Below are 57671 nucleotides of genomic sequence, written 5' to 3' on the forward strand. Positions count from 1 at the left end.
TTTGTGATACAGAAGCACTGTTGCCACAGGCATCTACAAAGGTCCAGGTACGGGTAATGATATAAGAGCTTGGACAGTTGCCTTGAACGGTTGTATCCTGTCCCTGTACGGTGATTTCACCGGAACAGTTATCATTAGCAGTCAGGCTAATCATTGCCGGAACATCAGTACTACAAGCTACGGTTACGTTTGCCGGAGCGGTTGGAGCTACCGGAGGTATAGTATCACTAACTGTAAAGGTTGCCTGAGTAGTAGCTGTATTGCCGCAAGCATCTGTTGCCGTAAAGATTACAACGACACTTTGAGAGCAGTTATTTGTCAGTGGACTAAAGTTGTTGGTCCAGGTAACGGTACTGCAATTATCGTTAGCAGTGGCGCCACCATTGGAGTTTAACCAGTTTTGTAACTGGGATTGGTTGCCCTGACCATCACAACTCACCGCTAAGTTTTGCGCTTGTGCAGTGATTGTAGGCGGGATGTTGTCCAGTACAGTAATAATCTGGTTTTGGCTTGCCGCTGTATTTCCACAGGCATCGGTTAACGTCCAGGTTCTGGTTATAGTTTTAGAACCAGGACAATTACCATCGGCGATTACATCGGTATAAGTGGCTTGCAATCCTGTAGAACAATTATCGGCTTCATTGGTTACATCGCCGGTTACAGCAACAGAGGCATCATAACTACAGTTTGCATTGGCATAAATGGTTGTATTGGCCGGAGCAGTAAACGTTGGCGGAATAGTATCATTAACGTTGATAGTTTGCGATACAGATGAACTATTGCCGCAGGCATCCACAAAGGTCCAGGTACGGGTAATTACATAAGAACTTGGGCAATTGCCTGGAACAGTTGTATCCTGTCCCTGTACGGTAATGGCACCGGAACAGTTATCATTAGCGGTCAGGCTGATCATCGCCGGAACATCGGTACTACAGGCAACAGTTATATTTGCTGGTGGTGTTGGAACCACCGGAGCCACAGTATCATTAACGTTGATGGTTTGTGATACAGACGAACTGTTTCCGCAGGCATCCACAAAGGTCCATGTTCGGGTAATGATATAGGAACTTGGACAGTTACCTGGAACGGTAGCATCTTGTCCTTGTACGGTAATCGCACCGGAACAATTATCATTAGCGGTCAGGCTAATCATCGCCGGAACATCAGTACTACAGGCAACAGTTATATTCGCTGGTGCTGTTGGTACGACCGGAGCTATAGTATCGTTTACATTGATGGTTTGTGATACAGACGAACTATTGCCGCAGGCATCCACAAAGGTCCAGGTACGGGTAATGATATAAGAGCTTGGACAGTTACCTTGAACAGTGGAATCTTGTCCCTGTACGGTAATGGCACCGGAACAGTTATCATTAGCGGTCAGGCTAATCATCGCCGGTACATCAGTACTACAGGCTACAGTAACATTTGCCGGAGCGGTTGGAGCCACCGGAGGTATAGTATCACTAACCGTAAAGGTTGCCTGGGTAGTGGCTTTATTACCACAGGCATCGGTAGCGGTAAAGATTACAACGACACTTTGAGAGCAGTTATTTGTCAGCGGACTAAAGTTGTTGATCCAGGCAACAGTACTGCAATTATCGTTAGCAGTGGCACCACCATTGGTGTTTAACCAGTTTTGTAACTGGGATTGGTTGCCCTGACCATCACAGCTAACCGCTAAGTTTTGCGCTTGTGCAGTGATTGTAGGCGGGATGTTGTCCAGTACAGTAATAATCTGGTTTTGGCTTGCCGCTGTATTGCCGCAGGCATCGGTTAACGTCCATGTTCTGGTTATGATTTTAGAGCTTAGACAGTTGCCATTAGCAACAGCATCCGTATAAGTGGCTTGCAATCCTGTCGAACAATTGTCGGCTTCATTGGTTACATCGCCGGTTACAGCAACAGAAGCATCATAACTACAGTTTGCATTGGCATAAATAGTAGTATTGGCCGGAGCGGTAAACGTTGGCGGAATAGTATCATTTACAGTAATGGTTTGCGATACAGATGAGCTGTTTCCGCAGGTATCCGTAAAGGTCCATGTTCTGGTAATAACATAAGAATTCGGGCAGTTACCGGAAACGGTAGTATCTTGTCCCTGTACGGTAATCGCACCGGTACAGTTATCATTCGCAGTAAGGCTAATCATTGCCGGTACGTCAGTACTACAGGCTACGGTAACATTTGCCGGAGCGATGGGTACTACAGGAGGAACGGTATCGCTAACGCTAAAGGTTGCCTGGGTAGTGGCTTTATTGCCACAGGCATCAGTAGCGGTAAAAATCACAACAACGCTTTGCGAACAGTTATTGGTTACCGGACTAAAGTTATTGGTCCAGGTAACAGTACTGCAATTATCGTTAGCAGTGGCACCACCATTGGTGTTCAGCCAGTTTTGTAATTGGGTCTGATTGCCCTGACCATCACAACTCACCGCTAAGTTTTGTGCTTGTGCGGTAATGGTAGGCGGGGTGTTGTCCAGCACAGTGATAATCTGGTTCTGACTGGCAGCCGCATTGCCACAGGCATCGGTTAACGTCCATGTTCTGGTTATGATTTTAGAACCAGGACAGTTGCCATTAGCAACAGCATCTGTATAAGTGGCTTGTAATCCTGTCGAACAATTATCGGCTTCATTGGTTACATCGCTGGTTACGGCAACAGAGGCATCATAACTACAGTTTGCATTGGCATAAATAGTAGTATTGGCCGGAGCGGTAAATGTTGGCGGTACCGTGTCACTGATTGTAATTGTTTGGGATACGGAAGTACTGTTGTCACACGCATCGGTAAAGGTCCAGGTACGTAAAACAGAGTAGTTTCCGGCACAGTTTCCAAAAGTTGTTGCATCAACACCAGCCACATTAATATCATTATCACAGCCGTTTGTTGCTGTTAAATTCATCATTGCCGGAATCTGGCTTCCGCAGCTTAAGGTAATATTAGCAGGTGGAGCCGGGGCAACGGGTGGAGTAGTATCTTTAATGGTTATCTGCTGAACAAAATTCAGATTGGTCACGCAGGAACTATTGATTGTAAAAGTTCGGGTAATCACTAACGGACAAGAACCGGATTTTGTATCAACATACGAAATAGTATAGCTCATAGACTGGTTCGTTGTTGTACCGCCGGCTGCTAAAAATTGGGCTAACGTTATTGTAACCGGTGTTTCGCTATAGGCAAGTCCTGTTATCGCATTGGTACTACAGCCTTCCAAAGTATAATTTGCAGGTCCGGTTAAAGTAGGACTTGCCGTTACAGTAATTTTAAAGGTATAGTAACATCCCGTATTTCCCGGAGGCACACCATAATAGGTCTGGGTTCCTAAAGTTGCAGGAAAAGGGTTGGATGAGGTATATTCTATAGCATTTGCCGTAACCGGATACTGATTATAAAACCGTGTTCCCGGAGGAAAAGCACTGCTTATTTGTGAAACAGCGATACTTCCGTTACTGTTACAGAAGGTAAAGGCTATTTGAGTAGGCGTATTCTGGCAATGCTGACTAACAAAGTTCTGTGAGTCGATATTGACTGTCAACGGATCGGTGAGGGGTTCGCCCTGGCACATACCGGAAGACGTATACCCCTGAATAAAAGGTTTGGTATTGATCACCACACCGGAAATTGCTCCTACACCATTGATATAACCATAAATAATGGCAGCTGGATGGCAATTCGGATTGGTTAGTATACTACAATCTTCGGTAACTTTTAATTTAAAGGTCAATTCGCCTAAAACATCATTTGGATTTGGAGGTAAGGGTAGTGTGCCGATATTCCATATTACGGAACCATTTGCTCCCTGTGAAGGATCAAAAGATACCGCATTTGGAGTAGGTGCCGGGCTAAACAGTATCGTACCGTTCGCACTGCCGGCAACATAAGTGGTTGTAAAAGGGATCGGGATTTTTACGACGGCATTGTTAATCGCCTCCGTACCCTGATTCTGCACTTTTATTTTATATTCGATCTCCTGGCCGGGTAAAACACTCAACGGACCAGGGCCTGCCGGAACACCATTAATCGTAAGTACTGAAGCGATTCCTTCAGGATCCGGAACATAAGCATCTACCGCCATGGCGATGGTGTAAATAACATAGGTATCCTGAGTGGAACCGTAACGGAATTTCGTAGCCGTTTGATTATTGGTAATAACAGCATTACCCGCGTTCGGGATGTTAAACATACTGATGTCGAGCCCTGTATTGTTAAGCAGATTCGGATTCCGGGTATTACCGCCGGTTTGTATGGAGGAATTAAAAAAGTTTCCGGTAGTGTTTCCGCTGTGGTTTAAATCCAGCCAGCTGTTGTCACTTTGTTTCTGGATACTAAAATAGTCCCCGCTGATACCACGGTCGCCTTCACCGGCCATTAAACCCAATTTTAAGTTTACCGGACCGGCCTGAACTGTGTTAAAACCGGAAACCGGCAATTCGAAATTGGTTACCGTATTTCCCTGTACATAAGCATGACCGTCAAATAAGGTAATATCTCTCCATTTCATTTTGGAATTTTCATAGATCACGACAATTCCCCAGCCGCCGTAATAACCGGTAGAACCACCATTGCCTTCAATCATGGCCACATCGGCTACCGTATAATTACCCAAACCGTATTGGATCACATAATCGGTTATTTCGGCATAAGCCGAATACATAAAACCGTCGGATGACTGCGGATAATAAATATCGTTGGTGTTGGCCGTAACCGGAGTATAGCCGGGTGCTCCCGGACCTTTAATGGAAACAACTCTTTTGTCGAAATTTTTGGTTACCGATACTGTAGTCGGAATGGTTCCGGTTACATTGGTATAGGCAAACGAAGTCGACTGATATTCCGAGGTCGATCTGTTTTGTCGGGAATCCCTGTCCAGCGCATTTACCGTTAAAGTAATGCCGCCGGATTCGGTATAAATCGTAACCGGATCAAAAGAAACACTTCTGGTATTTCCGGAATTGGTCACTACCTGATTGGTCGGATTGATCCAGCTGCCGCTATTCACTCTGTAGCGGATATACGGACTGGAATTCTGGAACTCAAACTGAACATTATCGCCGTTTCCGGTAAATTCATAGCGGGTATAGTAGCTATTGCTGCTTCCCTGACGGGTTACTGCCATTGAATACTGGGTGTTCGTAATGCTGTTGTTGTGTCCTACAGTCTGATTATTATTAACTGCCTGTGGTGTTCCGGGAACATTTTTAGTAACAGAAAAAGTATCCGGACTGCTGCTGCCGTTGGAAGCTCTTCCGGACCAGTACAAACCTGCATAGATAATTTTGGAACAGCTTGGAATCGCGCCGTTTTCTGTTGAAAATGTCAAAGTAGCCGATGAGGAATTGAACGTATTCGAATCGCTGTCCACATCAACATACTGCATGTCATTATTACTGTTGGCCGTTTCATCTCCATAATTTACCAGCGTCAGATTGGTATTTCCAATCATCGTGAAATCGCCCTGAATGCTGTAAATTTTTCGGGTTGGAGAATATTGAGAAGCTCTTTGTGTAAAAGGAACTTTTACCTGCGAAAACGCCTCAATTGAAGAAATCATAAGCAGCAACAGCAATAGGAAACCCAGGCTGTTTGCCGTTTTGATCTTATTTTGATGAGTAAAGTTTTTCATAATCATAGTGTTTATTATAAAACCTTTAACTTGGAATAGAGATGGAATAAATGATTAAATAATCCGTACGATTATTCAGAAAAAGTCTTTTGATGTAATCTTCATTACATTTAAAATCACAGATGATATGGATGTATTTAAGATTCTTAAATTTTCCCAGCTGCGTCAGGTCTATTTTAGAAGCATCATTTACACTGATTTTAATGGTCAGCATTTCGAGTAATGCTGTGTTGTCCATCGTTAACAGCTGTTGGAGCGACCGGACATCTACTTCTGCGCTGGAAATATGCCCCTGGGACAGATCTTTCGTTTTACCGTTCAGAAGATAGAGTTTGGGATGCAGATCTTTTAAAAATGATTTCACCAGATCATAATTAAAACCTGTTTCATTTTTTCCACTTCTATATCCGTCATTCATTAAAGCTTCGTAGGATATAAAAGTCTGGGCTTGCCCAATTTCTGCCGTGAGGAAAAACAGAAAGAATACTACTTGATAACATTTAAAAGGGTTCATGATCAAATATTTAATTAAATTAGTTTCAGAAAAAAAAGCATAGGAAGTCCCGGGGCGATAAAATCATGCTGTTTTAACACCTGTAGAAAAACCGAAATGTAAAGTCATGGAATAGTTTGCTCGTTTCTGGCAAGCAAAAACAATTGTAGACTCAACTGGTAAGTTAAAAGATTTGGAAAGTGGAATTTACAATAGCGCAAATAGCCATTGCAGTCTAAATACCGTTTTGTGAAAAAGTATTAATGATCGTAAAGTATTATAGTGGTATTTTAACTTTAAAACCAAAAAATAGCTCTTTTTTTTAATAAAACTGTATTTTGACAAGACTAAAGTATTTAAATAAAACGGGAGGACATTATTTTCGTTGGGTTTTTCGATTAAACTACTTTTTTTATCTGTGAATTAACATTTTTTTGATACTCTTTGACTGGCATTTTTCCTTTTTTTTGACTTACTTTATAGAATAAATAGTCTGATCATGAAAAATTTAATTCTCATTCGTCATGCAAAATCAAGCTGGGATACCCCATCAAGAGATATTGACAGACCAATCTCCAAAAGGGGGATTAATGACGCTAACATAATTTTTAGTCAGGTAACAAAATTTTTGCCCAAGACCTTTTTAGTATGGTGTAGTGTTGCAAAAAGAGCAAAGGAAACCGCCATGATCTTTTCACAGAACATTTCCATTCCCTACGAAAATGTAATTCTGAAAGATGATCTATACACTTTTGACGGTAAGAATCTGGAATCCGTTATAAAAAAATGTGAAAACAGATTTGACAGCTTAATTCTTTTTGGACATAATGAGGCAATCACAGATTTTGTTAATAAATTTGGAGACCTTTATATCGAAAACGTTCCTACAGCAGGCTTCGTATCCATTTCATTCGAACAGGATAGTTGGGATTCGATACATAAAGGGAAAACAATAAAAACCTTATTTCCAAGGCAATTAAAAGTATGACATCCCACGAAAACAGATATATAGACAGAGAAAAAAGTTGGCTTGCCTTTAATGCAAGAGTTTTACAAGAAGCAGCAGATGAAAGTGTTCCCTTATTAGACAGACTTCGGTTCTTAGGAATATTTTCGAATAATTTAGATGAATTTTTCAGAGTACGTTATGCTGCCATACGCCGCTTAAGTATGGAAGGCATATCGGGTGAAAAGATTCTTGGCGGAATTTCGGCCCAGCAGTTACTTAAAGATATTACCGAGATTGTTATCGAACAGCAATCCGAAAGCTTACGGATTTTGAGCGTTATCGAAAAAATGCTTGAAAAAGAAAATATCTTTATCATTAACGAAACGGAAATCAACAAGGAACAGCAAAACTTTATCAAAGAATTCTTTATCCAGAAAGTAAGTCCGGAACTGGTTACCATTATCCTGAACGATCTGGATGAATTTCCATTGCTGAAAGATACCTCCGGTTATTTGGCGGTTAAGCTCGTTATGAAAACAAAAGAGCATCCTGTTTCTGACGACATCATTCAAAAGAATGAAGTGCGTTATGCTGTAGTGGAAATCCCGAAAACCATTAACCGTTTTGTGGTATTGCCATCCAGCAGCGACAAGCAGCACATTATCCTTCTGGATGATGTGATCCGTTACAACCTGCACGGAATTTTCAATATTTTCGATTACGAAAGTATTTCGGCACACATGATTAAAATCACCCGTGATGCAGAACTGGATATTGATTCCGACTTAAATAAAAGCTTGATCGAAAAGATATCAACCAGTGTAAAAGACAGACGAATAGGCGAGCCGGTACGATTCGTATACGACCAGTCTATCGATAAAGATACCCTGGCTTTTTTCCTGACGCGAATGAAGATCGATGCTACGGACAGTCTTATTCCCGGCGGACGTTACCACAACCGACGCGATTATATGGACTTCCCGAATTTAGGCCGTTATGATCTATTATTCCGCCAAAATCCGCCGTTGCCGGTTGTAGGACTAAGCCTTGAAGGAAGCATACTGGAACGAATCAAACAAAGGGACTTTTTGGTCAATGCGCCGTATCAGTCGTTTTCCTATATGATTAAATTCTTAAGGGAAGCTGCGCTGGATCCGAAAGTAAACTCCATTAAAATAACCTTATACCGTTTAGCGAAAAACTCCCAGATAATCAGCTCGTTAATCAATGCGGCCAAAAACGGTAAAAAAGTAACGGTACAAATTGAATTGCAGGCACGTTTTGACGAAGCCAGCAATATTTCCTATGCCGAACAGATGCAAACGGAAGGTATCGAACTTATTTTTGGGGTAAAAGGACTCAAAGTACACAGTAAAATATGCGTGATTGAACGTATTGAACATGGTAAGATATTCCGTTATGGCTTTATTTCCACCGGAAATTTCAACGAATCCACCGCTAAAATATATACGGATGTCACACTGTTAACCAGTCATCAGCCGATTTTAAGGGATATTAACCGCATTTTCGACTTCTTTGACGTGAATTACCGGGTACACCGTTACAAACATCTGATTGTTTCCCCTCATTATACGCGTTCCAAATTTGTAAAACTCATTGAGCGTGAAATCACGAATGCCCTGGAAGGAAAAGAAGCCTATATCAAGCTGAAAATGAACAGCCTGTCCGATTTTAAAATGATCGACAAGCTTTATGAAGCCAGCCGGGCAGGTGTGAAGATCCAACTGGTCGTTCGCGGTATCTGTTCGCTGATCCCGGGTGTTTTGGGAATGAGTGAAAACATTGAAGCCATTAGTATTGTAGACAATTACCTGGAACATTCCCGTGTGTATATTTTTGGTAATGAAGGCGATCCGGAAGTGTACATCTCTTCCGCCGATTTTATGACCCGTAATCTGGATGCCCGGGTAGAAGTAACCTGTCCGATATATGACGAAGGCATCAAAAAAGAACTGATTGAAACCTTTAATATTGGCTGGAAAGGAAATGTAAAAGCCCGTTTGCATTCTGAAAATCTGGAGAACAAATACCGCAAAAGGCCAAAAGAAAAAATGTTCCGGGCACAATTGGAAACCTATAACTATTATAGAAATCTGATGGAAGTAATCGTTGAAAAGAATCTGTAATTATAGTATTAAAAGACTTTTAAAAGAATGATTTCAATAAAAAAATACGCTGCTATCGATATCGGATCAAATGCCATGCGTTTGTTAATTACCAATATTGTAGAGCAGCAGGGAAAAGAAACACAGTTTAATAAAAGTTCCCTGGTTCGTGTTCCGATCCGTTTAGGACAGGATGCGTTTACCGTTGGAGAAATAACGGATGAGAATATTGAACGCATGGTGGATGCCATGAAAGCGTTTAAACTGCTGATGAAAGTCTATAAAGTAGAACGTTATATGGCCTGTGCTACATCGGCTATGCGTGAGGCCTATAACGGTAATGAAGTAGCCGAAATCATCAAGAAAAAAGCCGATATAAAGATCAACATTATCGATGGTAAAAAAGAAGCAAAAATCATTGCTTCATCCGATCTGCGCCATTTTATCAAAACCGACCAGACCTATCTTTATGTAGATGTTGGCGGTGGCAGCACCGAATTCTCCCTTTTTTCCGAAGGGCAGATGGTCGCTTCCAAATCGTTTAAAAACGGTACCGTACGTTTGCTGAACAATATGGTAAACGATGTGGTGTGGCAGGAAATTGAAAAATGGATCAAAGTACAGACGGAACCGTATGAACACGTTACATTGATCGGATCCGGCGGAAACATCAATAAATTATTCAAATTATCCGGGAAATTACAGGAAAAACCGCTTTCCTATGCCTATGTGAATTCACAATACCAATACCTGAATTCGCTTTCCTATGAACAGCGTATCGCCGAGCTGGGTTTAAATACCGACCGTGCCGACGTGATCATACCGGCAACCAGAATATACCTGAACGCCATGAAATGGAGTGGTGCCAAAAACATTTATGTTCCTAAGATCGGACTTTCAGACGGTATCGTGAAAGCCATGTATTATGACAAAATTTAATAAAAATGAGTCCAACGATAATACAGCCTTCGGCAGCGGATTATAATGAAATTACCGAAGTATGGGAAGCTTCCGTCAGAGCGACACATACCTTTTTAACGGAAAAAGACATACAGTTTTACAAACCGTTGATTCTAAACGAATATTTAAAAGCGGTAAGCCTTTTTTGCACTAAGGAAGGGGATGCCATTACCGGCTTTTTAGGACTTGATAATGACAAAATAGAAATGCTTTTTATCCACCCGGATTACAGAGGGAAAGGAATCGGTAAAACCCTGCTCAATTTTGCAGTTACCGGGAAAAAAGCATCCAAAGTGGATGTCAATGAACAAAACGAACAGGCAGTAGGTTTTTACCAGCATCTGGGTTTTAAAACCGTAAAGAGAGAACCGCTTGATGCTTCCGGCAATCCGTTTCCGATATTGGTCATGGAACTTTAAATAACAGAAGATAACTTTTTCAGCATATACTAATGAAAACGCTATTTAGAACATTACAAATCCTTTCCGAACCGGAATTGGACATGTTAGATGATGTCGTAACCGAAAGAAGTTTAAAAAAACAGGAGTATTTAATCCGGGAAAATGTGGTTTGTGACGAGATTGTCTTTATCAAATCGGGTGCCTTGCGTTCGTTTTATGTAAACAATGAAGGCGATGAGATCACGAACTGTATCACGTTTGAAAAAGAACTGATGTCGGCATTTTCCAGCTTTATCACCCAAAAGTCAACAGACGAAAACATACAGGCGATATTTGATTCCGAACTGGAAATTCTCCACCGGAAAGACCTGGAGAAACTCTACCAGGAAAATATCAATTGGCAGAAAGTGGGAAGGATCCTGGCCGAATCCCAATATGTACAGCTGGAAAGAAGAATAGCCTCTTTTCAGAAATATACCGGCAAAGAACGCTATAAGGAGCTGTTTCAGCAGCATCCCAAATACATTCAGCTCATTCCGCTGCAATATCTGGCGTCGTTTTTAGGAATGACACCCCGTCATTTAAGCCGCATCAGAAAGGCGGTTTAATTATTGGACATTTGTCCTGCCGGAGAGCCTGATCCCTGGAATATTTTTGCAGCAAACAACAATTTATGCAAAAGAATATTTTAGTTATCGGAGGAAACGGACTGGTTGGCAAAACCATTATAAGGATTTTAAAAGAACGAAATCCGGGGTATAAACTATTTATCGGAAGCCGTAAAAAAAGCGCGCTTTCAAACCAGCTGCAGATTGATGTAAACAACATCAGAACGTTTTCGGTTATACCGGAACACCAGATTGACAGTATTATATTGTGTGTGAACGACAAGCGGAATAATGCCCTGCAGTTCTCAATAGACAACCGGATTGATTATATCGATATTACCAAACCAACCCCCGATCTGGTAGTCGCTTATGATCTGGCCAAAGAAAATAAAGTAAACAACAGAATCGTGTTCAGCTCCGGCTGGATGAGCGGAATTGTAAGCGCCCTGTTGCGGGATGCCGTTCCGGAAAAAGAAGCAGTTATTTCTGCCGGCCTTTACGTTTATTATTCGGTAAACGATCTGGCAGGGGAGAGTTCGGCTCATTTTATGGCTGAAAATGTTTGCGAGCCTTTTGTCCGTTATCAAAACAATCAAACAGTTCAGATCAAACATTTTTTAGATACGGAATACCATACCTTTCATTTTGGAATAGGGAAGCGGCAGGTTTATAATTTTGATGTACCGGATTTGTTTATCCTGAATAAAATGGAAAAAGTGCCCACAGTTTCCGTGAAAATGACATACAGTTCCGCCTTTGTAACCCGACTGTTAGGTATTTTTCAGTATTTGCGGATATTCAACCTGTTATCCCTGCGGGGAAGAAGACTGATTTTCAGTGCTAACGGAAAAGGCGATAAAACCGCTTTTGATATTGTAGTCAATACCACAGCCGGTAAACAGACAATCTGTCTGCAAAGCGATAAAGGGCAGGCAGAACTGACCGCTTTTGCAACGGTATTGCATTTGGAAAAGCTCCTGAATAACGCTTTTGAAAAAGGAATTTATTTCAGTCACCAGCTTTACGGACCGGAAGAGTTCACCACTTTATTAAAGAGCAACAAGACATTCAGCATTATACAATCATAAATAACCATCAGGTAGTAAATATGAAAAAAATAGTTATCATCAACGGACATCCCAATAAAGAGAGTTTCAATTTTGCTTTGGCAGAAGCATACCAAAAAGGAGCGGAGCAATCCAATGCTGCTATTAGTACAATAACCATAGCCGAATTGAATTTCAATCCCAATTTAGCATTCGGCTACCAAAAGCGTATGGAAATGGAACCGGATCTGCAAGCCGCCTGGCAAAAAATAAAAGAAGCCGACCACCTGGTTTGGGTTCATCCCGTTTGGTGGGGCGGATTACCAGCTATTACAAAAGGATTTATCGACAGGGTCTTTTTACCGGGTTTGGTGTTCCGTTACCGTGAAAATTCGGTATGGTGGGACAAACTTTTAAAGGGAAAAACAGCCCATATCATTACCACACTGGATCAGCCGGGCTGGTATTACCGGCTTGTTTACGGCAGGCCAAGCGTTAATCAGCTAAAAAAGACCGTATTGGAATTCTGTGGTGTAAAACCGGTCAGGGTAAGTTATGTGGGAATAATCAAAACTTCAGAAAAGGCACAGCGCGAAAAATGGCTGCAACAGGTTTTTGAAATGGGACGCAAACAATTATAAATCAAGATCGAAAGTCTTGCGCAACAATTCCAATGCCGGATTGATCGCTTTAAGCTTATCGAATTTTTCCTGGGTGGTAAAAGCATATTTTGTTTCTACCACTTCGTTTACGTGTACGTCAATAACAATATCGTGATTGTGTAGTTTTCCTCTCAGGTAGCCCAGTAATTCGATTTTATTGTTGTCGAAATCCACTTTGGAACCTTCGTTGGGCAGTTCCAGGCGAATGGTTGTTCCATGCAGGACAGGATCGTTGATCTGCATATAGGTTGCCATGATCTTCTGACCGCTGTCGCTTAATCGCTGTGCAAACTTATTCCATTGCAGCAACATATCCGTTTCTGTAAAAGCTTCTTTGGGTAATTCGTCGTGTTGCTTAACAGAAGCCCTTTGCATGGCTTCCTGTTCCCGTTTGGCTTTGATACTGGATAATGAAAAAGCAGACACTTTTCTTTCTGCCTGTCCATCCGGGCTGCTAACCGGTTTAATTTCCGGTGCAACAGCTTTAACGGTCTGCTGTTCGGGTTGTGGCGGCGAAACGGCTTCGGTGTTTACAACCGGTGTTGCAGTGGCTGTATTAACAGCAGCAGGAACGGTAATTTCAGCCGGAGCAGTTGCCGGCTTTGGATTATTTCTGAAAAAATCAGGGGGAATTATAAATTGTTTAGCTTTTTTTTTTCTCCATCAAAATTGATAGAGGCAAGCTGCATCAGGCATAGTTCTACTAAAAGACGCTGATTCTGACTGCTTTTGTATTTTAAATCACAATCATTGGCAACATCAATACCCTGTAATAAAAAGTCCTGCGACGTTTTTTGGGACTGTTCGCGGTATAAATTCTGTGCATGCTCACCGGCTTCCAGCAATACCAGCGTAGCCGGGTTTTTACAAACCAGTAGATCCCTGAAATGTGAAGCCAGACCGGCAACAAAATGATGTCCGTCAAAACCTTTTGCCAGGATATCATTATAAGCCAATAGTAAATCCGGAATCTTGTTTTCCAGAAGTAAATCGGTTACCTTAATATAATATTCAAAATCAAGAACATTCAGGTTTTCGGTAACAGCCTGACGGGTCAAGTTTGTTCCGCAATAGGAAACAACACGGTCAAAAATAGACAAAGCATCGCGCATCGCGCCATCTGCCTTTTGGGCAATAATGTGCAGAGCGTCGTCTTCAAATGAAATATTCTGGCTTTTCGCTACTTCTGCCAGGTGTTCTTTGGCATCCTTAACGGTAATCCGTTTAAAATCAAAAATCTGACAACGGGATAATATCGTTGGGATGATTTTGTGTTTTTCGGTAGTTGCCAGGATAAAAATAGCATGTCGTGGCGGTTCTTCCAGCGTTTTCAGGAAAGCATTAAATGCAGCCTGAGAAAGCATGTGTACCTCGTCAATGATATATACTTTGTATTTTCCTGTTTGTGGTGGTATACGAACCTGATCGATCAGGTTACGGATATCGTCAACAGAGTTGTTTGAAGCCGCATCCAGCTCAAAAACGTTGAATGCAAAATCTTCATAAGGATCATCATAGCCTTCCTGATTGATTTTACGGGCCAGAATACGGGCACAGGTGGTCTTACCCACACCACGCGGACCGGTAAAAAGCAATGCCTGAGCCAGGTGATTGTTTTCGATGGCGTTTAATAACGTATTGGTAATAGCCTGCTGACCAACAACATCTTTAAATGTTTGCGGTCTGTATTTACGGGCTGATACGATAAACTGTTCCATAGAATTTTATTGAAGGCAAATATAGCTGTAAAAAGGAGAAATTGCAAAAACAGTACCGGATAGTTTTTAACAAATAACAATTGTTTTAAGAGTAAAAACAGCTATTCGGTTCTGCCCTTTATACTTAGGTCAATCAGAACTTTTTCAATATCGTTTTCGGAAGAAGCCAGCTGTCCGGCAACAAAAACACCTTTTTCTCCGGAAACGGATTTAATCCCGTAAACGGTCGCTTCATCATCCGGATTGGTTTGCCCTTCGTAGCGGTAAATATGAACGATCTCGTAATGGGAAGGATTGGCAATAATATCGTTTTCATGAATATTGAAATCAATCGTAAAACCTTTTTCGGCAAGCTCTTCCAAAGCTTTTGTAACAGTGGCATAATGATACATACGAACCATATTTTAGTTGTTTTGTTGTTATTTTTTAAAGATAATCATTTTATTTCCAAATAAATATAAAGCATTGTTAAAGTGCTGTTACGAATAGGGGTGAAAAAGGAAAATAAAGCACTATCTTTGCCCCGCAGACCGCCTTATCGTCGTTCCGTAAGGAAGGGAGGAAAGTCCGGACACCAGAGAGTAGCATAGCGGGTAACACCCGTCAGTTTGTCTTCGGACAGATTAGGACAAGTGCAACAGAAAGTATGTACAGGTAATGCTGTAGTGAAACCAGGTAAACTCTATGCGGTGAAATGCCATGTATATCAACATTTAAGGGCTGCTCGTCCGTTGTTGAGGGGTAGGCAGATGGATCTCACTGGTAACGGTGAGGCTAGATAAATGATAAGGGTCCGCTTCGGCGGATACAGAATCCGGCTTACAGGTCTGCATTATTTTTTAAGTCATAACAACCGGCACACTTTTGCCAATTGCCCTTTGCCTATTTTTTAATTCCCCTTGCCAATTTTTTTTCAATTGCCTTTTGCCCTTTGCTTTTTACCCTTTCACATCCCCCTATCCAACTTAAACTCAAGCCCGATATTCCGGATACTTTCAATAGCAATATGCTGATCGCCTGAAAGATGTTTCCGCAGCTTACTGATATAGACATCCATACTTCTGCCGGAGAAAAAATCCGTATTTCCCCAAACAGCTTTAAGAACAACTTCTCTTTTAAGCAGCTGATTGCTGTTGTTAATCAGGAAAAGGAGCAGGGCGGCCTCTTTTTCGGTAATGCGCTGTATGCTGTTCTCAAAATGCAATTCCAGTCGTTTGGTATCAAAAACATACGCGCCAACGGGAATCTTTGTACTAACAGGCACTGTTACCGCCTGCTGCCCGGATCTTTTAAGGATATTATTCAGCCGGAGAACCAGCTCATCGGCTTCAAAAGGCTTTACGATATAATCATCGGCACCTAATTTCAACCCTTTCAGTTTATCCTCTCTCATTTTTTTGGCAGTCAGGAAAATAAAAGGAACATTCGCATCCAGCTGAATGATTTTTTCGGCAAGGGTAAAACCGTCAATCTTAGGCATCATCACATCAAAAATACCAATGTTAAAAGACTCTTTCTGAAACATCGCCAGTGCTTCATCACCGTCTTTTGCCCAGGTAACATCATAATCATGAAGTGCTAAATACTGCTTTAAAACCAACGCAAAGTCGGTATCATCTTCTGCTAAAAGTATCTTTTTCATCATCTAAATGGCGGGAATACTAATATGGAATAAAGTCCCTTTTCCTAATTCACTATCAATTTTAACGGCACCTTTATGGGCTTTAATAATCTGGTCAACATAGTACAAGCCTAAGCCAAGCCCTTTTGTAGTATGAATATTTCCCTGTTCGACCCTGTAAAACTTATCAAACAGCAGTGTTTGTTTTTCCTTGGCAACACCAATTCCGTCATCCTGGATCTCAATTTTCAAAAGTTTGTCTTTAACAACCGTACTAACCCTGATGTTTTTACAGCCGTATTTTACCGCATTATCCAGAACATTGTTAATAGCCGTTGTTAGATGGAAAGGATCGACTTCTAAAAAATAGCCGGAAACCGGTAATTCATGCACTATCACCACATCCGGATAAGCTATTTTAAAATCGTCAATAATAGCCTTTAGAAAGACATTACTGTTCGTTTTAACTTTCTGCAGCGCAATTTCTTCATAGCCCAGTGAATTTGTCATGACCTGGTCTATTAAATGCTGTAAACGGGTATTCTGACGGTTTATCGTATCCAAAACCGTATTAAAAACGGCTTCATTTTCTTTAACCCCTTTTTGTTCGAGGATTTTTGTCGACACAGATAAAGTCGTCAGCGGTGTCTTTAATTCATGGGTGATGTTATTGATAAAATCGGTTTTAACATCGTTTACTTTCTTCTGCCTGATCAGGGCTTTTATAGCCATTACAAACAGTACGACCAGGATGAACATTGCCGTTACCGAAAGGAAAAGCACCATGGCCATTCGTTTTAATATGATTTGCTGCCAATTATTAACGGAAACATATAAGGTATCTTCCGTGAGCAGTTTATAATTCGTATCCGGAACCAGATTACTGGCGGTACCCACATAGTTCCGGACCAGAAAAGCATTGTCCAGACTGGCTAAATTTCCGAAAAGTTTGTTCCCGATAAGCGGTTTTTCGGCAAAAACAGTATCACTTTTTTGCGCATTTTCATATATAATAAACTTATTGGCAACCAGGGCGAAATCAATGGAATCTTCCGGAAACTCCCGTTCCAGCTGTTTTTTCAGCCGGGCTGTCAGCTCACTTTTAAAATCATTTTTCAGCAGCCTGTTCTTTAACTGCAGCTTCATTTTGGGATTCTTAAAATACTCCTGTGCCAATCGCTTGTAAAGAATGTCTTTTTCATAGAAAATACTGGAATCAATAGCCGTATAATCATCGGTAATGGCTCCGATCTTTTCTTTTACCTCCAGTTGGAATTGCGCTACTTTATAATGATAGGTAGTTTTTACCAGATAGTACTGCATTGCCGTTAATACGACCAGTACAGCTATAGCAAAACCGATTAAAAAGTTTATTTTGAGTTTCATCCGTTCAATGTATTCTGTATCAAAAATAAGGCTTTTATGAAAACTATAGCATTTTAACCCTGCATTAACCTCCGATTAACTTCCGGACTGAAATTTTACCGGCATTTTTGCGATTCAAATCCATACACAACATGAAAAAATATCACATTCTCATTTTAGCCATCTTATGTACACTCCGGTTAACAGCCCAGGAAGACCCGAAAGTATTAGAGGAAGTAGTCATCAAACAGGAAGCAAAAGCATTTAGTATTAAAAACGGAAACATTAAAGTAGATGTCGCCAATACGCTTTTTAAGGCCAATACCAACCCGGTTGATCTAATATCAAAACTACCCGGTATTCAGGTAAGTCCGGACCGGGAGAACATTACGGTTGTTGGAAAAGGAAATGCCCTGATTTATATTGACAATCAGAGAGTAACGGTTAACGACCTGAATGCCTTAACGGTTGAGGATATTAAAACCATCGAAATCATTCAGAATCCATCCTCTAAATATGATGCCGATGGCCGCGCTGTCATTCTGATTACCCGCAAACGCACCAAAAAGGAAGGGTTTATACTCAGCCTCACCGAAAATGCAACTTTTAAAAGGTATTTTAATAACTATTTAGGCGGAAATACCAGTTATAAAAAAGGCAATATAGAGCTAAAGGCAAATTTTAATTACAACCAGCTCACTGTGTGGGAAAGCAACGGTAACGACTTTAGCATACCGGATAAAGATATTGTTTCCAACTACCTGGTAACCGCAGTCACCAAAAGACCGCAATATATTTACGGAGCGGGTATTTTCTACAAGATCAATGATGACGATAACTTCTCATTTAGCTTTAACGGAAAAACAGATAAAGATCTTTTTGACATAACTACAGACACGTATAACAGGCAGCAAAATGACGAAAACAATATTGCAACCTTAAATCAAAACAACGGAAACAGGCAGTTTTACAATGCTTTTATGAACTACAACCATAAAATTAAAAGTATGGAAGCCTTGCTTTTTACCGGTATACAATATTCCGGGCATACCCAGAAAACCCGAAGCCAGATCTTTAATAACTATAACAATACCACGTTTGATCCCACCCAAAACAGGGATCAGCGATTTCATGTCGATCTTTTTTCCGGCCGTATGGATTTTGAAAAACCATTTAAAAACCAGATGAAACTGGAATTGGGCATCTTTCATTCACAGGCCGCTGCAACTACCGATTTCAACAGCTATACTTTTAATCCCGAAGCAGTACAGGCATCGTCATACCATTACAAAGAAAAGAATAGTGCCGGGTATTTTCAGTTTTCCGGCAGCTTTAAAAAGATTAATTACAGCCTTGGCACACGGGTAGAAAACACAATTGTTGAAGGAAAGTATAAAATGGCAGATGCTTTATTAATAGACAAAAACTACACCCGGCTGTTCCCGAAACTACAGTTGGAAATTCCTGTAGACAGCACTAAAACCCTTACTTTAAATTATGCTAAAAGCATCAGCAGACCGGATTTTCTGTCGGCCAGCCAGGTAACAGCCTATATTAACCCGTATTTTTCTTTTGCCAACAACATTAACATTGATCCTACCATTACAAATGAAGTCAGTGCTAATTTTCAGTATGGAAATAAATTACTGAAAATCAGTTACAACCAAAAAGACAATCCTGTTTATATGGGAAGTACCTATGATGACACTCAGAACATGCTCACTTTAAAACCGGTGAATTTCGAAAAAGAATCGGGTTACAGTATCGAATTAACCACACCGTTTACCTATAAAATCTGGACAGCTACCAATGTGGTGAATTTGACCTATAATAAAATAGAAGACCCCGGAGCCGTTCTGAACGGAACAAGACCATTCCTGTATTACTACAGCAATCACACGTTTAAACTGCCCAAAGCGATCGAATTAATGGTAAACGGCTGGGGCATTACCCGCCAGCAGGAAGGCATTTTTGAAAGAAAAAGCCTGTTTACGATTGATGCTGCCGTTTCAAAAACATTCTGGAAGCACTTCGATTGTACGCTGAGCTGTAATGATATCTTCCGTCAGCTGACCTTTTACGATAGTTTTACCGTTAACAACGTGACTGCAAAAGGAAGATATTATACGGATTTGCAAATGCTTTCCCTTACCGTAAAATATTCCTTTGGCAAGATCAGTAATTCGGAATTCAAAGAGAAAAGTATCGATGAGAATGCGAACAGAATCCGTTAACTAACTGTCGAATTCGTCTTCTTCGTCCGTGACATCCTCTTCCGAATCATTTTCAAATTCAAAGAAGGAGAATACCGATCCGCCGTAATTCTTTAAAAAAGAAAAATTATCCATGTGGTTGATAGGAGTGTGCTTGGAATGTTCAATGATCATCATACCGTCTGTTTCCAGTAACTCATTCTGGAAAACAAGCTCCACGATTTTTTCAAAATCTTTCTTTTCCATCCCGTAAGGCGGGTCGGCAAAGATAATATCATAGGAAGCCTTGCTTTTTTCCAGGAATTTAAAAACATCGCTTTTAATGGCCGTAATGTCGAAATCAAATTCCTTTGCGGTCTTTTTTATAAAGTTTACACAGCCAAAATCGCCGTCAACACTGGTAATAGGCCCTGATCCGCGGGAAGCAAATTCATAGCTGATGTTTCCGGTACCGGCAAACAGGTCCAGTACGCGCAATTCACTGAAATTAAAATAGTTATTCAGGATGTTGAATAACGATTCTTTAGACATGTCTGTAGTGGGGCGAACAGGTAAATTTTTTGGAGGATTGATTCGTCTTCCTTTATACTTTCCGGAAATGATTCTCATGAATGGAGTAGGATATAATTTTGTAGTGTTTCACTTTCTGTGAGAGAATATTTTGACTGCAGATCAATGGTATCCAGCAGGGCAATATTACGAACATAACGATAGGCAATTTCAAAACAAGGATGGTTTTCGCCGATTTTACCCAATAGGGAAACAGCGATACTTTCCGGATTTAACTGCAATTGCTCCAGCGTAAATAGCAGATAATAAACAAAATCTTCTGGTGTTTTATACTCAAAGGAATTGTATAACAATAGCTTCATGTTAGCAATTATAACAATCTCAAAATGAGTTTCCTGAATATGAATGTAAACCTGTTTTTCTTCTTTGTTTTTTGACAAATCCAGCAGTCGGGATACCAATACTGTATTCACGTTTTTATAGTCAAAAGTACCGAACTGATCGATCAGGAAATTGTTTACATTCACAAACGGAACATATACATTGTTCATCTCGTAGGCTTCAATTTCATCGAAGGCAAAAAAATCGGTTTCAAATACTTTGGTATTGTATTGCAGATAACTGCCCAGGTAATTTTCATCAAACAGCGGTTTCGGCACAAAAGTGCTGAAATTATTGTCGTGCAGCACAACCACTTCATCGTAGTATTTTGTCAGCGCAGGATGATCCACAAAAGTGCGCCACAACTGATCTTCCAGTGATTGGGTGTTTTTAAAGACAACATGCTGTAAATCAACAACACGGTCGTTGAGCGTATCGGTCACACAAAAAGAAAGTCCATTGAGCGCAACCTGAATGGACAATTTTTTGTAGTTTTTTGAAGCTATCGTTGTTGTTGATGACATTATTCTGAATCGTAATTATGGACAAATTTACATTTTTTTTGCAACTGAAACCGATTTACGATAAAAAAGGTATGTATCTTTGATATTCTTTTACAGCACAGCTAAAACTTAGGTTTTACAAGCCTGTGATTATTTTAAACATCCATGAGTTCCAGCAAATTTTATTCTTCTTTAAAACAAAATTTTCCGTATCAGCCAACGCTAAAACAGGACATTTTTTTTCAAAAAATAGCCGATTTTATTACCAATGAAAACGATGATGAGATATTTCTGCTAAAAGGATATGCCGGAACCGGAAAGACTACCGTTATTGCAACCATCGTGAACCAGCTGAAAGACGTTCACAAAAAATATGTATTGCTGGCGCCCACGGGACGTGCGGCAAAAGTGATCTCAAATTATTCCCATAAACCGGCATTTACCATTCACAAACGAATTTATTTCCCTAAAAAGGGTAGCGGCGGCGGCGTTAGCTTTACGATGCAGCCCAATAAATTCAAGAACACCGTTTTTATTGTCGATGAGGCCTCCATGATTTCGGATACCAATTCCGATTCGGGCCTGTATGAAAACGGTTCGTTATTAGATGATCTGATACTCTATATCTATTCCGGTCATAAATGCAAAATGATATTGGTGGGCGATACCGCACAGCTGCCTCCGGTACACATGGACGTTAGCCCGGCTTTGAATATGGATACGCTGTCCATGAATTACAGTATGGAAGTACAGCATATCGAACTGGATGAAGTAATGCGTCAGGAAGAAAAATCCGGTATTCTATACAATGCAACCGAACTGCGGGAAATACTGAAATCCCAGTTTATGGATTCCTTTAAGTTTCAGTTAAGGGGCTTTAAAGACATTGTACGCCTGGAAGACGGCTATGATATTCAGGATGCCATTCAGCAGGCCTACAGCAATTACAGCATTGAAGACACGGCTTTTATTGTGCGTTCCAACAAAAGAGCCAATCAGTACAACCAGCAAATCCGCTTACGGATTCTGGACAAGGAAAGCGAACTTTCTGCCGGCGATTTTATGATGGTAGTCAAGAATAACTATTTCTGGCTGAAAGAAACAGATGAAGCCGGGTTTATTGCCAATGGCGATATCATTGAAATCCTGGAAATCTTTAAGATCCAGGAACTGTATGGCTTTAAATTCGCCAAGGTTAAGATCCGGATGGTCGATTATCCCGGCCAGATTCCTTTTGAAACCGTCTTGATTTTAGATACGCTAACGAGTGAATCGCCTTCATTGACCTATGAACAGTCCAACATGCTGTATCAGGAAGTCATGAAGGATTATGAAGAGGAAAGAACGCAGTACCGCAAGCTCCAGAAAGTAAAAAGCAATCCGTATTTTAATGCGTTGCAGGTTAAATTCTCGTATGCGATTACCTGCCACAAATCGCAAGGCGGACAATGGAATACGGTGTTTATCGAACAGCCGTATTTACCGGATGGTATTAATAAAGATTACATACGATGGCTGTACACTGCCATTACCAGAGCTAAAGATAAATTATATCTTATTGGCTTTAAAGACGACTATTTTGAAAATTGATATTACTTTTAAGACTTAAAACATACTAATTGCACATGAAAATAATAGCTGTAATTCCTGCCCGTTATGCTTCCACACGTTTCCCTGCAAAACTGATGCAGGATCTGGGTGGTAAAACGGTTATTTTAAGAACGTATGAAAGTGCTGTTCAGACCCGATTGTTTGATGATGTTTTTGTAGTAACCGATTCGGAGCTTATTTATGAGGAAATAGTATCCCATGGCGGAAAAGCAATCAGAAGCATCAAAGAACACGAAAGCGGTAGCGACCGTATTGCAGAGGCTATCGAAAATATGGATGTTGATGTTGTGGTAAATGTACAGGGAGATGAACCGTTTATCAATGCGGAACCGTTGGAACAGGTTTTGGATATTTTCAAAAACGATACTGGAAAACAAGTGGATCTGGCGTCTTTGATGCGGGAGATTACCGATAAAAAAGATATTGAAAACCCGAATAATGTAAAGGTAATTGTCGACCAGAAAGGATTTGCCTTATATTTTTCCCGTTCCGTGATACCGTATCCGAGAGAAGAAAATGTAGGCGTACGCTATATGCAGCACATCGGTATTTATGCTTTTAGAAAAGAAGCCCTGCTGGATTTCTACAAATTGCCGATGCTTTCACTTGAAGCTTCCGAAAAACTGGAGCAATTACGCTATTTAGAATACGGAAAACGCATCCGGATGATCGAAACCAGCCATGTAGGCATCGGGATTGACACTCCGGAAGACCTTGAAAAAGCCCGGAAAATGATCCTGTCATAATAAAAAAAGGAGCGTATATTACGCTCCTTTTTTTATTCCCTGTTATTTCTTCAGATATTCTCCTGCCAGCGAACCGCCGCCGCCGCAGAAATACATTAGATCATAACGTTCGTTAAACTTAGAAGTAGAAATTACCGCCATATTGTTTTTAACGGATATTGTCATAACCGCTTTCAAATCCGGATTACTGTCTTTCAGATTCACTTCAATCTGGTTGTTTACCAAAATACCTTTTCCTTTAAACTCACAGCCTTTTTGGGTTGCCGCTTTAAAAGTCACCGCTACATCAAATTCGTTATTCTTAGTATTCGTTAGGGATAACGTCTGGTAATAACCTTTTCCTTCCTCACCCAGGATATAGCTTCCGTTAAGCGATTTCGGCACGATCGGTTTCTCTTTCGAAAGAATGTAATGGGACGCTAATTCCGATTGTATCTCTTTTTTATCCTGATCCAGTATGGCAATGGTACTATCTGTTTTAATCAGATAAAACTCCGTTTGATTGTCTTTAAAAGTAACTTCCACATAAGGACCGTTCAACTTCCATTTCCCTTTTTCTGTTTCGGCAGCTCCTTTGCTATCCTGATACAGTACTGTTTTGGAAACATTTGAATCGTTGTCAAAGGAAAGTGTTGTTTCAATTCCCGGACAATCCGCACATGGTAAAACACCTTCATACATACCCGAAACCGTCCTAGTTACCTGTGTACTGTCGGCTTTAGGTGTTTCAGCTGCCATTGAATCCGTTTTTTTACATGCTGTAAATGACAATAAAGCAACTATTGCTAATGTAGCTAAAGGTTTGTTTATCATAATTTCATTTTTTTATTGTTATTTACAAAACAGCATCAAAAAGCTTACCAAAGTGGTGTTTTTTATGATGTTTTTTCTTAAAAAAATATCCCAACCCCTCCATACTTCCCACATCACATCAAACTTCTAACCTCATACTTCTAATATCTCACCTCACTTTCCTCCGTTCCAGGTATTTTTGCGCCGCCTGGCTCATCGTTACCAGCGCCGCACCCATCATTATCGCATCTTTGATCACCAGTCTGCCGGCACCGCTTAAATATGGAAATCCGGATTGTGCATCGCCCAGATCGGGAACCCAGGTTTCCGGCGTGGTAATCAGGAAAGACAGCGTTACAAAAGACATTCCAAATGCTAAAAAGCTTCCGAAAGCCGATACTCCGGGTGCAAAAGGATAGAAAGCAATTAAAATCCCGATAGCTACAATTAAGGCACCCAGTCCATAGGAAAATCCGTAAGTATTATTCGCTTCGTGCCAGGCTATATTTTCGGGTTTGTATTCGCCTTCCTTATTCATGTGTGTTTTATATTCAGGAGCTTTATAGGTGTAGAAGAAACTCATTAACGGGCTGTTTGCAGCAAAAGGTACTATGCCGTTAGCTTCATAACGAAAAGCCTTTAGTCCGCCAATCCAGACCAAAACAATAATTAAACCCAAACGGGTTACATGCATTCCGGTTTCCTGCAGTCTGGCTGCAAAAGCAAATAATTTGTCCATAAATTTTTAATTGATTGTTATGGTACAAAGTTCTTTTAATTCAAAAACAACCGGAATAGACAAATAGCATTAAGGAATGGATAAAAATCCTTTGCGGATTTTCCATTCTTCTTCCCGGAAATGCTTTGGCGACAATCCGATATGCTTTTTAAAGAACCGGCTGAAATAGTATTCGTCTTTAAAACCCAAATCGGAAGCAATAGCTTTAATCTGGGTATTGGTATGCAGTAATTCCCATTTTGCCTTTAAAAGCAGTTTTTCATTTAGCAATGCCGAAACCGTTTTCTGGTAATACTGTTTGGTAGCATTACTAAGTGTTTTAACCGTCACGTTCAGTTTTTCGGCATAAAAAGAAGGCTGATGTTCGGTTTGAAAATGTTCATTGATCAATGCGGTAAGTGTGGTAAGAAACTCCGGCAGCGGGAGCAGGGCTTTAGCCTCCACGGCATCGGTTTCATTTTTGAGACGGGTCAGTTTGATTAAAAAGATTTTCAGATATGAAAAAACCAGCTCGTTTGAAGCCAGTTCCTCTTCCTTTATCTCATTTTGAATATTCTGAAATAAAACCGATAATTCATCGTGTTCTTTCAGCGGAAGCGGAATTTTTGAAGTGGCATAAATATTATTAAAAAGCACACCGTTACAACCTACCTGATGGTGATAGGTTTCAATGCAGAAAAAATTGGCATGAAACAACAGCAGGGAAGCCTCCGTTTCACTTTTAGGGTGCAAGGCAAATGCCTGATAGGTATTGAAACAAAAAATCTCATTTTCAGCATATTTTGTTTTCATCAAATCGGTTTCCACTGTTCCATTGCCCTGATGTATCCACAGAATGGCAAAATAATTCGTATGCAGCTGCCAGCTTTCCGTTGCTATAGCAACAGCGGAAATCAGGATAGGCGTACTTTCCTTAGAAGCTTTCTTTATTTCCAGATGAATCGGATTGGCCAGCATGATTTATCCTAATTTTTTAATGGTAAACAGCTCGTTATGATCTTCTACTTTCGGGTACATCCTAACGGAATAATGCGCATTGAACTTCGAACGATAGGCGGTATTGCGCTGTTTGTGTTCGTCCGTGAGCACCATTGTATTAAACAGGATAAAACCGTTTACATTCAGCAGGAAATTGATGCGGTTGATAAAGAACTCCTCAAAAAGAAAATTCGGCATTACCGTATCCTGAAAAACATCAATAATGATCAGGTCATATTTCTCGCGGGTCTTTAAAACAAATTCAAAAGCATCGTCTATGACCAGTTCCAGGTTGGGGATTTTATCCAGATCAAAATACTTGTTTGCCAGTTCTATCGTTTTCGGATCTATTTCCACACCGGTTACAGCTCCTTTAAATTTGATTTCATCCACCAGTGTTTTGATCACACTGCCGCCGGCCACACCCAAAACTAAAACCGATTTAAAATTGCGGATTCGCTCAAAACCAATATAATGCAGCCCTTTTCTTAAAATCCGCTGCAAACTTCCATACGAATAGTTTGTATTCTTGGAATCCATAACCAGTTGCCCGTTATTCCAGGTAACTTCCAGATTTTTATTTATTTCCGATTTTTTTTGGTGTATATTTATGGGTATAAAGTAACTCAGCAGCTTTTTAAGTATCATCCATTCACATTTTCTATTCGTAAATATAATGCTATTTTTACACCAAACTTTTTTAAAATGAAACAATTTCTATACAGGTTAATATTCTTTAAATGGATGGGATGGAAGATAAACGGTGCGATTGCTCCGGAAATCAAAAAGTGCATCATGATAGTGGTACCGCATACCAGCTGGCACGATTTCTACCTTGGTGTATTTACCAGAGGAATATTAGACCAGGAAATGAACTTTGTCGCTAAAAAAGAACTGTTTAAATTCCCTTTTGGAGCCTATTTCAGATGGATGGGCGGCGCACCGCTAAACCGTCAGAAAAACGAAAACAAAGTAGATGCCATTGCCAAAGTATTTGAAGGAAAAGAGGTTTTCCGCCTGGCGATCGCTCCCGAAGGAACCCGGAAAAAAGTAACGGAATGGAAAACAGGATTCTATTATATCGCCATGAAAGCCGGTATTCCGATAGTCCCGGTTGCTTTTGACTATGGCAAAAAAGAAGTAAAAATTGCCGCACCGTTTTACCCTACCGGTGATAAAGAAAAAGACTTTAAAGCATTACAGCAACATTATAAAGGAGTCATCGGGAAAATTCCAAAATACAGCTTTGTACCGGAAGCATAATTAAAAAAAAGAAATTGATTGCCGGACTTTTTATTTCCGGTTAAGAAGTTTGTTAATGGGGAGGGCTTTATAGTTCGAAAGAAATTGATCTCTTTCAAACTATAAAGCCCCGAATAGCTGGTGAACAGCTTTACGATAACAAAGTTTACTAAACAGGAACCGCTTGTTAGAGCCGGTATACCTAAAACTCCACATCATCTGCTACGTTGCCTCCTTGTTCAGCAGCAAATTTTTCGGAATATTCCTTTTCTTTTTGCTCCCTGTAGTCTAAATAATACCGCATTGTTTCGAGCTCTTCGTTAGCAATTGGCATCCATTGCATAGCCACCGACTGAAAATCGCCCAATGAAATCCCGAAATTATCCTGTATCCATTGTGCGCCGTCATATCCGTAAGCATAAGCGGCCTGCCGGGCTCCATTGAGCTCTTCATAGAAATAACGGTCTGTTTGCATCTTTTCAAGATTCTTCGAACCTTCTTCGCTTATTACCGTTTTCAGGTTGCCTAATTTCGGATGATCGCCTGCTTCTGCAAAATATTGCCCAAAAATTGTAACTACTTCATAGGTGCTGTCTTCCTGCATTCTTGCTCCCCAAAGCGCAGAGGCTTCTTCAAAAACTGCCTTTTCAATTCCCAATACTTTCAGGATTTCGTTTTGGTCAACTCCGGATGACATTTTTGAAGCAATAGCCGCATAATCATACAATGTAATCCCGTGAATGGGTTCTAATAATGGATTACTCATAATTTTCTGTTTTGTATTCGTTTAATAATCGGGTATAAAATTTTTCGTGTTCTTGCTGCATATCCGGATTTATCTTGTTCCATTCATCAAACATCGCCCGTAAATAATGTTGGTATAATTTCGGAGCTTTGTCTTTCAATTCCTGCCATTGCTTCTCTAAATCCTCCATTTGTGCTGTTTTTTGCTGAATACTGTTCTGATCATTTTCGAAAATAATGTTCAGCGTTAATTGGTGTTTTTGCTGATGTAGTTCTTCCATTTTTTCAGGAATTTCATAATACTCTTTCAACAAATGCGCTGTTCGTTGTTCGGCAAGGCTTCTTCCCAGATGTTCCAGCATTTTTGCCTGCGAGCTTGGCTCAAAAGTATTCCGGGTACTACAGGCGGGACAAGTGATATAAGCGGTTGTAAAATAGATTTTTTCAATCGGGACAGGGCTTCCGCATTGGGTACAGCGAAATTGATCTTTGATGGTTTCGTACTCGTCTAAAATTTTCTGGTATTTCACTTCATAATCTTCCTGATCGGTACTGTCTATTCTTTCACGGCAGTCCTGATACAATTCCTCTAACTGATAGAATCTGTCGTAACATTCGGTTCTGAATTCAAGGTAGGTTACAAAATCATCTTCATCGTAAGGAAAATACGTTATTTTTTCCTCCTTCACTTCACGGGCTTTTTTTACAATGTTTTCCATCTGACCTAATACGGCCGATTTCATCCTTAAATATTCCCGTCTAAACTGGCCGGTATCGGAATTGTTTATCGTTATCAATTCCGGAATAGAGGCTTCTGTAAACTCTTTGAGCTTGCCTTCTAATTTACTTATGAAAATAAAAAATCGTTCCTGGGTTGCTTGCATGATCATGTATAATTTAAGAGTTATCCTCTTTTTTAATATTAATTCCATCCGATATTTTTACGGAGAGAAACGTAAAGCCACAATAAGCACAGTGGGTTAATCCGTCATCTTTTGCTCTTCCGGCTCCGCAATTGGGGCAGGTTCTTGTCGCTACTTTTGCAGCTTCATCCACAAAATCGCCTCCGTACGATTTTTGTTCTTTGGCTTTCTGCTTCATTTTCTCTAAAATGGAAAGCGGTTTTTTCTTTTCTTCCATAACCTTATAATTTATCAATCAATTCTGTTTTTTTGGCTTTATATTCTGTTTCGTCAATTAATCCGCTTTCAAAAAGTGTTTTGAGTTTTTGAAGCTTTGCCGTAATGTCCTCTTGTGCGGCTGGCGGATTCATTTGCTGCTGCATTTGGTTCATCATCATTCCGGCAATCATTCCGCTTGTCGTGCCTTCATTGGCAACAGTGCCTTGTTGCCCGATAGCCTGTGCCGTACTGAACCGGGTAAATTTATCCATATCGGTTACCATGTTCATATTCGTGATTTTATCATAATGTGCCGAAACTTCGTCGGGCAGGGTAACGCTGGTAATCGTAAACGTGATTAAATCAATACCGAATTGAGCAAAATACGGTTTTAAGAAAGGCGTTATTTTTCCGCCTAATTCCGTTATATTCCCGGCGATGTCTTTTACAGCAATATTTTCCTGCGCTAAAACCTCGCCGAATTTCGGAGCAATAAAATCTCTTAATTCGTATTGCAGTTCAAAAATGGTAAAGGTCCGGTAAGAACCTGCATACTGACGAAAGAAGGTTTCGAAATCCTTTATCTGGATATCAAACGTTCCGAAAGCCCGGACACGAACCTGTCCAAATTCAGGATCCCGCATCATAATCGGAGCAGGCGTACCCCATTTGTTGTTCACAAACTGACGGGTGTTTACAAAATAAATATCGGCTTTAAACGGACTTTGAAAGCCATATTTCCAACCTTTTAAGCGACTTAATACCGGAATATTTTCAGTACTTAAGGTATGTAGTCCCTGTTGAAAAACATCGGCTAATTGTCCTTCGTTCAGGAAAACGGCAATTTGCGATTCCCGGACCGTGAGCTTTGCCCCGTTTTTAATCTCTTTGTCGGTGTCCTCAAACTTCCACATCAACAGATTCGGATCCGGTGTGGCAGCTTCAATAATGTCAATGAATTGTGATGTTATCATACGCTATTAGTGTTACTATGTTTGTATTACGTAGCACGTTTTTTCGGGGGGGGGGAAAATAGGGGGAAGGGGAGATTAGTGAGAACCTGAAACTTCACAGACAAGATTTCGTCTGCAGTCTTCAATTCACTGTGACTAAATTACGAAAAAAAACATTCCGTTGCAAAATACTTCTGACAAATCCGGAAACCAATACGATAACAGCAGGCTGATTCTCTTAAAAAAACCGTATATCATTTTTTTTCAAAAAAATAAAACCAAACCTTTTACTATTTCGTATATACCTGTATTAATCAGAATATACGATTATGAAAGTCCGGTTATCAGTATGTATTCCACCCGTATCTTTCTGTTCCTGTAATCAGGATCAGGATATGAATACCTGCCCGTTACCGACAAAAACATACAAAAGAACTTTTTCTTCTTCCGGTAATCTGATGGTTTTAACAGATGTAGGCGCTGCCACATCGCATACCGACGGCGGTATTATTTTAAGTAACAATTTCCCGGATGCATTTACAGCTACACCGAACATGGGAACAATTGCTATGAGTAACCAGATTAGAATTTATGAACCGGGCAAAATGCCTGGGAATCCTGTAGCTATTGCCAGCGAGAACATTACTAAAAAGATATTTATCGCGGAACGATTAGGGAGGAGGAAATGTTCTTTTATTTAATGCATCAATGACGAATGGTGATTATGCACCGGAGTCCAAACGTTTAGAAGCAGGCGTTACTGCTGTTCATTAGATTCGTAAATAAATTGTGATACATTTTGTTTTGGGTTAGTTTGAGGTTAGGACCTCAGTTGCATTATGCGGCTGAGGTTTTTTTATTGTTGTTCATAATTTTTAAAAGTCCCGTCTTTATAAAAAATCACGATACGCTCTATCGCATCCGGATTATTAAAAATGGGAGGAAGGGCTGTTTTTTCGTTTCCGGAAACCTCTTGTCCGGAAAATGTTGCCGTTGAAAATAAATCCGGTATATTTTCTTCTACGGCATATTCCTGTATCGTTGCCGTATTAATGGCATCCGATTTTGGAAAAGTACCCTTGCCATTAAGAATCCAGTACAAATCCACTTCCGGGAAAAACTCAATAATTTTTAAGATAAAATCAAGACTCGGTTTGTTTCTGCCGGAGAGCAGGTGAGACAAACCGGAACGCTGCACACCGATCTTATCGGCAAACGAAGAAGCAGATAAACCATAATAATCCAGTATTATTTCCAGTCTTTTAATAAAATCATCTGTGTTTACCATTGTAAAGAAATATTTCAATTTGCAATATTACAAATGTAAACAAATAGTTCTATCCAAACAACTTTACAACTGTAAACAATGTTTATATGATTAATATCTAACTTCAAATATAGCGCATCAAAAACTTGATAATAAGAATTATATGAATTTAATTAACAAATTACAAATATAGTAACTATTGCATCCTGACTCCTGTAAACCGGTGTTTACAGGGATAACATAAATACATATTTTCTATGTTTACAATTGTAATTTAATAGATGTTTACTTTTGTAAATAGAAAATAGTTACAAATGGAATTTCAGAAGATATTCGAATCAAACAAAGAACAAAGCCTGTATGGCCGTTATATCACCAACACCCATATCGAACCGTTACTTACAAAACTGGGCAGTGATTTTACGGTTAGCAGTAGCGGAAAATCCGTAAACGGATTACCTATATATACTATTAAGGTAGGCAGCGGTTCCGTAAAATTGTATATGTGGTCACAGATGCACGGAAACGAGTCCACGACCACCAAAGCTTTATTTGATTTATTAAACCTGTTAAACAGCGAATCGGAGCTGGCAGTTTCCTTTAAAAATGCCTTTACCTTTTGCATTATCCCGATCTTAAATCCGGATGGCGCGGCAGCCTATACCCGTGTAAACGCCAATGAAACTGATCTGAACCGGGATTCTGTTGCGCTGAGTCAGCCGGAAAGTAAGCTGTTACGCCAGCTATATGAAGAATTTCGGCCTGATTTTTGCTTTAACCTGCACGACCAGCGTACGATTTTCGGAGCCGGTCCGGAAGGTAATCCGGCAACAGTCTCATTTTTAGCACCTTCTTATAATGAAGAACGGGAAATTAATGAGGTCAGACAGCAGGCAATTAACGTTATCGCTGCAATGAATGCCGAATTACAGAAACATATCCCCAATCAGGTAGGACGCTTTGATGATTCCTATAATATTAACTGTATAGGCGATATGTTTCAGACACTGGGAACGCCGACGATCCTTTTTGAGGCAGGGCATTTCCAGCAGGATTATGAAAGAGAAGTGACGCGGAAAATGATTTTTATTGCCTATTTAGTTGCATTGCTAACTATTTCAAAAAACGAACATGTTAGCAATAAAACGACAGAATATTTCGATATTCCTCAAAATAAGGTAGTTTTTTTTGATTTTATTTACAAAAATATCAAAACAGATTGTGCTGGTAAACAAAAAATTACTAATTTTGCCGCCCAATACAAAGAAATCCTGGAGGACGGAAAAATTAATTTTCAGGCATTCATTTCAGAAGCAGGTGCGTTATCGGGTTATTTTGGACATCAGGAATATGATTTCAAAAATAAACCAATTACAAACGATAAAGGAACCACACCCGCAATTAATGACAACGCAAATTTTTTAGTAGATAAAAACGAGAAAATTGTTAATGGTTTGCTAAAAAAATAATAATTCGGTAATTATACTGAATAATTAGTGTTAATTTGTCGTAGATTTGCATTTTAAATATAAATAGATAAATATAACTTTATGAGTAAGTTTCGTTTGGATGAAGTAGATCATCAAATTTTAGATATGTTGATTGATAATACGAGAGTACCTTTTACAGATATTGCTAAAAAATTGTTGATCTCAGCAGGTACTGTACATGTGAGAGTTAAGAAAATGGAAGATGCAGGAATTATTCAAGGATCTTCATTAACGTTAGATTACGAAAAATTAGGATATTCTTTCATCGCTTACGTTGGGGTTTTCCTTCATAATACTTCTCAAACTAAATTTGTACTTGAGAGAATTAACGAAATTCCTTTTGTTACTGTAGCACACGTAACTACAGGAAAGTTTAATATCTTCTGTAAAATCAGAGCAAAAGATACCAAACACGCTAAAGAAGTTATCTTTATGATTGATGATATTGATGGTGTTTACAGAACAGAAACCATGATTTCATTAGAAGAAAGCATCAACGACAAAAAACGTTTAATGCACACTATCTTTAAAGATATGTAATCAAAATATTTTATTTTTTAAAACCCTCAGGCGAAAACCTGAGGGTTTTTCTTTTTACATTTACGGTACAAAAACAAATTTAACGCTAATGAATCCGACACAACTTGAACCAGGCGAATATGCCGCTTATTATCAAACGTATATTGATGCTTTAGATAAAAATATAAACCTGATAGAAGAAATGGAAATCAGCCTTTACAGCACCATTAAATTCATACAGGACATCCCGATGGATAAATTCGATTATCGTTATGCAGAAGGGAAGTGGACCATTAAAGAGATTATACAGCACATTATTGATGCCGAACGTGTTTTTGCTTACAGAGCGCTGCGCTTTTCAAGAAGCGACCAGACGCCTTTGCCCGGTTTTGAAGAAAATGAATATGCCGAAGTGGTAAATCCAACGGCAAACAAACGCCATTTAAAAGATTTACTAACCGAATTAACCCTGGTGCGGCATGCAACCATAGCACTGTTTAAAAGCTTTACGCCGGAAGATCTTTTAAAATCTGGTATCGCCTCCAATAACAATATGTCTGTAAGAGCAATCGGATTTGTGATTATCGGACATCAGAACCACCACGTCAGCATATACAAAGAACGTTATCTTTCTTAAACCCATAAAAAAAGCCTGTAATTACAGGCTTTTTTGTTGTTTATTTTTGTTGGTACAAATGATTCTTTAACAGGTAAGAAGCGGTCTGGTAGTAGGAAACGCTTTCGTTTACCAGATCCTGGCGGATTTTCTCAATCGGTTTCTGCTCATAATACAGCTGGAATTCTTCGCCAACACCCGCTTTAGGATCTAAAGTCAGCGAGAACTGTTTTACTTTCTTAACCGGAGAAATGATGGTCATCACATTGTCCTTGATAAAGCCCAGATCCTGATACGTTGCCATAAAAGCTCTTGGTTTATAATCGGCCTGAAACACATCCTGACCAAAGAACTTGCTTTGATAGCTAAAGTTAAGCATTCCCATTAAGGTTGGCATAACATCAATTTGCGACATTAATACCGTATGTCTGGACGGTGTCACAAAACCTGGCGCATAGATCATCGCCGGAATGCGGTATTTGTCTACAGGAAGTTCCGTTTTTCCGGAGCTGGAAGCACAATGGTCGGCTACAATAACAAAAATGGTATTGTTAAACCAGGGCTGTTTTTTTGCATTGTTAAAAAACTGCTTCATGGCAAAATCGGTATATTTCACACCACCTTCTCTTTGCTTGGAATTGGCAGGAATATCAATCCTGTTTTCCGGGTACGTAAAAGGTCTGTGGTTACTTACGGTCATAATATGATTGAAGAAAGGCTTATTTTCTTTCGCTTCTTCATTCATTACCTTGATTGCTTTTTTGAACAAATCTTCATCACAAACGCCCCAAATATTCTGAAACGTTATTTCTTCCGGTGTAAATACCTTTTTATCTACAATATCATAACCGTTTCCTCCGAAAAAGTCCTGCATATTATCAAAAAATGCATCTCCTCCGTATAAATATTTTACAGTATATCCTTTTTGTTTAAACACATAACCGGTTGAAAATTTATCTTTATTGTCTTTTCGTTTTACAACACTTTCCCCGGCTGTTGGCGGAAGGGATAAAGTTACTGCTTCCAAACCTCTAACGGTTCTGTTTCCGGTGGCATACAGGTTGGTAAACATCAGACTTTGTCCGGCTAAGGAATCCAGGAAAGGCGTGATACCCTGCTCATTCCCGTAAAGTTTCATAAACTCGGCACTTAAGCTTTCTACGGTAATCAAAACAACATTTTTGTGTATTTCAGTACCTTTACCGGTAATTTGTCTTGTGGTAGTATTACCGGTTAAATCCGGAATTTGTTTTTGAAGCAGCGCTAAAGCCTCATTTTCCGGTAATGTATTGTAAAATTTAAAGTAATCCAGCTCACTATTCATAAAAGCCAGGTAAAAACGGTATACACCATTTGCCTGTAATTCGTTGGTAAAAACATTTTGTGATTTCTCCTGTTTGGCCAAAAACGGAATTGCTGCCAGAGAAATCAGAAACAAAACAGCATAACCGCCGGTAATCATTAACTTTTCAGTAAAAGTAGGCAGGTTATTTAAATATACTTTTGATTTTTTAACAATGATATATGTCGACAATAAAGCAGCGATTCCAATCCCGATAAACAAAGGAACAACCGGATAAGATTCCATGATGTTCCCGATTACCGTATTGGTATATACCAGGTAATCAACCGCTATAAAGTTATATTTTACCCCAAATTCATTCCAGAAGAAGAATTCGCTGACCGCATTCTGGATGATACACAGCACGAAAATAAACAACGTAATGGAAAACAATGCCAGACGCAGTTTATGACGGTATTTCGGTAAAAACAATAAAGCCCCGAACAATACCGTTTTTAAAGCGACGAAGCTGATCCCGATTTCCGGTAAAACACCACCGTATTCATTTAAAATAGTATTACAGAAACTAACATAACCTAAAAGTGCTACTAATCCCGCAAAAATAAGATACCCCCATGGTTTGTAATATTTTGAATCCGAAAGAAACAACAGGTAAATCCACAGAAAGGCACTGGCGATCACGAATACAAAAAAATCAGAAACGATTCCGAATGTAAATATTTTCAGCACATCCAGAACGCCAAAATGAGATTGGGTGATCGGATGAAATAACAATACTATTCTTAAAATAACACTTACAGTGATGTAAAATATTGCTAAATTATAAAAGGGGGCAATTTTTTTAACAATTGTAGACATAAATTGGTTTTTTGGCAAAAATATAAAAAAAGGAATGCAATATTAATAAATTTTTGGAAGGATTATTTTTAAAAATATATATTTTTGCAAATTATAATTACACTTACTCAGTTTACCCATAAATATTAATGAAATACATTCACTTTATTGTTAATCCGATTTCAGGAAAAGGCAAACACAAAATAAGAAAAGAGGATCTGGAAGCATTCTTCCCGTCAAATGAATATAAGATTGTTGTTGATTATTCCGAATATAAAAAACACGCTATCGAATTGACGAAGAATGCCGTAGCTAAAAATCCGGAAATGATTGTAGCCTGCGGCGGTGATGGAACGATACACGAAGTAGCATCTGGACTGGTAAACACCTCAATTGCATTGGGTATTTTACCGGTAGGCTCCGGTAACGGTCTGGCTTCCAACCTAAGCATTCCTAAAGACTTTGAAAAAGCAATACGGATTATCAAGCAGGGAAATGAATCGGCTATAGATGTAGGTTCGATCAACAATCATTATTTCTTCAGTAATATGGGGCTTGGAATAGATGCCTTAATTATTAAGAAATACGAAAACATGCCCACCCGTAACCTTTCTACCTATGTAAAGGCTTCTTTGCAGTCGGCTATGGGCTATAAGGCCAATAAAGCGATCGTACATTGTAACGATACCGTTTTTGAGGTAAATCCGATGCTTTTGTTTATTTCCAATTCCAATGAAATGGGATACAACATGAGCCTTACGCCAAAAGCAAGCCTTCAGGATGGCTGGTTAGACCTGTTGGTCGTATCCAAATTGAATATTCTTGAACAGCTTTATTTCGGTTCGTTAGTACTGATGAGCAAAACAGAAAAATTCAAAAAGGCAAACAGCCAGCTTGTAAAAGAGGTTAAAATTGAAATGGAAAATAAGGATAGTATTGCCATGCAGCTGGATGGTGAATATTATGAATCAAAAACCAATATCTTTAAAATAAGCATATTGGAAGGATCACTTAAAGTTGTAAATTAATTATGAATCAGGCGCATTTACACATGATCGTCAACCATTTCCCGATTATTGGAAGCATCTTCGGGGCAGGTATACTTATTGCCGGTTTAGTATTCAAAAACAAATCCATTCAGTACACAGCGTTTGTGTTACTGGCTATAGCAGCAATATTCGGACTGGTGTCCATGAGAACCGGAGAAGGAGCGGAGGAGATTGCAGAAAACCTGGGCATTAGCCGCAGCATTATACACGAACATGAAGAAATCGCTGAGAAATTTATAATCCTGTTGTATTTAACCGGAGCTGTGGCTATTTTAACATTGATTACCTCTTTAAAGAACCATGCTAAAGCCAAAGTTTTTACCTATATAACCTTATTTTTAGCGATTGCAACAGCTGTTTTATCCAAAAGTGTAGGCACTACCGGAGGGGAAATCCGTCATACAGAAATCAGAGAAAATAACGCGCAAAACCCTGTAAATTAAGTAGCTGACAACAGCTTAAAAAAGTACTTCAAAAAATATTTTATTCAAAAAAGTTATAAAAAATTAGGAAACTATTTTTTTTTGACTTTAACTTTGCAACACAAAATAGAACAGAAAAATGTTTTTAAACCAACTACATCATCATCATTATACCTCCGCTCAAGCGAAGTGATAATGATATGTGTATAAACCATATATTTTTTAAACCCGTTTGAGTACATCAAACGGGTTTTTTATTTCCGATACCTTTCGTTGTACTCAGGCACATTCTCCAAACTAAAAAAATGAGTACATTAAAAATTGCCATCCAAAAATCCGGCCGATTAAACGAAGACAGCCTTAAGCTGCTTCGTGATTGCGGTATCTCCATCAGCAACGAGAACGACCAGCTAAAAACCGAAGCAACCAATTTTCCTTTGGAAGTGCTGTTCCTGAGCAATGCCGACATTCCTCAATATCTTTTGGACGGGGTCGTGGATATTGCCATCGTGGGAAGCAACCTTTTAATCGAAAAAGGTCCGCAAATTCCGATACTGGAAAAATTAGGCTTTTCAAAATGCCGGGTTTCGGTAGCAGTGCCGAAAAATTTCACCTATGCATCCTTATCCGACCTCCGGAATCTGCGCATTGCCACCTCTTATCCCGAAACGGTTAAAGCCTATTTTGAAACACAGGAAATTCCTATTGCCCTGCACGAAATATCCGGCTCGGTAGAGATTGCGCCCAATATCGGCCTTGCTGATGCAATTGTAGATATAGTTTCCACCGGCAGCACCCTTTTTAAAAACAACCTGAAAGAAGTCGCCGTAATCCTGAAAAGTGAAGCCGTTCTGGCCGTTTCACCGGCTATCCCGGAACAGCAGAAAAAATTGATCGAACGCTTCCGGTTCCGGGTGCAATCCGTACTGAAAGCCGGCAAGCTGAAATATGTGCTGATGAATGTTCCTGACGAAAAAATACAGGCAATCAGCGAAATCCTTCCGGTACTCAAAAGCCCGACGATAGTGCCGTTAAATCAAAACGGCTGGAGCAGTGTACAATCGGTTATCGATGAAGCCCAATTTTGGGAAGTCATCGACAAGCTGAAAGAAATAGGAGCAGAAGGAATATTGGTTTGTCCTATTGAAAAAATGGTCGTTTAACATTTAAAAAACTAATTATGAACACACTATTGTACCCGTCACGCGAAATATGGGCCGATACCCTGAAACGTCCCGTAGCGCCTTTTGAAAATATCGAAGCTACCGTAAAACAGATTTTTAAAGAAGTCACCGCAAAAGGAGATGCAGCTGTTATAAAATACACCCATTTCTTCGATGATGTCCGTTTAACCGATATTCAGGTTGCCGAAGCAGAAATAGCAAAAGCCGCAGCATTAGTCCCGGAAGCGCTAAAAACGGCAATTCAGGAAGCCAAAAGAAATATCGAAAGCTTCCACATGGCACAAAAAACGGAAACTATAGCGCTGGAAACAACGGCAGGAGTCCGCTGTTGGATTAGCAAAAAGCCTATTCAGAAAATCGGGTTATACATTCCGGGCGGTTCAGCTCCTTTGTTTTCTACCGTTTTAATGCTGGCTGTGCCGGCTGCGATTGCCGGTTGTAAGGAAATAGTACTCTGTACGCCACCGGATAAAAACGGACAGATAAATCCGGTCATTCTTTATACAGCCGGTATTTGCGGCATTACCACCGTTATAAAAGCCGGCGGCATACAGGCGATTGCCGGCATGACGGTTGGAACAACCGCTATTCCCAAAGTATATAAGATTTTCGGACCGGGTAATTCGTTTGTAACCGGAGCAAAACAATATGCCGCACAACTGGGAACAGCTATCGACATGCCGGCAGGGCCATCGGAATTGCTGGTATTTGCCGATGAAAGTGCCAATATTCAATTTGTAAGTGCCGACTTGCTGAGCCAGGCAGAGCACGGATCGGACAGCCAGGTTGTTTTGGTTACCACCACACCGGAAACAGCAGCGGCAGTAAAGAAAGAAATCCAAAAACAACTGACCCGGTTACCGAGAAAAGCCATCGCGGAGCAGGCATTGCAAAATTCCCGGTTTATCGTTGTTGAAAACGATGCAGTTGCATTGGAATTAATAAACGAATATGCACCGGAGCACTTAATCATCTGCAGCCGTCAGGAAGCTTTTTTTACCGAAGGGATTCAAAATGCAGGCTCCGTTTTTTTAGGCAATTACAGCCCGGAAAGTGCCGGAGATTATGCCTCGGGAACAAATCACACCCTGCCGACGAATGGTTTTGCAAAATCATACAGCGGTGTTAATCTGGACAGCTTTTTAAAATCGGTTACTTTCCAGAAAATAAGTCCGGAAGGCATACAAAACATAGGAAAAACTATTGAAATCATGGCGGAAGCAGAAGGTTTGCAGGCACACAAAAATGCCGTTACCCTGCGCCTTAACGAATTGACAGATGAAAACATTTAATATTGAAAAACTAATCCGTAAAAATGTGCTGCAAATGAAAGCTTATACGGCGGCACGGGATGAGTTTCAAAAAACTGCTCCGGAAATGATTTACCTGGATGCTAATGAAAATCCGTTTGACAATGGTGTAAACCGCTATCCGGATCCGCAGCAGCAGGATTTAAAAAAGGTAATTGCCGCTTTCCGGAATGTCAGTGCGGCTGCAATCACTTTAGGAAACGGAAGTGACGAACTGCTGGATTTAATATTCCGTGCCTTTTGTACGCCGGATCAGGACAATATTATAACGCTGCCGCCCACTTATGGCATGTATGAAGTGTTGGCCGGGCTGAATGCCGTAGAAAACAGAACTGTGCAGCTAACGCCTGATTTTCAGCTAAACATACCGGAAATCTTAAACAGGGTCGATCCAAATACCAAACTGCTTTTTATCTGTTCGCCAAACAATCCAACCGGAAATACATTCCCGGAAAAAGCCATTACAAGCCTTTTGGAACAATTTAAAGGAATTATTGTTCTTGATGAAGCCTATATTGATTTTTCGGAAACCGGAAGCTGGCTGCAAAAAATAGCAGATTATCCCAACCTGATCATCATACAAACCTTTTCGAAAGCATTTGGAATGGCCGGAATACGTTTGGGTGCGGCGTATGCTTCCGAAGCAATTACCGCAATTTTAAATAAAATAAAACCACCGTATAATATCAATACGCTGACTCAGGAAAAAGCATTAACTTTAATTAACGATACAAAAGTAAAATACAAAATCACTTTAATTAAAGCAGAAAAAGAGAATTTAATTAAAGTATTGCTTGAAGTTGGTTTTATTAAAAAGATATATCCTTCGGCAGCAAATTTTATACTGGTACAGGTTGATGATGCCGAAAAAAGATACCGTCAGTTAATCGATAAAGGAATTGTAGTGCGCAACCGGAATAACTATCCGTTATGCCAAAATTGCCTTCGCATAACCATCGGCACAAAAGAAGAAAACAACCAATTGTTAACCGCTTTACTGGAAATGAACAGATCATGAAAAAAGTATTGTTTATAGACCGCGACGGAACTTTAATCCTCGAACCTGATGATTACCAGGTAAACACTTTTGAAAAACTTGTATTCTATCCGGAAGTGTTTCACTACCTCGGTAAGATTGCCGCCGAACTTGATTTTGAAATGGTAATGGTTACCAATCAGGACGGTCTGGGAACGGCTGCTTACCCGGAAACCGTTTTCAGTTCCATTCAGGATTTTATCCTTAAAAGCTTTGCAAATGAAGGCATTATCTTTAGCAATGTCTTTATTGACAGGAGTTTTCCGGAACAAAACAGCCCGATGCGGAAACCCAAAACAGGAATGCTGACATCATACCTGAATACTCCGGACTATGATTTAACCGGTTCCTTTGTTATTGGCGACCGGATGACAGATGTGGAACTGGCTAAAAACCTGGGCTGCAAAGCTATTTTTATAACCGATCATGAAACACTGGGCAGCAATGAAGTTGCTGTTTCGAAAGAGGTTTTAGAAAACAGTATCGCCTTGCGGACAACATCATGGAAAGCCATTTACGAATACCTGAGCCGGTCACGGCGAACTGCCGCAATAACCCGGAAAACAAACGAAACCGATATTACAGTCAGCATCAATCTGGATGGAACGGGACAAAGCAGCATCAGCACAGGAATCGCTTTTTTCGACCACATGCTGGACCAGTTGGCGCGTCACGGGCAAATTGATCTTACTCTGGAAGTAACCGGTGATCTGGAAGTAGACGAACACCATACTGTTGAAGACACGGCTATTGCGTTGGGAGAAGTTTTTGCCAGGGCTTTAGGGAACAAACTGGGCATAGAGCGCTACGGTTTCTGTTTGCCAATGGACGACTGCCTGGCACAGGTGGCAATCGATTTTGGCGGACGAAACTGGATTGTATGGGAAACGGAATTCAAACGGGAATATATCGGGAAAATGCCGACAGAATTGTTTTTCCATTTTTTTAAATCCTTTAGCGATGGCGCAAAAGCCAATTTAAATATCAAAGCTGAAGGCACAAACGAGCATCATAAAATAGAAGCCATCTTTAAAGCTTTTGCCAAAGCCATAAAAATGGCCGTAAAACAAGATTTAGAAAAACGAATACTGCCTTCAACAAAAGGCCTCCTTTAAAATGAAAATAGCCATTATCGACTACGGTTCCGGGAATATTCAGAGTGTTCAGTTTGCGTTACAGCGACTGGGACACAACGGTATCCTGAGTGCTGATCCGGAAGTTATAGCAACTGCCGACAAAGTTATGTTTCCGGGTGTTGGAGAAGCCTCCAGCGCCATGAACCGCTTACAAAAAACACAGTTAGACCTGCTCATTCCGCAACTCCGGCAGCCTGTTTTGGGCATCTGCCTGGGAATGCAGCTGCTCTGCAAAACTTCCGAAGAAGGCAATACAGCCTGTCTGGATATTTTTGACACTGCTGTTGTCCGGTTTCCAAACACGGTAAAAGTACCTCAGGTAGGCTGGAATACCTTATACAACCTCCGGTCGGAACTGTTTAAAGGCATACCGGAACAGGAATTCATGTATCTGGTACACAGTTATTATGTACCGCTTACAAAAGAGTGCATCGCTGCTGCAGATTATGGTATTTGCTATTCGGCAGCGTTGCAGCGAGATAATTTTTTCGGCGTACAGTTTCACCCGGAAAAAAGCGGCCTTATGGGCGAAAAACTGCTTTCCAATTTTTTAAAACTATAATTATGAGAATTATACCGGCAATTGATATCATCAACGGAAAATGTGTCCGGCTCACCAAAGGCAATTACAACACTGTCACGGTATATAATGAAGACCCGCTGGAAGTAGCCCGGAAATTTGAAGATCACGGCATGGAATACCTGCACCTGGTGGATCTGGACGGTGCAAAAGCCGAAGGTATTATCCACTACAGGATTTTAGAAAAAATAGCCACCCGGACCAATCTCAAAATTGATTTTGGCGGCGGCATAAAGTCCGATACCGATTTGCGGATTGCTTTCGAATGCGGAGCACAGCAGATTACAGCAGGAAGCATCGCGATTAAAGCTCCGGAAGTCTTTAAAAACTGGATTGCCTTATATGGTTCGGAAAAAATAATCCTGGGCGCAGATGTCAAAGAAGAAAAAATAGCCGTTTCCGGCTGGCTTGAAGAGAGTACGCAAACCGTTATTCCGTTTTTGCAGGAATACCGGCAAAGCGGTATTTCCTATGTTACCTGTACAGACATTTCACGCGATGGCATGCTGGAAGGTCCTGCTGTGGAGCTGTACCAAAAAATAATAGCATCAGTACCCGGCATCAGGCTAATCGCCTCCGGCGGTGTTTCCGGCTATGATGATCTGATCCGCCTGAACACATTGGGCTGTGAAGGCGTTATTATCGGGAAAGCGATTTACGAGAACAGAATCACGTTACGACAATTGGAACAATTCAATTTATAAAACATGTTAACAAAAAGAATAATTCCCTGTCTGGATATTCAAAACGGACGAACGGTAAAAGGCATTAACTTCCTGAACCTGAAAGATGCCGGCGATCCGGTGGCACTGGCTAAAAAATATGCCGAAAACGGGGCTGACGAACTGGTATTGCTGGACATTTCGGCTACAGCCGAAGAAAGAAAAACAATGGTTTCCTTAGTACGCCGGGTAGCACAGGCAATTAATATACCGTTTACGGTGGGCGGCGGTATCCGGACTGTGGAAGATGTGGCCGCTTTACTCCAAAACGGAGCCGACAAAATTGCGATCAATTCTGCAGCGATCCAAGATCCGGATAGCATTACCCGATTGGCAGAACGCTTTGGGAGTCAGTGTGTGGTGGTGGCTATCGATGCGGCATTTCAGGATACTAAGTGGCAGGTGTACCGGAACGGAGGAAAGACCGCTACCGGACTGGATTTGTTTTCTTGGGCAAAAGAGGCGGTAAAACGCGGTGCCGGCGAAATACTTTTTACCTCGATGGATCATGACGGTACCAAAAACGGCTTTGCAAACGAGGCATTAGCCCGGTTATCGGAATCGTTGCCCGTGCCGGTAATTGCTTCCGGCGGTGCCGGCCATACAGCAGATTTTGTGACTGTATTCCGGTCCGGAAAAGCCGATGCTGCCCTGGCTGCAAGTATTTTCCACTTTCAGGAAATTACAATCCCGGATTTAAAAAAAGAACTCAGAAGAAACGGTATTGCCGTTCGAATTTAACCCGATACAAAACCCAAAATGATACCCGATTTTAATAAAAATCCCGACCAATTGCTTCCGGCCATCATACAGGATGTCCGTACAGCCGCTATTTTAATGCTTGGCTATATGAATGAAGCTGCCTATACCAAAACGCTGGAAACCCGGAAAGTGACCTTTTTTAGCCGTACAAAAAACCGGTTGTGGACAAAAGGAGAAACGAGCGGCAATTACCTGCAGCTGGTATCGCTCCGGTCCGATTGCGATCGCGATACGCTGCTTCTAAAAGTACTACCAACAGGTCCGGTTTGCCATAAAGGTACCGATACCTGCTGGGGTGAAGCTAATAATCCACCGTTTGGCTTTCTGTCGGTATTGGAACAGACCATAAAAGAACGGCGAGAGCAACCGGAAACCAATAGTTATATTGCTTCCCTGTTTCAAAAGGGAATCAATACGATTGCCCAGAAAGTAGGAGAGGAAGCGGTGGAAGTAATCATCGAGGCAAAAGATGACAACAACACGCTGTTTTTAAATGAAAGCGCCGATTTGCTATTTCACTATCTGATACTGCTTCAGGCAAAAGGATTTCAACTACAGGATGTTGTTGCAATTTTGGAGCAAAGAGCTAAATAATTTTAAAAACAGAAGCAAATAATTTGTACTTTTAAAATAAAAAAATGATTACAAAAGTAGAACTGGAGTTTCTTGTAGCCTTACAAAAAAACAATAACAGGGAATGGTTTGCAGCACATAAAAAAGAGTTTCAAAGCCATGAAAAAAAAGTAAAATCCTTTTTTAAGGAAATCAACGACGACTTAGAAAAACTGGACAGTATCGATAAAATGCAGGTCTTTAGAATTTATAGAGACGTCCGTTTTTCAAAAGACAAATCCCCTTATAAAAATCATTTTAGTGTGGGATTTTCACGAACCAAGCCGTTATTAAGAGGCGGTTATTATTTGCATATCGAACCGGGTGCCAGCTTTATTGGCGGCGGATTCTGGGATCCCAATGCGGAAGACCTGAACCGGATCCGGAAGGAGTTTGAAACGGACGATGAAGAAATCCGCGCTATTATTGCCGATCCTACGTTTCAAAAGGTATTTGGTGAGTTAAAAGGAGATGAACTTAAAACAGCGCCGAAAGGTTTTGACAAGGCACATCCTGCCATCGATCTGATTCGTAAAAAACAATTCCTGGTATCCAAAAGCTTTACCGATCAGGAGGTTATCCATCCCGATTTTAAAAAAGAAGTACTGGCTACCTTTCAGGCCATGCGTCCGTTTTTTGACTATATGAGTGACGTTTTATCGACAAACCTGAACGGAGAATCCCTGTATTAACTGAAATTGGTACGGTTTCTGTAAAGCATTGGTCATTAAAAATAAGAATACGATGAAAAGATTAGCTATTTTAATGCTGGTAATGACTTTATTTGCCTGCAACAGTACTAAAGTGAAACAGGAAACAACAAATAGGGATACCCGTGAGCAGCAGCCGGAACAGGTTTACTTTAAGAGTATCGGAACAGAACCTTTCTGGGCTATTGAAATCAGTGCCCGACAAATTAAGTACACAACACCGGAAAACACAGAAGGCATTGTCTTTGACGGAGTGGAACCGGTGCGGGTAATGGATGCCAATATTAAAAGTTATCATTCCAGATCGAAAGCCGGCGAGATCAAAATAACCATTACACAGGGAAAATGTTCTGACGGCATGTCTGATCAGGAGCACAATTATGCCGTAAAAGTGGCGTTGAAATTAACCGGAGACAAAGATTTTAAAAATCTTCAGGGATGTGGTAATTATATCGTGGATTACCGCCTGCACGATATCTGGGTACTGGAAGAAATGGAAGGGCAAAAAGTAGCCGATTCCGATTTCAATACCCGTCCGAATATGGAAATAAATGCCGCAGAAGCCCGTTTCAGTGGTTCGGCAGGCTGCAACAGGATGTTTGGAAAATTGTTTTCTGAAAGAAACCTGCTGCGTTTTACCGGAATCGGAACTACGAGAATGCTGTGTGATAAAATTTCAAATGAAGCAAAATTCCTGAAAGCTTTAGAAAGTGCAACCGGTTATGAAATAAAAAACAACCGATTATACCTTTCCAATCCGGACGGTATAAAACTGGTTTTTAAAAAAGTAGATTAGTTTTAACAATTTAAAATACAAACATTTAAATACACTTTATTAAACTTAAACATAAATAAAGTTTTTTATTTACAATAGCAAGCAGATTGGATCGCAACAGCTGATTTTTAATTTTAATTCCTATTTTTGTGAAAATTACCATTAAGGAAATGAAGTTATTAATTGTTGAAGATGAACCCAATCTGCTTGCTGCATTAAGAAAAGGACTTTCTGAAAAGAATCATGATGTAAGTGCTGCCTTAGACGGAACAACAGCCCTGGAAATGATTAGTAATACCAGTTTTGATGTTATCATACTTGATATCATGCTGCCGGATATTAACGGAATTGAGATTTGCCGCCGTTTAAGAGCGGCTGCCAATTATGTCCCTATATTGATACTGACAGCGCTGAGCAGCAGCGAAAACATCGTACACGGTTTAAATGCCGGTGCCGACGATTATTTAGCAAAACCATTCCAGTTTACCGAACTTGAAGCCCGGGTAAATGCTTTGGCCCGCAGAGCAGGACAGGATCAGAAACCCGTTGAAAAAATCATAATTGACGATTTAGAGATCGATCTCCGTTCTAAAACAGTTAAAAGAAACGAAACTTCGATAGTGCTTACCGCCAAAGAGTTTAGTTTATTGTACTATCTGGCAAAAAATTCCGGCACGATCTTATCCAGAGCCAAGATTTTAGATAATGTGTGGAATATCAATTTTGACATGAATACCAACGTAGTTGATGTTTATATTAATTATCTGCGTAAAAAAATTGACCATCCTTATGAGAATAAGCTAATCCATACCATCAAAGGCTTAGGGTATGTTATAAAAGAATAATTATGCAGATCAAAAAGAAGATTACGATCAATTATATTGCCCTTTCCGGATTCAGTACTTTGTTATTATGTACTGTTGTTTTCTTTTTATTCAAACAGAATAATCAGTATTACTTTAGAAAAAGGCTGGAGGACCGGGCTAAAATTGTAGCATCAATCCACTATCAGCACGATCCGTTAAAGGCAAAATACTACCAGGAATTAAAGACAAACGGACTGGAGGAGCTGAAAGAAGAGAAAGAATATGTACTAAAAGTGAATAGTTCCAATTCTTTTGAATACAATACGGATCTGGAGTTACCGACCGAATTTTATTCTTCCGTGATGAAAAACAATTCCGGATGGATAGAAGAAAACGGCTTGTATTACTACGGACAGATCTTTAATGAGGCCCGTGTAAAATATATGGTTATCGTGTCGGCTAAAGATCTTCGCGGCAGTGCCAGTACTTTATTCATTACCCGTATTTTATTGTTATGCGGTTTGGGGTTTATCATTTTAGCTTATTTTTTCGGGCGTTTTCTGGCTTTGCGCGTTATCAATCCGGTTTCAAGGATTACCAGCGAGGTGAAACGGATCAGTGCTTCCAATCTGCACAACCGCTTACCCGAGGTGAATGATTCCGATGAACTTGCCGATCTGACCAAAACCTTCAACGATATGCTTGACCGGTTGGAAACCTCGTTTGAAATACAGGCCAATTTTATCAATAATGCCTCCCACGAATTAAAAACACCTATTACGACCATCATTGCAGAAACGGAAATTACCCTGCTGAAAGAAAGGGGAACCGAAGAATACATCGGCACACTGGAAAACATCCACCATCAGGCTTCCCGATTGAGCAACCTGACCGAAAGCCTGTTAAAACTTACGCAAACCGGTTATGACGGCAAAAAACAGGTACAGGACATTATCCGCGTAGATGAATTGCTGCTGGAAGTGAAAAGTGACCTTGATAAAATTTATCCGGGTAACAGAGTGAGCATTAACCTGAGCGACATTCCGGAAGATGATTCCCTGTTGGTTTTGCCGTGCAACAAGCCTTTATTAGAACTCGCAATAGGAAATATCATTACAAACGGCGTGAAATATTCCGATAATGAGGAAGTTTTTGTAAATGTTACAGCCAATGCGGAACATCTTAAAATCGTTATTACCGATATCGGAATCGGGATCCCGCCGGAAGATATCCCGTATCTTTATGAGCCGTTTTTCCGGGGTAAAAAAGCCTCCCGATATGTAGGTTACGGGCTGGGACTTCCTTTGGCAATGAAAATTATCCGTATGCACAACGGTGAATTATCCATACAATCGGAAGCCGATAAAGGAACCATCGTAAGTATCATTTTTAAAAGATAAAGGCAACATTAGAATTTCTAATGTAAAATCTTAGAATATTCTAATTTTAGTTTAATAAAATTATAAGCTGGGTGCAGTTGTTTTGCTGGTATAAAACATTAAAAATTATACCGATGAACAATATTCTTATTCCTACCCAGTTTGAAAGTGATACTATTGATGCAATCAAAACAGCTATAAAATATGCCGAAAGCAAAAGCTGTACAATTGTTTTAACTACCGTTACAGATGTTCCGGGCTCTATTTATTCCCCGTCATTTTTCCTTCGCACCGCAGTACCGGAAATGACGGAAGCCCAGCACGAATTACTACAGGAATGCAAAAGCATTGTTGCCGCTACCAAAAACTGCCAGCTTAAGGTACACCACCAGTTTGGTATTTCTGCACCGTTGATTAAGAATCTTCTGGAACATTTTTCGGTAGGATTGGTTATTCTTACCCAATCCTACAAATCCAACACGAATAGAACACAACGTCATTTATTGCAGCTCGTTTCCAATTGCAAATGCCCGATACTGCACATGGGCTACAATAAAGAGGAACGTGATTTTAATAAAGCGCTGTATCTCGAACATACACAAACAAAAATCGGGATCCAGGATCTTCAAAAAATTGTAAGTGAGAAGTTCAGTTTTAAAATTGTAAGCCAGGCATCGGTATTTGAAGAACAAAAACCGGAAGACATTACACCATACCTGTCTGAAACTATCTCAAAAAACAATATTGACCTGTTGGTTGAAACCCGAAAACCCGAAAAAAACCGCTTAAAAAAGAAAACGGATAGCCATGTTAATGAAGTTTTAGGACTTCCGGTACTATCCTTATATGAAGAGAGGGTTTGATTTTATAATCTTAAAAACACTAATGTATGTTACTAAAAAAAAGAGTACCCCTAAAATATATACTGGGAAAAATACGAATGGAATTAGCATTAATTGTATTGTATTGCGTTTCTTTTGAAATTTTCCACCATTATTTCCAAACCGTTCCAACAAAAATTCCAATTGCGATACCGTCAATTATCGGGACGATTATTTCCTTATTGCTGGCGTTTAAATCCAACCAGGCTTATGACCGATGGTGGGAAGCCCGAATTGTATGGGGTGCGATTGTTAATGATTCGCGTTCCTTAATGCGTCAGGTGATCGGTTTTTATAAAGATCCTGATTTTTCAACAAGGGCAAATGATTATAAAGAGCGTTTTGCAAACAGGCAGGCGGCATGGTGTTACAGTCTGGGCGAATCGTTGCGCGGCAAAGATCCGATAAAGCCGATAAAGTCTTTACTGACTGAGGAAGAGCTGCGTTTTGTTAAAAAGCACAAACACGTTCCAAATGCTATATTGATGCTGCACGTAAAGGAGTTAAGAAAAGCCAATGAAGAAGGAAAAATCAATGTGTACCAGCAGGTTGAAATTGACAATACTTTAACCCGGCTGTGTGATTCAATGGGGAAGTGTGAGCGTATTAAAAACACCATTTTCCCAACCACATACAGCTTGTACATCCGCTTTACATTGTTCCTGTTCCTGATCTTACTGCCTTTCGGGCTTACTGATTTCCTGGGATGGTTCCGAATTCCGCTGGTAACCACGATTGGTGCGGCTTTCTTCCTGATTGAAAAGATGGCAATACACCTGCAGGATCCGTTTGAAAACCGACCAACCGATACACCAATGATCCTGATTTCCAATACTATTGAAAAGAATCTGCTTCAAATGGTGAATGAATATCGAAACGAGTTTGAGTTTGATGGAGAAGCGACCAAAGAAGAAGTGAATTTAGCACACATACAACCGGTAAAAAATGCCTATTTTGTGTTATAGTAGATAGCAGGCATACCATGAAAAGGGATCGTCAGGATCCCTTTTTTATTGATTCCAGACAATTAAAGCATTATGCTGCCTGTTATAAATAAATTGCAGCCAGCAGCCGGCAAACTAAATTAATAGCTAAAAAATGATAAAAGGGCAGTGAATTCACTGCCCTTTTTGTTATTAATCTAATTCTAATAATTGTACCTGGCTTTTTAACCGCTCGATTAAGACATTCATCATTCTCTTGTTCAGATTGGATGAGTTCTTAATATATTCCTGATATTCTCCAACTGTAAAGAGTCCTAAAATCATCCCTTTTAAGGAATTTCTGAATTTAATGTCCCGCTGGATTACATTTTCGATATACGCTAATTTTTTATCCGGGGTTAAGGAAAAGAAAACATTTTTCTGTTTTACAGCATAATTCAGGAAAACCTGAATAAAGAGTTCATTTTGTAATCTTAAAATCGGACGTAAGATTTTGTTTTGAAAAATTTCTTCCGATGAAGATTGCTCTGTGATTGTTCCCAAGGCTTCACCTCTAAGATCAATCAGGAAAGTGTCGCGATTTTCCATTTTTTATTTTAAAGTTAAAAAAAAACCGCTGCGTAATTGCAGCGGTTTTTAATAAGTTATGAATAACGTATTGTTAATTACTTCACTCTGAAAGTTACTCTTCTAACCATTTGACGGGCTACTTTAGAGTCTTTCGCAACAGAGTTGTCTTCACCGTTACCAACAATGGTCATTCTTGAAGCTTCAATTCCGGATTTAGCAAGAATTGTTTTTACCGTTTGTGCTCTTCTGTGTGATAAGTCTTTGTTATAATCTGTATTTCCGATTTCATCTGCATATCCGATTACTTCTGCTTTAGCAGATGGATTTGCTTTTAAGAATTTCGCCAGAAAGTCCAATCCTGAAACAGAGCTTGAAGACGGTTGGGTAGAGTTAAAGTCAAAATAAACATTAACATATCCCTGGTTGATCATGTCTTTGATCGTTTCGTTACTCAAACCGGCACCGCTGTTACCTGATCCACCGTAGTTTCTCTCTAAATAGCTTTCCAGTTCGTCCGGAATACCATTGTTGTTTCTGTCAATCGTTCTTCCTTTTGTATCTACTGCAACACCAGGAATAGAGTTTGGCTCTGCATCTAAATAATCCGGCACACCGTCTTTATCAGAGTCATTCATCATGGTTTCCAGATCACCAACTCTTTTTTCCAATTCGGCTAATTTGTCTACTTTGCTTTCTTCATAATACCAGTCGGCATGTTTAGCATTCTTTCCTAAATAGATCGAAAGACCAATAGTAGCATTGTATAATGTTCCGTTAAAACCTCTGTCTTCCGGCGCAATACCACCATCGAAAGTATTGGACTGACGTACATTGTTAATCATCGAGAAATCGGCATTTAAAGCAATTCTTTCCGATAATTTCACCTGTCCGGTAAGACCGATAATATGGTTTAACATGTTATCCGTTCCTTCAAACCGGTCATTTGTCATAAAAGCATAACCAATACCGGTATGTGCCTGAACGTTTAATCGCTGCGTCCATTCTTCAAAGTTAAGCACACGTCCTAAATTTACAACACCCTGGATATCCGTTCTGTAATATTTACCATCAAAAGAAGCACTTTTTGAAGCGTTCTCAAACTGGTCGTATCCAACATCAACTTTTAAACCGAATTTGTTGTTGAACATATAACGCACTCCAAGGTCAGCATGAAAAAGATTGTAATCTTTAGTATAGTAACCGGTAGTAAGGGGAGTAGTAGGCTTACTGATTCCTCCGTTAATGTCGATAGACCATTTGTTAAAACCTGGGGTTTCCTGAGCTGTAGCAGTACCTAAAGAAAGTACCGTTACGAATAAAGGCAGCATAATTCTTTTCATATGTCTTTACTTTTTCATTCAACGATAACCGCTGAATATTCTTATTTATTTAGGGCAAAGATAGGGAGATTGGCCGGGCTTAAAGTGTTTAAAACAGTACCTTTGCCTTGAAAACTGGGCTTTTGCGTTCATTATTCTTCAAAAAAAGCATCTTTTTTTTGCTGATTTTTTCACATACAGAACTTAAAAATGTATTTTTATAACAAAAAAAAGCTGAATATTTACAGCATACATAATTCTAACTTTATGAGGAATTCTAACATTTTTTTAACAGTTGACGCGGTAATCGTAAAAAAAACACCGGCCAACGACTACCTGCTTTTAATTAAAAGGAACAACGAGCCCTTTCAAAACTGCTGGGCACTGCCCGGCGGCTTCGTCGATTTAAACGAAGATCTTATGGCAGCAGCAATACGGGAACTTTATGAAGAAACGACGATTGCGGTAACGCAGCTGGAGCAAATTGGTGCTTTTGGCAAGCCTTTCAGAGATCCCCGAAATCATGTGGTTTCGGTAGCCTATTATGGTGAGGTAGCGGAAGATACGATCGCTATTGCAGCCGATGATGCCCGGGAGGCAAAATGGTTTTCAATAAAAGCGCTTCCAAAATTAGCATTTGACCACGAAGAAATAGTAAATTTGGCGCTTCAAAAGTTTACTATATGAAATATCAAACGAGAAAATGGGTAAAACCAGAAGACTTGAATGCTAACGGAACCTTATTCGGAGGAATGCTTTTATCATGGATTGATGAGGAAGCAGCACTTTTTGCAATCATTCAGCTAAAAAACAACAAGATTGTAACCAAGTTTATGTCGGAAATCAACTTTATGAGTTCGGCAAGACAAGGGGATATTATCGAAATCGGTATCGATCTTGTAAAATTCGGAAGAAGCTCCATTATAATGAAGTGTGAAGTGCGTAACGTAATGACCAAAGAAACCATTATCACGGTTGATGCCATTACTATGGTAAATCTGGACAGCTTTGGGCGTCCGGCTCCCCACGGAAAAACCGAAGTAGAAATTATATAGGGTTTATTCCCCTATATAATTTTTATTATTAGACGGTAATTCAAATATCTCCAAATCAAAATAGTCTACAGCGGCAATGATGTGGTCAAAAATATCGGCCATGATATGCTCATAATTGATCCATCTTTTATCGGATACGAAAGCGTATATTTCTATCGGAATACCTTTATCTGTAGGCTGTAAATGACGTACCATCAGGGTCATTTCCTTATTGATACCGGCATGACTTTCTATATAACTGGTCAGGTATTTACGGAACAATCCTAAATTTGTCAGGTTGCGGCCGTTAATTGCCAGTTCTTTATTGATGTTGTTATTGGTATTGTATTTTTCAATATCCGACTGCCTGTGTTCAATATAAGATGTAATCAGCTGAATCTTCTTAAAATGGTCTATTTCATTCGCATGAATAAAGCGGACACTGTTTTCTTTGATCAGGATATGACGTTTAATTCTTCTTCCATTTGAGTTCTGCATTCCTCTCCAGTTCCGGAACGAATCGGAGATAAGGCTGTAAGTAGGAACCGTTGTTGTGGTATTGTCAAAATTTTTGACTTTCACGGTAGCCAGGTTGATTTCAATAACATCACCGTCGGCTCCGAATTTATCAATCGTGATCCAGTCGCCAATACGAACCGTATCGTTAACGGTAACCTGAATACTGGCTACCAGACCCAATATGGTATCCTTGAAAATTAAGATGATAATCGCCGAAATAGCCCCAAAAGTCCCCAACAGCGTTTTGAAGTTGGTATCGAAAAGGATCAATACCAAATATGTAATAGCATAAACCCAAAGGATAATCATGATTACCTGGGTATAGCTGTCTATCGGTTTGTCGCTAAACTTGGGTTTTTCTTTCAGGTAGTCTTTCAGGGAGTTAAAGATACTTCGGATGATCCACAGCGAAAGGAAGACCATATAGGTTTTTACGCCTTTTCCGAAAAAGCTCTCCCAGTAGACAAAGTTTTTTAGGACAACCGGAACAACTTTACTGATAAAGTATAAAGGAACCAGATGGGCAACATATTTGGCTGTTTTATTGGCAACCAAAAAGTCGTCAAAACTCGATTTTGTTTTTTCTGCGATTATCGCCAGAATGATAATCAGTATTTTTTTAAAGATATAATCTAAAATATAAGCCACAACAACGAGGACAATTATATTAACTGCCAGGTTAAGATAACTTGCCGTAGTATCGCTGAAATCGAGATTTTTCAGGATTTTATATGCCCAATTAAAGATTTTCATATTTTAAAATTACAGAATTTTTTTCTCAATATAAAAAGTACCGAAAGGAATTACCGATGCAATACAAACCTGGAAGTATTTTTTAAACGACCAATTCTCTTCCATTTTCAGCATACTGGCAATTACAATATAACCGATAAACAGTAATCCGTGTGCCATTCCAACGAAACGAACCATTTCCGGTTTGTCATACATATATTTTAGAGGCATGGCCACAAACAACAGGAGCAGGAGGGATATCCCTTCCAGAAAAGCAATAATTTTAAAAAAACGTAACATCTGTGATTATTTAAGGGGTTGATTATAAACGAAATACCGGTTTTATTGAAAAGCCTTCAAAAAACGCTCAAAATTAGCCCAAAAGTAAGTTAGAAAAGAAGAAAATTCGTTAATTATTCACTAAAATACATAAAAAAACTGCACTTAAAAAAGTACAGTTTTAGCGTATTTTACAGGCTGTTTTTAGTTTAGAATGCTAAAAACGCTTTGTTATATTCTCTTAAATCAGAAATATTGTTTTTGTTTTTCAAATCTGCGAACAGGGAGATCAAATATTCCAAACTTTCTAAATCTGTTTCCTCTGCTTTCACATTTTCCGATTCCGTTTCCAACTCATCTTCTAAAGGTTCATCATCCGGGATCGTAATTAAAAATGCGCCGTTTTCTTCAACATGTTCGTAAGCTAAACGTATCGCTTTAACTAAAACCGGGTTTTGTTCTTCAAGAGCAAACTCCCGTAATTTTTTTAAATCTTCAATTAAAGTTTCGGCGTTGAATCCTTTTTTGAATAAATCAAGCTGGATTTTATTGATTAGTTTTTGTGCAGTTGGATTTTCCACAGTACTTATAATTTGAAATTAGTTGGATTTTTATTTTTAGGTATGCAAAAATAATCTTTTATTGTTTTTTTACTAATAAAAAGTGAGATTTTTTCATTTAAGAAATATTCCCGACCCTGATTTCAGCCTTAATCTTCCTGCATAATGATGAATACCCGTTTATTTAACTTTCCCGAAAATGTGCTTTACGGTAAAAGACTATAATTCAACCCTGAAAGCAAAAATTACCGGATTACTTTCTTCAACTGCATTTGTATGGTATCCTTATACAGCACCATATTCCATTGCATCGTACTGCCGTTGAATTTGTTAATCTGCACCGGAATAGTATCCGGCTGGGCAGGATTGCGTTCGTAAGCGATAACCTGTAAGCTGTTTTTAGTATCGTCATACTGATAGCGCATTAATACCGAAGTACTGTCTACATACACATGCGGATTCGGGCTGTAGTATATTTTACCACGTTCCTCAATGTAAACCACTTTCCAGGCGGAAGTGTCTTTCTCCCATGCATTTTCAGCAATCTTCTTTCCGTTGCGCATCATGCTATCCACTTTCCACTTTCCAAAATATTTATCGGAAAGATGAACATCATAGCGATAGTACATGATAAATACCAAAGGAATCACTATACACAGCACCCGTACGACAGCCCGAAGTGCTTTATTTCCTACAGCCGGCGATGGGTTTTTATATTTCGTAAACAAGGCTATTATGGCATCTTTTCGCTCCAATAGCAAATAGCATAAGCCTAAAGTCATTAGCATTGAAGTAAAAGTTGTAATCGGTCCGATCCCATAAAAGATGTTGATCAATACAATATTAAAAAGTACCGGCAGCAGTGTTGCCACACCTAATAATACCGTACGTCTGAACAATAAAAAAATACTTCCTGCAATCTGAAAAATACCAACAATTGCGGCAAGACCATAGGTAGATCCGTAATACTTCCAGGTCAGTTCCGTTCCGGTCAAGGTATTAACCAGGGCGTCTTCCAGATGACTTGCAAATGCAAAATTGACCTCAAACAATTTTTCAAATCCAAATATCATGATATGGAATGCCAGCCAATAGCGCAATAACACTGTCAGCCAGATGCGGTATTTCTGAGAATTAATTTTCCCTTTTTTAGCTTTATAATGCCAGTAAATTGAAAAACCAACCGAAAACAGAATCGCAATGAGCAACATCGATAATCCAACAGGAATGATCCGTGCTGCCCATTTTGCAGGCAAAAGGGGAGCGATTGTATAAATAACAGAATTGATAGCTCCTACGATAGCTAAAAGGCATAAAAAGAATTTTAAAAACCAATTGGAGTGTTCTTGTGTTTCTGTTGAAATCATCCTATTTTTTTTGTTAATATTCGATACTATAACGGGTTAATTGTATAATTATTTCATCTTTTTTAAATATTTGCCTCCGCAATAGTAAAACCGGAGCGCTATTTCCAGACAGCAGGATGCCGGATAAAATTTAGTTCCGGGAATACCTTCTATAATCTGGATCTATTTGTTTAGTTTTGTATGTATAAGTACATTTTCAGGCAGTATTAAAATTTAAACGTTATGGCAAAAAACAAAACAACCTATACAGCGGTTAATGTGGTTGATTTTATCAACGCTTATGTCGATAATGAACAAAAGAAAGCCGACAGCTTCCGCTTAATTGAATTAATGTCGGAATGGTCGGGATTTGAACCCAAAATGTGGGGTCCAACAATCATTGGATTCGGTAATTACCATTATAAATATGCCAGCGGACATGAAGGTGATGCGCCACTTATTGGCTTTTCACCACGAAAGGCAGCCTTTTCGTTATATGTGTTTTCGCCAACGGAGGAAAACAAGCATCTATTGGACAATCTTGGCAAATATAAAATCTCAAAAGCCTGTATCTATATCAAAAAGCTATCCGACATTAATATTCCCGCTTTAAAAGAAATATGCGAAGATAGTTTTAAATACCTTAATGAACATCATGAATGTGCGTGCAGGGAGAAGTAGGGGAATACGGAACTCTAAAAGATTTGTATAAAATGGATCATTCTAAAAATCCTGCCTCCGTTAGAAACCGGTTCGAATCAGATAGAGCAGTTCTTAGTACAGCCCTCCAATAATTACGTCCTTTACTGGCCTTCATATTTATTGCCTCCTGTTGTAAATTTTCCTGAATTTGCACACGTG

60 protein-coding genes and 1 other RNA gene (1 of these 61 cut by a window edge) are annotated in these 57671 nt (G+C 39.7%); 35 read left to right on the forward strand and 26 right to left on the reverse strand.

Features of this window, described 5'->3' with window-relative positions; translation table 11 throughout:
• On the reverse strand, positions 1-5629 hold a 5629-nt coding region (locus B3394_RS05880), incomplete at its 3' end, for a hypothetical protein (RefSeq protein WP_286914034.1).
• 25 nt (positions 5630-5654) lie between these two features.
• Positions 5655-6143, reverse strand: coding sequence for a hypothetical protein (locus B3394_RS05885; RefSeq protein WP_286914036.1), 489 nt, complete (start codon positions 6141-6143; stop codon positions 5655-5657).
• Between the two features lie 478 nt (positions 6144-6621).
• On the opposite strand from B3394_RS05885, the gene B3394_RS05890 reads away from it, so the two are divergent.
• The 7 genes from B3394_RS05890 (at position 6622) to B3394_RS05920 (ending at position 12853) form a co-directional block, all read left to right on the forward strand.
• Positions 6622-7110: a SixA phosphatase family protein gene (locus B3394_RS05890; protein WP_177734391.1), complete on the forward strand. Its 489-nt coding sequence runs from the start codon at positions 6622-6624 to the stop codon at positions 7108-7110.
• Positions 7107-9218 carry a polyphosphate kinase 1 gene (gene ppk1, locus B3394_RS05895; protein ID WP_177734392.1) on the forward strand — a complete coding sequence of 704 codons (2112 nt, stop codon included), beginning with the start codon at positions 7107-7109 and terminating at the stop codon, positions 9216-9218. The genes B3394_RS05890 and ppk1 overlap by 4 nt, the downstream gene beginning before the upstream one ends.
• 27 nt (positions 9219-9245) lie before the next feature.
• Positions 9246-10136, forward strand: a complete 891-nt coding sequence (locus B3394_RS05900) for a Ppx/GppA phosphatase family protein (RefSeq protein WP_177734393.1) — start codon at positions 9246-9248, stop codon at positions 10134-10136.
• Between the two features lie 5 nt (positions 10137-10141).
• Positions 10142-10576 (forward strand): GNAT family N-acetyltransferase, encoded by a 435-nt coding sequence (locus B3394_RS05905; RefSeq protein WP_273245869.1) that lies wholly within the window; start codon positions 10142-10144, stop codon positions 10574-10576.
• A 32-nt stretch (positions 10577-10608) separates the two neighbouring features.
• Positions 10609-11166, forward strand: coding sequence for a Crp/Fnr family transcriptional regulator (locus B3394_RS05910; protein WP_177734395.1), 558 nt, complete (start codon positions 10609-10611; stop codon positions 11164-11166).
• Between the two features lie 65 nt (positions 11167-11231).
• The gene (locus B3394_RS05915; RefSeq protein WP_286914044.1) at positions 11232-12254 is read left to right on the forward strand and encodes a saccharopine dehydrogenase; all 1023 of its coding nucleotides are present in this window, start codon (positions 11232-11234) and stop codon (positions 12252-12254) included.
• A gap of 20 nt (positions 12255-12274) precedes the next feature.
• Positions 12275-12853: an NAD(P)H-dependent oxidoreductase gene (locus B3394_RS05920; protein WP_286914047.1), complete on the forward strand. Its 579-nt coding sequence runs from the start codon at positions 12275-12277 to the stop codon at positions 12851-12853.
• Here the strand turns inward: B3394_RS05920 and B3394_RS05925 are convergent.
• The 3 genes from B3394_RS05925 to B3394_RS05935 form a co-directional block, all read right to left on the reverse strand.
• A complete protein-coding gene (locus tag B3394_RS05925; protein ID WP_286914051.1) occupies positions 12848-13300 on the reverse strand; it encodes a hypothetical protein in 453 nt (150 codons plus the stop codon). The two genes, B3394_RS05920 and B3394_RS05925, sit on opposite strands and share 6 nt — an antisense overlap.
• A gap of 206 nt (positions 13301-13506) precedes the next feature.
• The gene (gene dnaX / locus B3394_RS05930; RefSeq protein ID WP_177734400.1) at positions 13507-14592 is read right to left on the reverse strand and encodes a DNA polymerase III subunit gamma/tau; all 1086 of its coding nucleotides are present in this window, start codon (positions 14590-14592) and stop codon (positions 13507-13509) included.
• 101 nt (positions 14593-14693) lie between these two features.
• Positions 14694-14984, reverse strand: coding sequence for a hypothetical protein (locus B3394_RS05935; RefSeq protein ID WP_414654259.1), 291 nt, complete (start codon positions 14982-14984; stop codon positions 14694-14696).
• 130 nt (positions 14985-15114) lie between these two features.
• Between B3394_RS05935 and rnpB the strand changes: the two genes are divergently transcribed.
• An RNA gene (gene rnpB, locus B3394_RS05940) (RNase P RNA component class A) lies at positions 15115-15430 on the forward strand.
• 108 nt (positions 15431-15538) lie between these two features.
• On the opposite strand, the gene B3394_RS05945 is transcribed toward rnpB, so the two are convergent.
• A complete protein-coding gene (locus B3394_RS05945) occupies positions 15539-16234 on the reverse strand; it encodes a response regulator transcription factor (protein WP_286914257.1) in 696 nt (231 codons plus the stop codon).
• 3 nt (positions 16235-16237) lie between these two features.
• Entirely contained in the window at positions 16238-17599 is a 1362-nt protein-coding gene (locus tag B3394_RS05950) for a sensor histidine kinase (protein WP_177734402.1), read from the reverse strand.
• A gap of 131 nt (positions 17600-17730) precedes the next feature.
• Between B3394_RS05950 and B3394_RS05955 the strand changes: the two genes are divergently transcribed.
• A complete protein-coding gene (locus tag B3394_RS05955) occupies positions 17731-19812 on the forward strand; it encodes an outer membrane beta-barrel protein (RefSeq protein ID WP_286914055.1) in 2082 nt (693 codons plus the stop codon).
• Here the strand turns inward: B3394_RS05955 and rsmD are convergent, their stop codons facing one another.
• Positions 19813-20400: a 16S rRNA (guanine(966)-N(2))-methyltransferase RsmD gene (gene rsmD / locus B3394_RS05960; protein WP_177734404.1), complete on the reverse strand. Its 588-nt coding sequence runs from the start codon at positions 20398-20400 to the stop codon at positions 19813-19815. It lies immediately after the preceding gene.
• Positions 20397-21206 carry a DUF3822 family protein gene (locus tag B3394_RS05965; protein ID WP_286914073.1) on the reverse strand — a complete coding sequence of 270 codons (810 nt, stop codon included), beginning with the start codon at positions 21204-21206 and terminating at the stop codon, positions 20397-20399. The genes rsmD and B3394_RS05965 overlap by 4 nt, the downstream gene beginning before the upstream one ends.
• 144 nt (positions 21207-21350) lie before the next feature.
• Between B3394_RS05965 and B3394_RS05970 the strand changes: the two genes are divergently transcribed.
• Positions 21351-22775, forward strand: coding sequence for an ATP-dependent DNA helicase (locus tag B3394_RS05970; RefSeq protein ID WP_273245855.1), 1425 nt, complete (start codon positions 21351-21353; stop codon positions 22773-22775).
• 35 nt (positions 22776-22810) lie between these two features.
• A complete protein-coding gene (gene kdsB / locus B3394_RS05975; RefSeq protein WP_286914079.1) occupies positions 22811-23542 on the forward strand; it encodes a 3-deoxy-manno-octulosonate cytidylyltransferase in 732 nt (243 codons plus the stop codon).
• 42 nt (positions 23543-23584) lie between these two features.
• Here the strand turns inward: kdsB and B3394_RS05980 are convergent, their stop codons facing one another.
• From B3394_RS05980 to B3394_RS05995, 4 genes are all read right to left on the reverse strand, one after another.
• On the reverse strand, positions 23585-24280 hold the full coding sequence (locus B3394_RS05980; RefSeq protein ID WP_286914082.1) for a copper resistance protein NlpE: 696 nt from the start codon (positions 24278-24280) through the stop codon (positions 23585-23587).
• Positions 24281-24503: 223 nt separating this feature from the next.
• The gene (locus B3394_RS05985) at positions 24504-25073 is read right to left on the reverse strand and encodes a DUF417 family protein (RefSeq protein ID WP_177734409.1); all 570 of its coding nucleotides are present in this window, start codon (positions 25071-25073) and stop codon (positions 24504-24506) included.
• Between the two features lie 69 nt (positions 25074-25142).
• Positions 25143-26030: a helix-turn-helix domain-containing protein gene (locus B3394_RS05990; RefSeq protein ID WP_286914083.1), complete on the reverse strand. Its 888-nt coding sequence runs from the start codon at positions 26028-26030 to the stop codon at positions 25143-25145.
• Between the two features lie 3 nt (positions 26031-26033).
• The gene (locus B3394_RS05995) at positions 26034-26696 is read right to left on the reverse strand and encodes a spermidine synthase (RefSeq protein WP_273245932.1); all 663 of its coding nucleotides are present in this window, start codon (positions 26694-26696) and stop codon (positions 26034-26036) included.
• Positions 26697-26756: 60 nt separating this feature from the next.
• Here B3394_RS05995 and B3394_RS06000 point away from each other — a divergent pair, with 60 nt between their 5' ends.
• Positions 26757-27314, forward strand: a complete 558-nt coding sequence (locus B3394_RS06000) for a 1-acyl-sn-glycerol-3-phosphate acyltransferase (protein WP_177734411.1) — start codon at positions 26757-26759, stop codon at positions 27312-27314.
• Positions 27315-27495: 181 nt separating this feature from the next.
• On the opposite strand, the gene B3394_RS06005 is transcribed toward B3394_RS06000, so the two are convergent.
• From B3394_RS06005 to B3394_RS06020, 4 genes are read right to left on the reverse strand one after another with little or no spacing between them, the layout of a single operon-like run.
• Complete coding sequence (locus tag B3394_RS06005; protein WP_286914089.1) at positions 27496-28059, reverse strand: DUF6620 family protein; 564 nt, start codon at positions 28057-28059, stop codon at positions 27496-27498.
• Positions 28052-28921, reverse strand: a complete 870-nt coding sequence (locus tag B3394_RS06010; protein ID WP_177734413.1) for a hypothetical protein — start codon at positions 28919-28921, stop codon at positions 28052-28054. The genes B3394_RS06005 and B3394_RS06010 overlap by 8 nt, the downstream gene beginning before the upstream one ends.
• 13 nt (positions 28922-28934) lie before the next feature.
• Entirely contained in the window at positions 28935-29177 is a 243-nt protein-coding gene (locus B3394_RS06015) for a hypothetical protein (protein WP_177734414.1), read from the reverse strand.
• Positions 29178-29181: 4 nt separating this feature from the next.
• A complete protein-coding gene (locus B3394_RS06020) occupies positions 29182-30132 on the reverse strand; it encodes an SPFH domain-containing protein (RefSeq protein WP_286914092.1) in 951 nt (316 codons plus the stop codon).
• A 308-nt stretch (positions 30133-30440) separates the two neighbouring features.
• On the opposite strand from B3394_RS06020, the gene B3394_RS06025 reads away from it, so the two are divergent.
• On the forward strand, positions 30441-30812 hold the full coding sequence (locus tag B3394_RS06025; protein WP_286914094.1) for a hypothetical protein: 372 nt from the start codon (positions 30441-30443) through the stop codon (positions 30810-30812).
• Positions 30813-30967: 155 nt separating this feature from the next.
• Here the strand turns inward: B3394_RS06025 and B3394_RS06030 are convergent, their stop codons facing one another.
• On the reverse strand, positions 30968-31399 hold the full coding sequence (locus B3394_RS06030) for a helix-turn-helix domain-containing protein (protein ID WP_177734416.1): 432 nt from the start codon (positions 31397-31399) through the stop codon (positions 30968-30970).
• Between the two features lie 293 nt (positions 31400-31692).
• Here B3394_RS06030 and B3394_RS06035 point away from each other — a divergent pair, with 293 nt between their 5' ends.
• The 3 genes from B3394_RS06035 to B3394_RS06045 all read left to right on the forward strand — a co-directional run bounded on the left by B3394_RS06035 (position 31693) and on the right by B3394_RS06045 (position 34024).
• Positions 31693-32847: a M14 family metallopeptidase gene (locus B3394_RS06035; protein ID WP_286914097.1), complete on the forward strand. Its 1155-nt coding sequence runs from the start codon at positions 31693-31695 to the stop codon at positions 32845-32847.
• An 81-nt stretch (positions 32848-32928) separates the two neighbouring features.
• Positions 32929-33408, forward strand: a complete 480-nt coding sequence (locus tag B3394_RS06040; protein ID WP_136401578.1) for an Lrp/AsnC family transcriptional regulator — start codon at positions 32929-32931, stop codon at positions 33406-33408.
• Positions 33409-33496: 88 nt separating this feature from the next.
• Entirely contained in the window at positions 33497-34024 is a 528-nt protein-coding gene (locus B3394_RS06045; RefSeq protein WP_177734418.1) for a DinB family protein, read from the forward strand.
• Positions 34025-34064: 40 nt separating this feature from the next.
• Here the strand turns inward: B3394_RS06045 and B3394_RS06050 are convergent, their stop codons facing one another.
• A complete protein-coding gene (locus B3394_RS06050) occupies positions 34065-36164 on the reverse strand; it encodes an LTA synthase family protein (protein ID WP_286914104.1) in 2100 nt (699 codons plus the stop codon).
• Between the two features lie 128 nt (positions 36165-36292).
• Between B3394_RS06050 and B3394_RS06055 the strand changes: the two genes are divergently transcribed.
• The 16 genes from B3394_RS06055 to B3394_RS06130 all read left to right on the forward strand — a co-directional run bounded on the left by B3394_RS06055 (position 36293) and on the right by B3394_RS06130 (position 50472).
• The gene (locus tag B3394_RS06055; RefSeq protein ID WP_286914107.1) at positions 36293-37171 is read left to right on the forward strand and encodes a diacylglycerol/lipid kinase family protein; all 879 of its coding nucleotides are present in this window, start codon (positions 36293-36295) and stop codon (positions 37169-37171) included.
• Between the two features lie 2 nt (positions 37172-37173).
• Positions 37174-37635 carry a hypothetical protein gene (locus B3394_RS06060; protein WP_177734421.1) on the forward strand — a complete coding sequence of 154 codons (462 nt, stop codon included), beginning with the start codon at positions 37174-37176 and terminating at the stop codon, positions 37633-37635.
• Positions 37636-37919: 284 nt separating this feature from the next.
• Positions 37920-38777 carry an ATP phosphoribosyltransferase gene (gene hisG / locus B3394_RS06065; protein ID WP_286914110.1) on the forward strand — a complete coding sequence of 286 codons (858 nt, stop codon included), beginning with the start codon at positions 37920-37922 and terminating at the stop codon, positions 38775-38777.
• A 17-nt stretch (positions 38778-38794) separates the two neighbouring features.
• Positions 38795-40090: a histidinol dehydrogenase gene (gene hisD, locus B3394_RS06070; protein WP_286914117.1), complete on the forward strand. Its 1296-nt coding sequence runs from the start codon at positions 38795-38797 to the stop codon at positions 40088-40090.
• Positions 40077-41126, forward strand: coding sequence for a histidinol-phosphate transaminase (gene hisC / locus B3394_RS06075; protein ID WP_286914119.1), 1050 nt, complete (start codon positions 40077-40079; stop codon positions 41124-41126). The genes hisD and hisC overlap by 14 nt, the downstream gene beginning before the upstream one ends.
• Complete coding sequence (hisB, locus tag B3394_RS06080) at positions 41123-42259, forward strand: bifunctional histidinol-phosphatase/imidazoleglycerol-phosphate dehydratase HisB (protein ID WP_286914121.1); 1137 nt, start codon at positions 41123-41125, stop codon at positions 42257-42259. The genes hisC and hisB overlap by 4 nt, the downstream gene beginning before the upstream one ends.
• Position 42260: 1 nt before the next feature.
• On the forward strand, positions 42261-42842 hold the full coding sequence (gene hisH, locus B3394_RS06085) for an imidazole glycerol phosphate synthase subunit HisH (protein ID WP_286914134.1): 582 nt from the start codon (positions 42261-42263) through the stop codon (positions 42840-42842).
• Between the two features lie 2 nt (positions 42843-42844).
• Positions 42845-43564, forward strand: a complete 720-nt coding sequence (gene hisA / locus B3394_RS06090) for a 1-(5-phosphoribosyl)-5-[(5-phosphoribosylamino)methylideneamino]imidazole-4-carboxamide isomerase (RefSeq protein ID WP_286914137.1) — start codon at positions 42845-42847, stop codon at positions 43562-43564.
• A 3-nt stretch (positions 43565-43567) separates the two neighbouring features.
• Entirely contained in the window at positions 43568-44323 is a 756-nt protein-coding gene (gene hisF, locus B3394_RS06095) for an imidazole glycerol phosphate synthase subunit HisF (RefSeq protein ID WP_286914139.1), read from the forward strand.
• An 18-nt stretch (positions 44324-44341) separates the two neighbouring features.
• Positions 44342-44938, forward strand: coding sequence for a bifunctional phosphoribosyl-AMP cyclohydrolase/phosphoribosyl-ATP diphosphatase HisIE (gene hisIE, locus B3394_RS06100; protein WP_286914149.1), 597 nt, complete (start codon positions 44342-44344; stop codon positions 44936-44938).
• 44 nt (positions 44939-44982) lie between these two features.
• The gene (locus B3394_RS06105; protein WP_286914155.1) at positions 44983-45648 is read left to right on the forward strand and encodes a DUF2461 domain-containing protein; all 666 of its coding nucleotides are present in this window, start codon (positions 44983-44985) and stop codon (positions 45646-45648) included.
• A gap of 52 nt (positions 45649-45700) precedes the next feature.
• A complete protein-coding gene (locus B3394_RS06110; RefSeq protein WP_286914158.1) occupies positions 45701-46462 on the forward strand; it encodes an META domain-containing protein in 762 nt (253 codons plus the stop codon).
• A gap of 149 nt (positions 46463-46611) precedes the next feature.
• Positions 46612-47286 (forward strand): response regulator transcription factor, encoded by a 675-nt coding sequence (locus B3394_RS06115; protein ID WP_177734431.1) that lies wholly within the window; start codon positions 46612-46614, stop codon positions 47284-47286.
• 2 nt (positions 47287-47288) lie between these two features.
• The gene (locus B3394_RS06120; protein WP_286914163.1) at positions 47289-48647 is read left to right on the forward strand and encodes a HAMP domain-containing sensor histidine kinase; all 1359 of its coding nucleotides are present in this window, start codon (positions 47289-47291) and stop codon (positions 48645-48647) included.
• A gap of 113 nt (positions 48648-48760) precedes the next feature.
• On the forward strand, positions 48761-49489 hold the full coding sequence (locus tag B3394_RS06125) for a universal stress protein (RefSeq protein WP_286914167.1): 729 nt from the start codon (positions 48761-48763) through the stop codon (positions 49487-49489).
• A gap of 26 nt (positions 49490-49515) precedes the next feature.
• Positions 49516-50472 carry a bestrophin family protein gene (locus B3394_RS06130; protein WP_177734433.1) on the forward strand — a complete coding sequence of 319 codons (957 nt, stop codon included), beginning with the start codon at positions 49516-49518 and terminating at the stop codon, positions 50470-50472.
• 171 nt (positions 50473-50643) lie between these two features.
• On the opposite strand, the gene B3394_RS06135 is transcribed toward B3394_RS06130, so the two are convergent.
• Positions 50644-51039, reverse strand: coding sequence for a glyoxalase (locus B3394_RS06135; protein ID WP_286914169.1), 396 nt, complete (start codon positions 51037-51039; stop codon positions 50644-50646).
• Between the two features lie 77 nt (positions 51040-51116).
• On the reverse strand, positions 51117-52361 hold the full coding sequence (locus tag B3394_RS06140) for an OmpA family protein (RefSeq protein ID WP_286914173.1): 1245 nt from the start codon (positions 52359-52361) through the stop codon (positions 51117-51119).
• A 246-nt stretch (positions 52362-52607) separates the two neighbouring features.
• Here B3394_RS06140 and B3394_RS06145 point away from each other — a divergent pair, with 246 nt between their 5' ends.
• Both B3394_RS06145 and B3394_RS06150 read left to right on the forward strand, forming a co-directional pair.
• Positions 52608-53027 (forward strand): NUDIX domain-containing protein, encoded by a 420-nt coding sequence (locus B3394_RS06145; RefSeq protein WP_177734436.1) that lies wholly within the window; start codon positions 52608-52610, stop codon positions 53025-53027.
• Complete coding sequence (locus B3394_RS06150) at positions 53024-53395, forward strand: acyl-CoA thioesterase (protein WP_177734437.1); 372 nt, start codon at positions 53024-53026, stop codon at positions 53393-53395. Before B3394_RS06145 ends, B3394_RS06150 begins: the two co-directional genes overlap by 4 nt.
• A gap of 3 nt (positions 53396-53398) precedes the next feature.
• Here B3394_RS06150 and B3394_RS06155 read toward each other — a convergent pair whose 3' ends face one another.
• The 4 genes from B3394_RS06155 to B3394_RS06170 all read right to left on the reverse strand — a co-directional run bounded on the left by B3394_RS06155 (position 53399) and on the right by B3394_RS06170 (position 56831).
• Positions 53399-54646 (reverse strand): mechanosensitive ion channel family protein, encoded by a 1248-nt coding sequence (locus tag B3394_RS06155; RefSeq protein WP_177734438.1) that lies wholly within the window; start codon positions 54644-54646, stop codon positions 53399-53401.
• Between the two features lie 9 nt (positions 54647-54655).
• Entirely contained in the window at positions 54656-54925 is a 270-nt protein-coding gene (locus tag B3394_RS06160) for a DUF3817 domain-containing protein (RefSeq protein ID WP_177734439.1), read from the reverse strand.
• A 188-nt stretch (positions 54926-55113) separates the two neighbouring features.
• Positions 55114-55485 (reverse strand): hypothetical protein, encoded by a 372-nt coding sequence (locus B3394_RS06165; RefSeq protein ID WP_177734440.1) that lies wholly within the window; start codon positions 55483-55485, stop codon positions 55114-55116.
• A gap of 224 nt (positions 55486-55709) precedes the next feature.
• A complete protein-coding gene (locus tag B3394_RS06170) occupies positions 55710-56831 on the reverse strand; it encodes a hypothetical protein (protein ID WP_286914177.1) in 1122 nt (373 codons plus the stop codon).
• A 222-nt stretch (positions 56832-57053) separates the two neighbouring features.
• Between B3394_RS06170 and B3394_RS06175 the strand changes: the two genes are divergently transcribed.
• The gene (locus tag B3394_RS06175) at positions 57054-57491 is read left to right on the forward strand and encodes a DUF1801 domain-containing protein (protein WP_177734442.1); all 438 of its coding nucleotides are present in this window, start codon (positions 57054-57056) and stop codon (positions 57489-57491) included.
• 37 nt (positions 57492-57528) lie between these two features.
• Here the strand turns inward: B3394_RS06175 and B3394_RS06180 are convergent, their stop codons facing one another.
• Positions 57529-57671, reverse strand: the end of a protein-coding gene (locus tag B3394_RS06180) for an HNH endonuclease (RefSeq protein ID WP_286914190.1). The gene runs 688 nt beyond the window's last position; 143 of the gene's 831 nt are visible here — the last part of the coding sequence; its start codon lies off the right edge, out of view — the gene reads right to left on this strand; its stop codon occupies positions 57529-57531.

Origin of the sequence: Flavobacterium sp. UBA4197, from assembly GCF_002379575.1 — a bacterium.
Classification (GTDB): Bacteria; Bacteroidota; Bacteroidia; order Flavobacteriales; family Flavobacteriaceae; genus Flavobacterium; species Flavobacterium inviolabile.

Bases quoted from the DNA above. Each gene is read 5' to 3' on its own strand.
- B3394_RS06005 (WP_286914089.1), bottom strand. From the start codon at position 28,059: ATGAGTAATCCATTATTAGAACCCATTCACGGGATTACATTGTATGAT.
- B3394_RS06130 (WP_177734433.1), top strand. From the start codon at position 49,516: ATGTTACTAAAAAAAAGAGTACCCCTAAAATATATACTGGGAAAAATA.
- B3394_RS05920 (WP_286914047.1), top strand. From the start codon at position 12,275: ATGAAAAAAATAGTTATCATCAACGGACATCCCAATAAAGAGAGTTTC.
- B3394_RS05885 (WP_286914036.1), bottom strand. From the start codon at position 6,143: ATGAACCCTTTTAAATGTTATCAAGTAGTATTCTTTCTGTTTTTCCTC.
- B3394_RS06055 (WP_286914107.1), top strand. From the start codon at position 36,293: ATGAAATACATTCACTTTATTGTTAATCCGATTTCAGGAAAAGGCAAA.
- B3394_RS05945 (WP_286914257.1), bottom strand. From the start codon at position 16,234: ATGAAAAAGATACTTTTAGCAGAAGATGATACCGACTTTGCGTTGGTT.
- B3394_RS05910 (WP_177734395.1), top strand. From the start codon at position 10,609: ATGAAAACGCTATTTAGAACATTACAAATCCTTTCCGAACCGGAATTG.
- B3394_RS06040 (WP_136401578.1), top strand. From the start codon at position 32,929: ATGAGTAAGTTTCGTTTGGATGAAGTAGATCATCAAATTTTAGATATG.
- B3394_RS06125 (WP_286914167.1), top strand. From the start codon at position 48,761: ATGAACAATATTCTTATTCCTACCCAGTTTGAAAGTGATACTATTGAT.
- B3394_RS05955 (WP_286914055.1), top strand. From the start codon at position 17,731: ATGAAAAAATATCACATTCTCATTTTAGCCATCTTATGTACACTCCGG.
- B3394_RS06170 (WP_286914177.1), bottom strand. From the start codon at position 56,831: ATGATTTCAACAGAAACACAAGAACACTCCAATTGGTTTTTAAAATTC.
- B3394_RS06045 (WP_177734418.1), top strand. From the start codon at position 33,497: ATGAATCCGACACAACTTGAACCAGGCGAATATGCCGCTTATTATCAA.
- B3394_RS06155 (WP_177734438.1), bottom strand. From the start codon at position 54,646: ATGAAAATCTTTAATTGGGCATATAAAATCCTGAAAAATCTCGATTTC.
- B3394_RS05950 (WP_177734402.1), bottom strand. From the start codon at position 17,599: ATGAAACTCAAAATAAACTTTTTAATCGGTTTTGCTATAGCTGTACTG.
- hisB (WP_286914121.1), top strand. From the start codon at position 41,123: ATGAAAAAAGTATTGTTTATAGACCGCGACGGAACTTTAATCCTCGAA.
- B3394_RS06030 (WP_177734416.1), bottom strand. From the start codon at position 31,399: ATGGTAAACACAGATGATTTTATTAAAAGACTGGAAATAATACTGGAT.
- B3394_RS06035 (WP_286914097.1), top strand. From the start codon at position 31,693: ATGGAATTTCAGAAGATATTCGAATCAAACAAAGAACAAAGCCTGTAT.
- B3394_RS06025 (WP_286914094.1), top strand. From the start codon at position 30,441: ATGAAAGTCCGGTTATCAGTATGTATTCCACCCGTATCTTTCTGTTCC.
- B3394_RS06050 (WP_286914104.1), bottom strand. From the start codon at position 36,164: ATGTCTACAATTGTTAAAAAAATTGCCCCCTTTTATAATTTAGCAATA.
- B3394_RS06060 (WP_177734421.1), top strand. From the start codon at position 37,174: ATGAATCAGGCGCATTTACACATGATCGTCAACCATTTCCCGATTATT.
- B3394_RS06160 (WP_177734439.1), bottom strand. From the start codon at position 54,925: ATGTTACGTTTTTTTAAAATTATTGCTTTTCTGGAAGGGATATCCCTC.
- B3394_RS05985 (WP_177734409.1), bottom strand. From the start codon at position 25,073: ATGGACAAATTATTTGCTTTTGCAGCCAGACTGCAGGAAACCGGAATG.
- B3394_RS05935 (WP_414654259.1), bottom strand. From the start codon at position 14,984: ATGTATCATTATGCCACTGTTACAAAAGCTTTGGAAGAGCTTGCCGAA.
- B3394_RS05965 (WP_286914073.1), bottom strand. From the start codon at position 21,206: ATGTCATCAACAACAACGATAGCTTCAAAAAACTACAAAAAATTGTCC.
- B3394_RS06105 (WP_286914155.1), top strand. From the start codon at position 44,983: ATGATTACAAAAGTAGAACTGGAGTTTCTTGTAGCCTTACAAAAAAAC.
- hisF (WP_286914139.1), top strand. From the start codon at position 43,568: ATGTTAACAAAAAGAATAATTCCCTGTCTGGATATTCAAAACGGACGA.
- B3394_RS06175 (WP_177734442.1), top strand. From the start codon at position 57,054: ATGGCAAAAAACAAAACAACCTATACAGCGGTTAATGTGGTTGATTTT.
- B3394_RS06120 (WP_286914163.1), top strand. From the start codon at position 47,289: ATGCAGATCAAAAAGAAGATTACGATCAATTATATTGCCCTTTCCGGA.
- ppk1 (WP_177734392.1), top strand. From the start codon at position 7,107: ATGACATCCCACGAAAACAGATATATAGACAGAGAAAAAAGTTGGCTT.
- B3394_RS05915 (WP_286914044.1), top strand. From the start codon at position 11,232: ATGCAAAAGAATATTTTAGTTATCGGAGGAAACGGACTGGTTGGCAAA.
- B3394_RS06000 (WP_177734411.1), top strand. From the start codon at position 26,757: ATGAAACAATTTCTATACAGGTTAATATTCTTTAAATGGATGGGATGG.
- B3394_RS06150 (WP_177734437.1), top strand. From the start codon at position 53,024: ATGAAATATCAAACGAGAAAATGGGTAAAACCAGAAGACTTGAATGCT.
- dnaX (WP_177734400.1), bottom strand. From the start codon at position 14,592: ATGGAACAGTTTATCGTATCAGCCCGTAAATACAGACCGCAAACATTT.
- B3394_RS05980 (WP_286914082.1), bottom strand. From the start codon at position 24,280: ATGGCAGCTGAAACACCTAAAGCCGACAGTACACAGGTAACTAGGACG.
- B3394_RS06110 (WP_286914158.1), top strand. From the start codon at position 45,701: ATGAAAAGATTAGCTATTTTAATGCTGGTAATGACTTTATTTGCCTGC.
- hisH (WP_286914134.1), top strand. From the start codon at position 42,261: ATGAAAATAGCCATTATCGACTACGGTTCCGGGAATATTCAGAGTGTT.
- B3394_RS05890 (WP_177734391.1), top strand. From the start codon at position 6,622: ATGAAAAATTTAATTCTCATTCGTCATGCAAAATCAAGCTGGGATACC.
- kdsB (WP_286914079.1), top strand. From the start codon at position 22,811: ATGAAAATAATAGCTGTAATTCCTGCCCGTTATGCTTCCACACGTTTC.
- B3394_RS05970 (WP_273245855.1), top strand. From the start codon at position 21,351: ATGAGTTCCAGCAAATTTTATTCTTCTTTAAAACAAAATTTTCCGTAT.
- hisD (WP_286914117.1), top strand. From the start codon at position 38,795: ATGAACACACTATTGTACCCGTCACGCGAAATATGGGCCGATACCCTG.
- B3394_RS06020 (WP_286914092.1), bottom strand. From the start codon at position 30,132: ATGATAACATCACAATTCATTGACATTATTGAAGCTGCCACACCGGAT.
- B3394_RS05905 (WP_273245869.1), top strand. From the start codon at position 10,142: ATGAGTCCAACGATAATACAGCCTTCGGCAGCGGATTATAATGAAATT.
- B3394_RS06015 (WP_177734414.1), bottom strand. From the start codon at position 29,177: ATGGAAGAAAAGAAAAAACCGCTTTCCATTTTAGAGAAAATGAAGCAG.
- hisA (WP_286914137.1), top strand. From the start codon at position 42,845: ATGAGAATTATACCGGCAATTGATATCATCAACGGAAAATGTGTCCGG.
- B3394_RS06115 (WP_177734431.1), top strand. From the start codon at position 46,612: ATGAAGTTATTAATTGTTGAAGATGAACCCAATCTGCTTGCTGCATTA.
- B3394_RS05900 (WP_177734393.1), top strand. From the start codon at position 9,246: ATGATTTCAATAAAAAAATACGCTGCTATCGATATCGGATCAAATGCC.
- B3394_RS05990 (WP_286914083.1), bottom strand. From the start codon at position 26,030: ATGCTGGCCAATCCGATTCATCTGGAAATAAAGAAAGCTTCTAAGGAA.
- hisG (WP_286914110.1), top strand. From the start codon at position 37,920: ATGAGTACATTAAAAATTGCCATCCAAAAATCCGGCCGATTAAACGAA.
- B3394_RS06010 (WP_177734413.1), bottom strand. From the start codon at position 28,921: ATGCAAGCAACCCAGGAACGATTTTTTATTTTCATAAGTAAATTAGAA.
- B3394_RS06140 (WP_286914173.1), bottom strand. From the start codon at position 52,361: ATGAAAAGAATTATGCTGCCTTTATTCGTAACGGTACTTTCTTTAGGT.
- B3394_RS06145 (WP_177734436.1), top strand. From the start codon at position 52,608: ATGAGGAATTCTAACATTTTTTTAACAGTTGACGCGGTAATCGTAAAA.
- B3394_RS06135 (WP_286914169.1), bottom strand. From the start codon at position 51,039: ATGGAAAATCGCGACACTTTCCTGATTGATCTTAGAGGTGAAGCCTTG.
- hisIE (WP_286914149.1), top strand. From the start codon at position 44,342: ATGATACCCGATTTTAATAAAAATCCCGACCAATTGCTTCCGGCCATC.
- hisC (WP_286914119.1), top strand. From the start codon at position 40,077: ATGAAAACATTTAATATTGAAAAACTAATCCGTAAAAATGTGCTGCAA.
- rsmD (WP_177734404.1), bottom strand. From the start codon at position 20,400: ATGAGAATCATTTCCGGAAAGTATAAAGGAAGACGAATCAATCCTCCA.